This is a genomic window from Roseovarius mucosus (assembly GCF_002080415.1).
Taxonomy (GTDB): domain Bacteria; phylum Pseudomonadota; class Alphaproteobacteria; order Rhodobacterales; family Rhodobacteraceae; genus Roseovarius; species Roseovarius mucosus_A.
In genome coordinates this window covers 4,034,064-4,091,734 of sequence record NZ_CP020474.1, presented here as the reverse complement: position 1 = coordinate 4,091,734, position 57,671 = coordinate 4,034,064, and the positions used below count along the sequence as shown (strand labels likewise).

Annotated in this window: 40 protein-coding genes and 1 tRNA gene (2 of these 41 cut by a window edge); 20 read left to right on the top strand and 21 right to left on the bottom strand. The window is 58.6% G+C overall.

Features of this window, described 5'->3' with window-relative positions; genetic code table 11:
* Positions 1-1,207 carry the 3' portion of a cobyric acid synthase gene (locus ROSMUCSMR3_RS19500; protein ID WP_081508457.1) on the top strand. 260 nt of this gene lie to the left of the window's left edge, so the window shows 1,207 of its 1,467 coding nt (coding positions 261-1,467); its start codon lies off the left edge, out of view; its stop codon occupies positions 1,205-1,207.
* Here the strand turns inward: ROSMUCSMR3_RS19500 and ROSMUCSMR3_RS19495 are convergent.
* The 3 genes from ROSMUCSMR3_RS19495 to ROSMUCSMR3_RS19485 all read right to left on the bottom strand — a co-directional run bounded on the left by ROSMUCSMR3_RS19495 (position 1,192) and on the right by ROSMUCSMR3_RS19485 (position 4,181).
* Positions 1,192-2,013, bottom strand: coding sequence for a hypothetical protein (locus tag ROSMUCSMR3_RS19495; RefSeq protein WP_081508456.1), 822 nt, complete (start codon positions 2,011-2,013; stop codon positions 1,192-1,194). The genes ROSMUCSMR3_RS19500 and ROSMUCSMR3_RS19495 overlap by 16 nt on opposite strands.
* A gap of 72 nt (positions 2,014-2,085) precedes the next feature.
* On the bottom strand, positions 2,086-3,492 hold the full coding sequence (locus ROSMUCSMR3_RS19490) for a TolC family outer membrane protein (RefSeq protein ID WP_008282182.1): 1,407 nt from the start codon (positions 3,490-3,492) through the stop codon (positions 2,086-2,088).
* 35 nt (positions 3,493-3,527) lie between these two features.
* On the bottom strand, positions 3,528-4,181 hold the full coding sequence (locus ROSMUCSMR3_RS19485; RefSeq protein WP_008282181.1) for a protein-L-isoaspartate O-methyltransferase family protein: 654 nt from the start codon (positions 4,179-4,181) through the stop codon (positions 3,528-3,530).
* 184 nt (positions 4,182-4,365) lie between these two features.
* On the opposite strand from ROSMUCSMR3_RS19485, the gene ROSMUCSMR3_RS19480 reads away from it, so the two are divergent.
* A tRNA-Cys gene (locus tag ROSMUCSMR3_RS19480) sits at positions 4,366-4,439 on the top strand.
* A gap of 318 nt (positions 4,440-4,757) precedes the next feature.
* Here the strand turns inward: ROSMUCSMR3_RS19480 and ROSMUCSMR3_RS19475 are convergent.
* From ROSMUCSMR3_RS19475 to ROSMUCSMR3_RS19445, 7 genes are all read right to left on the bottom strand, one after another.
* Positions 4,758-4,964: a formate dehydrogenase subunit delta gene (locus tag ROSMUCSMR3_RS19475; RefSeq protein WP_008282178.1), complete on the bottom strand. Its 207-nt coding sequence runs from the start codon at positions 4,962-4,964 to the stop codon at positions 4,758-4,760.
* On the bottom strand, positions 4,954-5,775 hold the full coding sequence (gene fdhD, locus ROSMUCSMR3_RS19470) for a formate dehydrogenase accessory sulfurtransferase FdhD (RefSeq protein ID WP_081508455.1): 822 nt from the start codon (positions 5,773-5,775) through the stop codon (positions 4,954-4,956). The genes ROSMUCSMR3_RS19475 and fdhD overlap by 11 nt, the downstream gene beginning before the upstream one ends.
* Positions 5,776-5,780: 5 nt before the next feature.
* On the bottom strand, positions 5,781-8,675 hold the full coding sequence (fdhF, locus tag ROSMUCSMR3_RS19465; protein ID WP_008282176.1) for a formate dehydrogenase subunit alpha: 2,895 nt from the start codon (positions 8,673-8,675) through the stop codon (positions 5,781-5,783).
* Positions 8,672-10,180 carry an NADH-ubiquinone oxidoreductase-F iron-sulfur binding region domain-containing protein gene (locus tag ROSMUCSMR3_RS19460; protein WP_081508454.1) on the bottom strand — a complete coding sequence of 503 codons (1,509 nt, stop codon included), beginning with the start codon at positions 10,178-10,180 and terminating at the stop codon, positions 8,672-8,674. The genes fdhF and ROSMUCSMR3_RS19460 overlap by 4 nt, the downstream gene beginning before the upstream one ends.
* The gene (locus tag ROSMUCSMR3_RS19455; RefSeq protein ID WP_008282174.1) at positions 10,177-10,641 is read right to left on the bottom strand and encodes a formate dehydrogenase subunit gamma; all 465 of its coding nucleotides are present in this window, start codon (positions 10,639-10,641) and stop codon (positions 10,177-10,179) included. The genes ROSMUCSMR3_RS19460 and ROSMUCSMR3_RS19455 overlap by 4 nt, the downstream gene beginning before the upstream one ends.
* Before the next feature lie 91 nt (positions 10,642-10,732).
* Positions 10,733-11,620 carry a LysR family transcriptional regulator gene (locus ROSMUCSMR3_RS19450; RefSeq protein WP_081508453.1) on the bottom strand — a complete coding sequence of 296 codons (888 nt, stop codon included), beginning with the start codon at positions 11,618-11,620 and terminating at the stop codon, positions 10,733-10,735.
* Positions 11,621-11,836: 216 nt separating this feature from the next.
* Positions 11,837-14,032, bottom strand: a complete 2,196-nt coding sequence (locus ROSMUCSMR3_RS19445; protein WP_081508452.1) for a VWD domain-containing protein — start codon at positions 14,030-14,032, stop codon at positions 11,837-11,839.
* A gap of 569 nt (positions 14,033-14,601) precedes the next feature.
* Between ROSMUCSMR3_RS19445 and ROSMUCSMR3_RS19440 the strand changes: the two genes are divergently transcribed.
* Positions 14,602-15,828: an ATP-grasp domain-containing protein gene (locus ROSMUCSMR3_RS19440; protein ID WP_081508451.1), complete on the top strand. Its 1,227-nt coding sequence runs from the start codon at positions 14,602-14,604 to the stop codon at positions 15,826-15,828.
* Between the two features lie 156 nt (positions 15,829-15,984).
* Positions 15,985-17,991, top strand: a complete 2,007-nt coding sequence (locus ROSMUCSMR3_RS19435; RefSeq protein ID WP_237183494.1) for a hypothetical protein — start codon at positions 15,985-15,987, stop codon at positions 17,989-17,991.
* A 426-nt stretch (positions 17,992-18,417) separates the two neighbouring features.
* On the opposite strand, the gene ROSMUCSMR3_RS21730 is transcribed toward ROSMUCSMR3_RS19435, so the two are convergent.
* Both ROSMUCSMR3_RS21730 and ROSMUCSMR3_RS21355 read right to left on the bottom strand, forming a co-directional pair.
* Positions 18,418-20,922 (bottom strand): calcium-binding protein, encoded by a 2,505-nt coding sequence (locus ROSMUCSMR3_RS21730; protein ID WP_157667366.1) that lies wholly within the window; start codon positions 20,920-20,922, stop codon positions 18,418-18,420.
* A gap of 24 nt (positions 20,923-20,946) precedes the next feature.
* Entirely contained in the window at positions 20,947-21,318 is a 372-nt protein-coding gene (locus tag ROSMUCSMR3_RS21355; RefSeq protein WP_157667365.1) for a hypothetical protein, read from the bottom strand.
* A gap of 717 nt (positions 21,319-22,035) precedes the next feature.
* Here ROSMUCSMR3_RS21355 and ROSMUCSMR3_RS19425 point away from each other — a divergent pair.
* The 4 genes from ROSMUCSMR3_RS19425 to ROSMUCSMR3_RS19405 all read left to right on the top strand — a co-directional run bounded on the left by ROSMUCSMR3_RS19425 (position 22,036) and on the right by ROSMUCSMR3_RS19405 (position 27,682).
* On the top strand, positions 22,036-23,055 hold the full coding sequence (locus ROSMUCSMR3_RS19425; RefSeq protein ID WP_081508449.1) for an IS110 family transposase: 1,020 nt from the start codon (positions 22,036-22,038) through the stop codon (positions 23,053-23,055).
* 434 nt (positions 23,056-23,489) lie between these two features.
* A complete protein-coding gene (locus tag ROSMUCSMR3_RS19415) occupies positions 23,490-24,323 on the top strand; it encodes a hypothetical protein (RefSeq protein ID WP_157667364.1) in 834 nt (277 codons plus the stop codon).
* Positions 24,320-25,825: a helix-hairpin-helix domain-containing protein gene (locus ROSMUCSMR3_RS19410; protein ID WP_157667363.1), complete on the top strand. Its 1,506-nt coding sequence runs from the start codon at positions 24,320-24,322 to the stop codon at positions 25,823-25,825. The genes ROSMUCSMR3_RS19415 and ROSMUCSMR3_RS19410 overlap by 4 nt, the downstream gene beginning before the upstream one ends.
* 606 nt (positions 25,826-26,431) lie before the next feature.
* Positions 26,432-27,682 (top strand): hypothetical protein, encoded by a 1,251-nt coding sequence (locus tag ROSMUCSMR3_RS19405; protein ID WP_081508446.1) that lies wholly within the window; start codon positions 26,432-26,434, stop codon positions 27,680-27,682.
* Positions 27,683-27,743: 61 nt separating this feature from the next.
* Here the strand turns inward: ROSMUCSMR3_RS19405 and ROSMUCSMR3_RS19400 are convergent, their stop codons facing one another.
* Positions 27,744-28,367: a hypothetical protein gene (locus tag ROSMUCSMR3_RS19400; RefSeq protein ID WP_237183493.1), complete on the bottom strand. Its 624-nt coding sequence runs from the start codon at positions 28,365-28,367 to the stop codon at positions 27,744-27,746.
* A 113-nt stretch (positions 28,368-28,480) separates the two neighbouring features.
* Here ROSMUCSMR3_RS19400 and ROSMUCSMR3_RS19395 point away from each other — a divergent pair, with 113 nt between their 5' ends.
* A complete protein-coding gene (locus tag ROSMUCSMR3_RS19395; RefSeq protein ID WP_081508444.1) occupies positions 28,481-29,695 on the top strand; it encodes a CBASS cGAMP synthase in 1,215 nt (404 codons plus the stop codon).
* Positions 29,695-31,347, top strand: coding sequence for a ThiF family adenylyltransferase (locus tag ROSMUCSMR3_RS19390; protein ID WP_081508443.1), 1,653 nt, complete (start codon positions 29,695-29,697; stop codon positions 31,345-31,347). The genes ROSMUCSMR3_RS19395 and ROSMUCSMR3_RS19390 overlap by 1 nt, the downstream gene beginning before the upstream one ends.
* Positions 31,348-31,534: 187 nt before the next feature.
* Here the strand turns inward: ROSMUCSMR3_RS19390 and ROSMUCSMR3_RS19385 are convergent, their stop codons facing one another.
* The 4 genes from ROSMUCSMR3_RS19385 to hsdR all read right to left on the bottom strand — a co-directional run bounded on the left by ROSMUCSMR3_RS19385 (position 31,535) and on the right by hsdR (position 41,922).
* Positions 31,535-36,238 carry a DUF3320 domain-containing protein gene (locus ROSMUCSMR3_RS19385; RefSeq protein WP_081508442.1) on the bottom strand — a complete coding sequence of 1,568 codons (4,704 nt, stop codon included), beginning with the start codon at positions 36,236-36,238 and terminating at the stop codon, positions 31,535-31,537.
* A 72-nt stretch (positions 36,239-36,310) separates the two neighbouring features.
* Positions 36,311-38,011, bottom strand: coding sequence for a restriction endonuclease subunit S (locus ROSMUCSMR3_RS19380; RefSeq protein WP_081508441.1), 1,701 nt, complete (start codon positions 38,009-38,011; stop codon positions 36,311-36,313).
* A complete protein-coding gene (locus tag ROSMUCSMR3_RS19375; protein ID WP_081508440.1) occupies positions 38,008-39,456 on the bottom strand; it encodes an HsdM family class I SAM-dependent methyltransferase in 1,449 nt (482 codons plus the stop codon). Before ROSMUCSMR3_RS19375 ends, ROSMUCSMR3_RS19380 begins: the two co-directional genes overlap by 4 nt.
* A 3-nt stretch (positions 39,457-39,459) precedes the next feature.
* Positions 39,460-41,922, bottom strand: coding sequence for an EcoAI/FtnUII family type I restriction enzme subunit R (hsdR, locus tag ROSMUCSMR3_RS19370; protein ID WP_081508439.1), 2,463 nt, complete (start codon positions 41,920-41,922; stop codon positions 39,460-39,462).
* Between the two features lie 1,174 nt (positions 41,923-43,096).
* Between hsdR and ROSMUCSMR3_RS19365 the strand changes: the two genes are divergently transcribed.
* The 5 genes from ROSMUCSMR3_RS19365 to ROSMUCSMR3_RS19345 all read left to right on the top strand — a co-directional run bounded on the left by ROSMUCSMR3_RS19365 (position 43,097) and on the right by ROSMUCSMR3_RS19345 (position 48,797).
* Positions 43,097-43,807, top strand: coding sequence for a hypothetical protein (locus tag ROSMUCSMR3_RS19365; RefSeq protein WP_081508438.1), 711 nt, complete (start codon positions 43,097-43,099; stop codon positions 43,805-43,807).
* Between the two features lie 195 nt (positions 43,808-44,002).
* Positions 44,003-44,212 carry a helix-turn-helix domain-containing protein gene (locus tag ROSMUCSMR3_RS19360; RefSeq protein WP_081508437.1) on the top strand — a complete coding sequence of 70 codons (210 nt, stop codon included), beginning with the start codon at positions 44,003-44,005 and terminating at the stop codon, positions 44,210-44,212.
* A 6-nt stretch (positions 44,213-44,218) separates the two neighbouring features.
* The gene (locus tag ROSMUCSMR3_RS19355) at positions 44,219-46,081 is read left to right on the top strand and encodes a tyrosine-type recombinase/integrase (protein ID WP_157667362.1); all 1,863 of its coding nucleotides are present in this window, start codon (positions 44,219-44,221) and stop codon (positions 46,079-46,081) included.
* A complete protein-coding gene (locus ROSMUCSMR3_RS19350) occupies positions 46,078-47,121 on the top strand; it encodes a tyrosine-type recombinase/integrase (RefSeq protein ID WP_081508435.1) in 1,044 nt (347 codons plus the stop codon). The genes ROSMUCSMR3_RS19355 and ROSMUCSMR3_RS19350 overlap by 4 nt, the downstream gene beginning before the upstream one ends.
* The gene (locus ROSMUCSMR3_RS19345) at positions 47,118-48,797 is read left to right on the top strand and encodes a recombinase family protein (RefSeq protein WP_237183492.1); all 1,680 of its coding nucleotides are present in this window, start codon (positions 47,118-47,120) and stop codon (positions 48,795-48,797) included. The genes ROSMUCSMR3_RS19350 and ROSMUCSMR3_RS19345 overlap by 4 nt, the downstream gene beginning before the upstream one ends.
* A 186-nt stretch (positions 48,798-48,983) precedes the next feature.
* On the opposite strand, the gene ROSMUCSMR3_RS19340 is transcribed toward ROSMUCSMR3_RS19345, so the two are convergent.
* From ROSMUCSMR3_RS19340 to ROSMUCSMR3_RS19330, 3 genes are read right to left on the bottom strand one after another with little or no spacing between them, the layout of a single operon-like run.
* Positions 48,984-49,490, bottom strand: coding sequence for a DUF6194 family protein (locus tag ROSMUCSMR3_RS19340; RefSeq protein ID WP_081508434.1), 507 nt, complete (start codon positions 49,488-49,490; stop codon positions 48,984-48,986).
* Complete coding sequence (locus tag ROSMUCSMR3_RS19335) at positions 49,450-50,151, bottom strand: WYL domain-containing protein (protein WP_081508677.1); 702 nt, start codon at positions 50,149-50,151, stop codon at positions 49,450-49,452. The genes ROSMUCSMR3_RS19340 and ROSMUCSMR3_RS19335 overlap by 41 nt, the downstream gene beginning before the upstream one ends.
* A gap of 7 nt (positions 50,152-50,158) precedes the next feature.
* The gene (locus ROSMUCSMR3_RS19330) at positions 50,159-50,464 is read right to left on the bottom strand and encodes a hypothetical protein (protein ID WP_237183491.1); all 306 of its coding nucleotides are present in this window, start codon (positions 50,462-50,464) and stop codon (positions 50,159-50,161) included.
* Between the two features lie 117 nt (positions 50,465-50,581).
* Between ROSMUCSMR3_RS19330 and ROSMUCSMR3_RS19325 the strand changes: the two genes are divergently transcribed.
* The 3 genes from ROSMUCSMR3_RS19325 (at position 50,582) to ROSMUCSMR3_RS19315 (ending at position 54,937) form a co-directional block, all read left to right on the top strand.
* Positions 50,582-51,217 (top strand): FMN-dependent NADH-azoreductase, encoded by a 636-nt coding sequence (locus tag ROSMUCSMR3_RS19325; RefSeq protein ID WP_081508432.1) that lies wholly within the window; start codon positions 50,582-50,584, stop codon positions 51,215-51,217.
* Complete coding sequence (locus ROSMUCSMR3_RS19320; RefSeq protein WP_198385556.1) at positions 51,208-52,356, top strand: MFS transporter; 1,149 nt, start codon at positions 51,208-51,210, stop codon at positions 52,354-52,356. Before ROSMUCSMR3_RS19325 ends, ROSMUCSMR3_RS19320 begins: the two co-directional genes overlap by 10 nt.
* Positions 52,357-52,819: 463 nt before the next feature.
* Complete coding sequence (locus ROSMUCSMR3_RS19315) at positions 52,820-54,937, top strand: methyl-accepting chemotaxis protein (RefSeq protein WP_157667361.1); 2,118 nt, start codon at positions 52,820-52,822, stop codon at positions 54,935-54,937.
* 309 nt (positions 54,938-55,246) lie between these two features.
* Here the strand turns inward: ROSMUCSMR3_RS19315 and ROSMUCSMR3_RS21725 are convergent, their stop codons facing one another.
* Positions 55,247-55,420, bottom strand: coding sequence for a helix-turn-helix transcriptional regulator (locus ROSMUCSMR3_RS21725; RefSeq protein ID WP_257788538.1), 174 nt, complete (start codon positions 55,418-55,420; stop codon positions 55,247-55,249).
* Between the two features lie 290 nt (positions 55,421-55,710).
* On the opposite strand from ROSMUCSMR3_RS21725, the gene ROSMUCSMR3_RS19305 reads away from it, so the two are divergent.
* Positions 55,711-56,166, top strand: coding sequence for a (2Fe-2S)-binding protein (locus tag ROSMUCSMR3_RS19305; protein WP_081508428.1), 456 nt, complete (start codon positions 55,711-55,713; stop codon positions 56,164-56,166).
* Positions 56,166-57,671, top strand: the 5' portion of a protein-coding gene (locus tag ROSMUCSMR3_RS19300; RefSeq protein WP_081508427.1) for a xanthine dehydrogenase family protein molybdopterin-binding subunit. Its footprint extends 555 nt past the window's final position; the window shows 1,506 of its 2,061 coding nt (coding positions 1-1,506); its start codon is at positions 56,166-56,168; the stop codon falls past the right edge of the window. The genes ROSMUCSMR3_RS19305 and ROSMUCSMR3_RS19300 overlap by 1 nt, the downstream gene beginning before the upstream one ends.

The window sequence follows — 57,671 nt, the reverse complement described above, 5'->3', positions numbered from 1 at the left end:
CCAAGTGATCGTGCAGGGCCGCCGCTTTGCCACGCTGCGTGCCCGCGACTATGCCCGGGCCAAACCGCAGTTGCTGGCCCCCACGCTTGAGAGTTTTCACCGCCTTGCCGCCACCGCAGATCTCGTGCTGGTCGAGGGGGCGGGCAGCCCCGCGGAAATCAACCTTCGCGCCGGAGACATCGCCAATATGGGCTTTGCCGAGGCCGCAGGCGTGCCCGTGATCCTTGTGGGTGATATCGACCGGGGTGGGGTCATCGCGCAGGTTGTCGGCACCCAAGCGGTGTTGCCGCCCCAAGATGCCGCCCGGATCAAGGCTTTTGCCATCAACAAGTTCCGTGGCGATGTCAGCCTCTTTGACGAGGGCTTGCGCGAAATTGTGACGCGCACAGGCTGGCCCTCTTTGGGCGTCGTGCCATGGTTTTCAGACGCATGGCGCCTTCCGGCTGAGGATGTGATGGATATCGCCTCGACCAAGGGCGGCGCTTTCAAGGTGGTCGTGCCGCGTCTTGGCCGGATTGCCAATTTCGACGATCTTGATCCCCTCAGCAGCGAACCGGGTGTGAGTGTGGAAATCATCGGAGCAGGCAGCCCCCTGCCCGGCGATGCCGATTTGGTGCTTATCCCCGGAAGCAAATCCACCATCGCCGATCTGGCACATTTCCGCGCCCAAGGTTGGGATATCGACCTTGCCGCCCACATCCGGCGCGGCGGGCATGTGCTGGGCATCTGTGGCGGCTATCAGATGCTGGGGCACCGGATCGAAGACCCGGACGGCATCGAGGGCCCTCCCGCCTCGGTGCCCGGCCTGGGGCATCTCGGCGTCGTGACGGTGATGAAGCCGGAAAAGCGACTTGCCCTGACACAGGCCACCTATCTCGAAACTGGCGATGCCGTAGAAGGGTATGAAATCCATTTGGGTGAAACCATCGGCCCGGATTGCGCGCACGCATGGCTGCGTGTCGGGGATCGCCCTGAGGGGGCCGCTTCGGCCAGTGGCCGGGTGCGCGGCGCTTATCTGCACGGGCTCTTCGCGTCCGACGCGTTTCGTGCGGCGTTTCTGGCAGGGCTAGGTGCGCGATCAGACCTGAGCTATGGGGCAGATGTCGAGGCCACGCTCGACGCTCTCGCGGCGCATCTGGAAGCGTATATGGATTTAGATCTGCTCTTTTCGCTCAGTGCAGACATTCCGACTCAGTCGAAATCCTGACTGGTCAGCGCGCGGTGAATCTCGCGGCGCACAAGTTTGCGCACGTTGCGGGTGATCCGCTCGCCCAAGGCACCTTGCAATTCTTGCCGAACAATCTCGGCCACCAAATCACGCAGGGCCTCTTCATCCAGCACGGCGTCATCCATCAGCAGACCCTCGCCGCGATCCGCATCGGCATCCGGTGCCGGGCGCAAATCCGCCGCATCCGCATCCTGCCAATCCTGAACATGGCGTTCCGAGGCCAGATCGTCCGACTCATCCCAGTCGGGATCAACTGAGGGGGCCGTCTCGGCCTCGTCCAGCTCTGCCTCTTCGTCACCCTCTGGCTCATCCGTCTCGGACCAACTCAGCACCGATTCAGCGGCTCCCCCGGCGTAATCGTCGTCAGAGGCGCCATCCGGCTCCCACTGATCGTCGCGCCCGGCGATCATCGCTTCAAATTCTGCAGCCTGCGCGCTCAGTTCCGACGGAAGATCAGGCGTCTGATCGGTCTCACTGAACTCTGTCTCTATCCCCTCAGGCGCACTTTCGTCCTGAACATCTGTCTCATGCTCAGACAGATCTGTGCCTGTCCAAACGTTATGCGCATCCGGCTCTTCGGCATCCACAGCCTCGGCAGGTGGCTCTGCTACGGGTTCATCCACCCGCAAGGCCGGTGTCAGGACAAGCCGGTCCGCCGCCGGCATCCCTGCCTCGCGCGGCGCGGCCACGGTTGTGCTGAGGCGTTCGGCTTGGCCATTCGAGACCAGCCGCCTTATCGACGACAGGACATCCTCGATTTCCACATTGGTCACGGGGTCGGACATGCTCTTGTACCATTCTTGCCTAAGCAGAGCTTATCGCTGCAGGCGGTGCCACACAACCGTTTCAAAAACTTTTCAGTTTTTTCCCAAAGCCCGCAACACCCGGTCGAGCTTCTGGCCCTGCGGACTGCTTTCGATCGGCGCATCTTTGACCAGTTCGTAATAGGCGGCCGGATCATAGGTCTGCACCCCAAGGTTCAGATCGCGCGCCGTCAACTCGCCAATCGACGCCAGCACCGAATAGGCGGCAATCACCACATCGGCATTGGCCGAGATCAGATTGGCCCGCGCATCAAGCAGGTCCTGTTCGGCATCCAAGACATCCAGCGTGGTGCGAGCGCCCAGTGTCGCCTCTTCCCGGGTGCCGTCAAAGGCAACTTGGGCAGCACGCACCGCCTCGCGGCTGGCCGTGCGGCTGGCGCGGGCGGCGCGCAGATTGGCATAGGAATCGCCCACATCCTGCTTGACCTGAAGCCCCGCCAGATGCAGCAGCGCCAATTGCGCATCGCGCTGCGCCATGGCTTGGCGTTGCTGCGACGTGAGGCGGCCACCGCGATAAATCGGGCCGCGCATTTCGACGCCCAGACTGCCGGTGCGCGACATGTCTGACCCGTCGAGTTCTTCGGATGCCCCGACGCGCGCCGTCAAATTCAGGGTGGGCAACAGCGCTGCCTCAGCGGCGCGGATGTTCAACTCGGCGGCGGCAACATTATGCTGCGCCTGCAAAAGATCCGGGTGACGTCGCAGCGCCGCGGCTTTGGCGGCATCGACATTCTCACCCAGTTGCGGCAATTCGCTCGGTGTCTGCAAACTGCCCGGATCACGTCCGATTGCCTCGCGGAACTCCTCGATTGCGCGCGTAAGGTCGCCCTGCGCCGCAGCCAATCCGCTTTGCGCCAATGCCACAGCGGATTCCGCCTGCGCCACATCGGTGCGGGTCACCTCGCCTACCTCGAACCGGTCCTGCGCCGCGCGCAGTTCCTCGCGCAACAAACGCAGGTTGTTCTGCCGCAGGTCCACGAATTCTTGATTGCGGATCACGTTCATATAGGCCTGCACACCCGTCAACAGCACGAATTGCTCAACACTGATCAGGGTCTGGCGCGTGGCCAACACGGTCTCTTTGGCGGATTCGGTCAGAAAATCGCTGCGGCCGAAATCATAGACCAGCAGGCTCCCGGTAATCCCAAGATTGAGCGATGTTGACGTGTTGTTACGATTGGCCCCTTGGGACCGCGTATCCGATGAATCGAGAGTGATCCCCGAAGTCCAATCGATGATTGGCCGAAGACTGGCCACCGCCTGCGCCACATTCTCATCAGCCGAGCGCAGCAAGGCGCGGTTCTGTTCCAGAAGGCCACTGTTGACATAGGCGCTCTTGAGCGCATCGGCGAGTGTTTCAGCCTTGGCTGTAACCGGCGCAAGGCCCAGAATTGCCAGCCCGAAAACACCGCCCAAGGTCCGCAACTTGTTCGTTCTCATGCGCTCGCCATCCCTCTTTTGCCGCGCCGCTCCCCTCACAGGGTAAAGGCCGCGTGCCGTTCAAATCCGCGCAGCACCGGCGCACCCGCATTAAATGCGTAGCGCCAATTGATCCGCCCGTCGATCTTGTAACCGATCCGCACCACCCCAAGCGCACCCTCCATGAAAAGGCAAGCCATGCGGCCCCCTTCCTTGAGTTGCGCCGCCAGAACCTCGGGCAGATGCTCGACCGCGCCCTGCACCGTTATTACGTCATAGGGCCCGTGTTCCGGCGCACCGTCGGCCAAAGGCCCCTCGTGCAGAACCACATTGTCAGCCCCCTGCTCAGACAGGGTGCGCTGCGCCTCAGCGACCACAGATGCCTTATCCTCGACCGCAACGACCGCTTCGGCCATGCGCGCGATCACAGCCGCAGAATATCCATAGCCCGAACCGATATCGAGCACGAGATCGTCATTCTCGATCTCAAGCGCGTCAAGCATCTTGGCCAGTGTGCGCGGATCAAGCATCACCCGCCCTTCGCCCAGATCAAGGTTTTCGCCCATATAGGCCGCCTCGCGCAGGCCGGTGGGAACAAACGCCTCACGCGGGACCGACAGCATGGCGTCGATGATCGGAAATTTGGTCACATCGGACGGGCGAACTTGCGTGTCCACCATCATCGTGCGCCGCGCGGCATAGTCTGTCATGATCGAAGCTCTTACGTTCGGAATCCTATCGATTGCGGTTTTCGCACAGAACCCGTTCCGCGGCAACGGCTATAGGTCCCAGAGGCGCGGGACAATTCGACCTTGCAAATTGACCCTACTCAGCCTGCATTGCCCACTTGCACCACCCGGCCCGATCAGATAATTCATCCCAACCACACGGAATGGCGAGTTGGCGGAGTGGTGACGCAGCGGATTGCAAATCCGTGTACAGGAGTTCGATTCTCCTACTCGCCTCCATTTAAAATCAATCGCAGATATGATTTATGACAAACGCGGCATCGCGTGTCTGAACATCGTGTTTTTGTTCAGTTCGCAAATCCCTGTCGCAGATCAGGCAAACGGCTGTCTCGACACGCCTGAAATCAGCCCTGGCGGGTGGTCGCCATGTCTCGGCCTTTGCTCTGCGCACGCTCCCGATCACCGCAATAGCCGGTCATAATCGCGCCCCTGCTGGCGGTGGCGCGCCATTGGACGGTCAGGGCCACGTCAGACGCGCTTGACTGACGCGCGCGAATTTTGGCGCGGGCGCGAGGCCATCCCTCGCGTCTTCACTGCCTAATCGATCATCCTTGCGGCCTTGAGCGCGATATCATCGAGCCCCTCGCCGCCGGTGGCAACAAACTCGCGCAGTTGCTGGCGCATGCGCGGCTCCCAGAAATCCCGGATATGCGCAGCAACGCGGGCCGCTTGATCAGTGCCCGGCTGGGTTTTGAAAAACGTAGCGATCTGGTTGACCATATGGACCATTTTCTCAGGCGACATCGGGAACCTCATGGGGAATGCGATGGGGATGGGAATAGAGATCGAAGCCGCCGCCGCGTGCAAACGCGGCAAGGGTTAGCCCTGCGCTCTCGGCTAACCATAGCGCATGGGCCGTGGGCGCAGAGACCGCGACCAGCAGGCCGCAACCCGCGACCGCGCATTTCTGCACAAGTTCAACAGACAGGCGGCTGGTCATCACGATGCCACCCTCTGCCGGATCGATGTCCGCCCGCCAGAGAGCGCCAATGAGTTTGTCGAGCGCATTGTGCCGCCCCACGTCCTCGCGCGCCATGACCACACCGGCACCGGGCAGGATAAACCCCGCAGCATGAGTAGCGCGGGTCAGATCATGAAGCGGCTGGCACGCACTCAGGGCATCGGTCGCGCGGGCAATCTCTTGCGCGGTAAACGCAGGAGAGACATGGGCAACCGACGGCACCGGGCGCACCGCCTGTTCAAGGCTGTCGATACCGCACAGCCCACAGCCCACCGGCCCGGCCATATAGCGCCGCCGCGCCGCAAGCGCCTCTTGCCGGTCTCCTCGCAACCAGAACCGGGCCTCGATCCCGTTACAATGCTCGGCGATTTCAAAGCCTTCGATGTCCTCCTGAGTGGTCACGATCCCCTCGGTTACCGCAAAGCCATAGGCGAAATCGGCGATATCCGCAGGCGTTGCCATCATCACGGCTTGTGTCGTGCCATCGAATACAAAGGCCACCGGCACCTCATCGGGCAGAGCGCGGATGACGCGACGCGCCCCCTCGCCCTGCACCGAGAGGCCCGGACGGCTTTGGGTGGGAGAAAAGCCCATCGCCGTCACTCCGCCGCAGGCAGGATGCGCCGCGCCTGTGCGGCCTGCGCGGCGTAATCTTCTTGCCAGTCACTTGGCCCGTTCGACAGGCTGACCTGAACCGCTGTCACCTTGTACTCCGGACAGTTGGTGGCCCAGTCCGAGTAATCGGTGGTTATGACATTGGCCTGCGTATCCGGATGGTGAAAGGTGGTGTAGACCACGCCGGGGCTGACGCGATCTGTCAGCATGGCCCGTAGGGTGGTTTCGCCTGCGCGACTGGCCAATCGAACCCAATCGCCCTCTTTCAAACCCCGCACCTCGGCATCATGCGGATGGATTTCCAAGAGATCCTCTTCGTGCCAGACCACATTCGCGGTGCGCCGTGTCTGCGCGCCGACGTTATACTGACTGAGGATGCGCCCGGTGGTCAGCAACAGCGGGAACCGTGGGCCGGTTTTCTCATCAGTCGCCACATATTCGGTGACGATGAACCGCCCCTTGCCGCGCATGAACCCATCCACATGCATCAGCGGCGTGCCCTCTGGATGTGCTTCGTTACAGGGCCATTGAACGCTGCCCTTTTCCTCCAGCAGGGCATAGTCGACCCCGGCAAAGCTTGGCGTCGTTGCAGCGATTTCCTCCATGATCCGCGCCGGGTGGCTATACGTCCACCCTGCCCCCATGGCGTTTGCAAGCATCTGGGTAATTTCCCAATCCGCATAGCCGTTGAGTGGCGGGATCACCTTGCGCACGCGGTTGATGCGGCGCTCGGCATTGGTGAAGGTTCCGTCTTTCTCCAAGAAGGTCGAACCGGGCAGGAAGACATGCGCGTAATTGGCGGTCTCGTTGAGGAAGAGGTCATGCACGATGACACAGTCCATCGCAGCCAGACCCGCCGCCACATGCTTGGTGTCGGGGTCCGATTGCAGGATATCCTCGCCTTGGCAATACAGCCCCTTGAACGTCCCATCGACGGCAGCATCGAGCATGTTGGGAATGCGCAAACCCGGCTCGGCGTCAATCTCTACGCCCCAAGCCTCTTCAAAGACTGCGCGCACTTCTGGCCCTTTGACATGGCGATAGCCGGGCAATTCATGCGGGAAAGACCCCATGTCGCAAGAGCCCTGCACGTTGTTTTGCCCGCGCAACGGGTTCACGCCCACGCCGGGCCGCCCGATATTGCCAGTCAGCATCGCGAGGTTGGCAATGCCCATGACCGTGGTCGACCCTTGGGAATGTTCGGTTACGCCAAGACCATAGTAAATCGCCCCGTTCCCACCATGCGCGAAAAGCCGGGCCGCGGCGCGCAGTTCCGCAGGGTCGACCCCGGTCAACATCGCTGTCGCTTCTGGCGAATGGCGCGGGTTGCTGATGAATTCGGCGTAATGCTGAAATTCATCCCAATCACACCGCGCGCGGATGAAGTCCTCATCCATCAGCCCCTCGGTCACGATCACATGCGCAAGCGCGCTGACCACCGCCACATTGGTGCCGGGGCGAAGCGGCAGGTGATGCGCTGCCGAAATATGCGGTGATTTCACAAGGTCAATCCGGCGCGGGTCAATCACGATCAGCTTGGCACCAGCACGCAACCGCTTTTTGAGGCGGCTTGCAAAAACCGGGTGCCCATCGGTCGGATTGGCACCGATCACCACCACCACATCGGTATGTTCGACAGAGTCGAAATCCTGCGTGCCGGCAGAGGTGCCAAACGTCTGGCCCAAGCCATATCCTGTAGGGGAATGACAAACGCGCGCGCAGGTGTCGGTATTGTTGTTACCAAAGACTGCGCGCGCCAGTTTCTGCACCAGATAGGTTTCTTCGTTGGTGCAGCGGCTTGAGGTAATCACGCCGATAGATTTCTTGCCATATTGTGCCTGCAAGCTGCGCAGACGGGTGGCTGCAAAGCTGAGCGCCTCGTCCCAACTGACCTCTTGCCAGGGATCAGTAATCCGCTCGCGGATCATAGGCTTTAGGATGCGGTCGTTGTGATGGGCATACCCATAGGCAAATCGCCCTTTGACGCAGGAATGCCCGCGATTGGCCTTGCCGTGTTTATATGGCACCATACGCACCAGCGTGTCGCCGTTCATCTCGGCCTTGAACGAACAGCCAACGCCGCAATAGGCACAGGTCGTGACAACCGAGCGATCAGGCGTGCCCAGCTCGATGATGGATTTCTCCTGCAAAGTCGCCGTCGGGCAGGCCTGCACGCAGGCCCCGCAACTCACACAGTCAGAGGCGAGGAAATCATCATCCGCATTACCCGCCGATACGCGGCTGTCAAAGCCACGGCCCTGAATGGTCAGGGCAAATGTGCCCTGCACTTCTTCGCAGGCACGCACACAGCGGTTACAGACGATGCATTTGCTGGGGTCATAGCTGAAATACGGGTTACTGTCGTCTTTCGGCAACCATTCCGGATTGGCCTCGCCGCTCGTGTTCCGAGCCTCGAAATGGTTGACCATGCCGCCATCCTTGGGGGCCTCGTAGCGCACATCACGCAGCCCGACCGCACCGGCCATATCCTGCAACTCGCAATCGCCATTGGCAGAGCAAGTCAGGCAATCGAGAGGGTGATCAGAGATATAGAGCTCCATCACCCCTTTGCGGATCTTGCGCACCTTTGACGATCCGGTATGCACCACCATGCCCGGCGTCACAGGCGTGGTGCAGGACGCAGGTGTGCCACGCCGCCCCTCGATTTCCACCACACAGAGGCGGCAAGAACCAAAGGCTTCAAGATTATCAGAGGCGCAGAGCTTGGGGATGGAAATCCCCGCCTCGGCCGCTGCGCGCAACACCGATGTGCCCTCGGGCACCGTTACGGCAACACCGTCGATCTCCAACGTCACCGGGGCTCCCACTTTGGCGGGCGTGCCCATGTCGCGGTCTTTGGGAATAATGAAATCTTTCATTCGGCGGCCTCCTGCTGGGTGGCGAAGTCATTCGGAAAATGCGTGAGTGCGGACATGACCGGAAAGGGTGTGAACCCGCCAAGTGCGCAAAGCGAGCCGTCTTTCATCGTCTCGCACAGATCGGTCAAAAGCGGGATCGCCGTTCCGTCACCCGCTGCGATGCGGTCGATGGTCTCTACGCCCCGCACGGCCCCAATCCGGCAAGGGGTGCATTTGCCGCAGCTTTCCACAGCGCAGAATTCCATCGCGAAGCGGGCCATTTGCAGCATGTCGGCGCTATCGTCGAACACAACCAGCCCGGCATGCCCCAAGAGGCCGCCTTTTGCGTCTAACTCTTCATAGCCAAGCGGGGCATCAAAATTGCTGACCGGGATATAGGCGCCAAGCGGCCCGCCCACCTGCACCGCCTTGACCGGACGGCCCGTCATGGTGCCGCCGCCCAAGTCATTGACCACCTCACCCAAGGTGATGCCAAAGGCGGTTTCGAATAGCCCCCCGCGCGCCACATTGCCCGCGATTTGCAGGGTCACAGTGCCACGCGACCGGCCAAGCCCGAAATCGGCATAATGCTGCGCGCCCCTCTCGAAAATCACCGGCACAGTGGCCAGGCTGATGACATTGTTCACGACCGTGGGCCGCCCCAGGAACCCTTCAAGCGCGGGCAGCGGCGGCTTGGCGCGCACCACGCCGCGCTTGCCTTCGAGCGAGTTCAACAGCGCGGTTTCCTCGCCACAGACATAGGCCCCGGCCCCAACGCGGATTTCCATGTCAAAGGCGTGGCCAGACCCCAGCACATCAGAACCAAGCACCCCTGCCCCGCGCGCAATCTCGACCGCACGGCACATCACCGCGATGGCATCGGGATATTCCGACCTCAGGTAGACATAGCCGCGTGTGGCCCCCACACCGATCCCCGCAATCGCCATGCCTTCGACAAGGCTGAACGGGTCTCCTTCCATGATCATCCGGTCGGCAAATGTGCCGCTGTCACCTTCGTCGGCATTGCAGACGATGTATTTCTGCGGCGCTTGCGCCTCCTGCACCGTTTTCCATTTGATCCCGGTCGGAAAGCCCGCGCCGCCGCGTCCACGCAGGCCGGATTTTGTCACTTCGGCAACGATGTCATGGGCGTCCATCGCGATAGCCCGGCGCAGACCAACCAAGCCCCCATGGGCCGCGTAATCCTCCAGATCAAGCGGGTCGATCACCCCTGTGCGGGCAAAGGTCAGCCGCGTCTGACGTTTCATCCAGTCGAGGTGTTCGACCGGGCCAAGAGCTTTGGGGCTCGTCCCATCAAGAATACCTCCAACATCGCCAACTGTCGCCGGGCCATAGCCATGGCGCACGCCGTCAATCTCGATCTCCACAAGTGGCTCTAGCCAGATCATGCCGCGCGTGCCGGTGCGAATGATTTGCGCCTCAGGCGCTGCAGCGCGCAGCGCGGCGACCACGTCTTCGGCACCAAGCGCCTTGGCGGCGCTATCCATCGGAACATAAATCTTCATGCGCCCGCCTCCGCCAAAAGGGCATCGATCCGGGCGGCATCCACCCGGCCCACCACGCGGTCATCCAGCATGGCCGCAGGTGCGCAGGCACACAGGCCAAGGCAATACACCGGCTCGACCGTGACTGCGCCATTGGCCGTGGTGCCATGCCACGCAAGCCCCAGTTTGGCCAAGGTCGCCTCGGCCAGCACAGCACCTCCCACCGCCTGACAGGCCTCGGCGCGGCAGATTTTCAGCACATGCCGTCCAGCGGGGTTGGCACGGAAATCGTGGTAGAAACTGATCACACCATGCAGCTCTGCGCGGCTGATGTTCAGCGCTTCGGCGATTGGGCGATGCGCCGCCTCGGGGATATATCCAAAGGCAGCCTGCATCGCATGCAGGATCGGCAAAAGCGGACCTTCCAGATCACGATGCGCGGCTAGGATCGAGGTGATGTCGTCGGGGGCGGGTGTGGTCATGGCTGGCCTCTTTCGATTGCTGATGCCAGTCAATCAGGTTTCACCATGCCATATCAATATCGTTATACGGTGGATTGATAGCTATTGCCTATCAAGCATCCCCACCTAACCGCCGCGCCTCGCGCAATAGGCTTTCCAGAACGGGCGTATGCGGTTCGCGCCATGGCGCAACGAGACCAACCGAATGCGCCGGTTCCGAGCCGATCAATGGGATCAAGTCCACGTTTTTTCCGCTGGCATGGAAGCGTGCGGCATCCTCGGGCAAGACTGTCATCCAGCCGCCCGCCTCGACCGTTGCCATCAGGACAACGGTGGAATTCGACTCGATCCACGCCTCGGGTGTCACCTCAACCGCCGCGAAATTGCGGTTGATGATGCGGCGGTTCTGCATGTCGGGCGTCAGCAAACAGAGCGGCTCTCCCGCCATTTCAGCCCAGCCCACATGCTCGCGCCCGGCAAAACGTGCGCCCTTGGCACAGACCAAAAGGTAACGCTCTTCATAGAGCGGCTCCATGCTGACCCGCCCCATCGGCTCGTTGTCGAGATAGGAAATGCCCGCGTCGATCTCGAGATTATCTAGCATCGACAGGATCTCGATCGAGGTACGCGACAGGATCGTGAACCGCACCTTGGGATGCTTGGCATTGAACCGATGACAGAGCCGCGCCGCCCATGTCAGCGCAGTGGGAATGGCCGCAATCCGCAACTGGCCGGACAAGCCATGCCGCTTGGCGCGCATCTCTTCGCGCAATTGTCGGGCGTCGCCAACGATCCGGCGCGCCCAGACCAGCGTGGCTTGCCCCTCTGGCGTCAGCCCACCATAGCGTGAGCCCCGAAAAATGAGCTGCACGCCCAATTGTTCCTCAAGCTGCTTGATCCCGGCTGAGAGCGACGGTTGTGTGATCCCGATCCGAACCGCCGCACGGCCGAAATGCCCCTCTTGCGCGACCGCGATGAACATTTCCAGCTTGTCGATCATGATTGCCCCAGCGAATGAAATGCAGGAGATTCGATAGAAACCACAAATGGACACACGCCCGCAAGCCTGCACTAGCGGCCTGTGATCCCTCCTGGCAGGAGCGTAGCCGGGGCTAAAGATGCGCATGGGAAGCACTACGGCAACGTCATCAAAGTCGCGCCGCAGATTGTTTTCAGAAAAAACCCGCCAGCTTGGGCTGGCGGGTTTGTATAATCGTCAGAGGAACGTGAAATCATCCACCGTCAGTTGCGCGGCGGTGACCCCTTCGATGAGGATGGTGTTGCCATTCACCGTCATCTGCGCGCCGCCCGTCACGTCGACGATATTCATCGCCGTGACGAATCCCGCCAGGCCGTTGCCGCCGTTGTTGATATTCTCAACGCCGGTATCGGGATCAAAACGACGGATGAAGAAGCTATCCAAACCGTCCTCGAAATCGGTGATCACATCCGCCTCGCCATCGAAGAAGGCGCTGAAGACGAACTGATCAGCCCCGGTTCCGCCGGTGATCACATCGTTGCCAGCACCCGCGTTGATCGTGTCATTGCCCGCGCCGCCGTCGATGGTGTCGTTGCGCCCGCCGCCGGCAAGGAAATCATTGCCCTCGCCGCCAAGGATGCTGTCGTCGCCTTCACCACCACCCACACTGTCATTGCCCGCACCTGCGTCAATCGTGTCGCGCCCGGTGCCGCCGCCGATATCATCCGCACCCTCGCCACCGTCGATGAGGTCATTGCCAAAGCTGCCCGACATGCTGTCGTTGCCATCGCCGCCCGAGAGCGTGTCGTCGCCCGCGCCGCCTGCAACCACGTCATTGCCAGCCCCGCCGGTCACGGAGTCGTCTCCGAACCCGGCCCCGATGATGTCATCGCCCTCACCGCCATCAATGGTATCATTGCCGAGGCCACCGCCGATGTTGTCGTTGCCAAGGCCGCCCGAAATAAGGTCATTGCCATCCGCCCCGGCGATCGAGTCATTGCCCGCCCCGCCGTCGAGAATGTCATTGCCTGACTGTCCGAAGACACCGTCATCGCCGCCCTCACCGCGTAGCACGTCATCGCCCGAATTCCCGATCAAGGTATCCGCCAATTCTGTGCCGACGCTGGCCAAAGGCACATCCAGCGCTGAGGTCAGGAAACTTTCGTCATTGGTCAGCGCGAAATCCAGCACGGCATTCTCGAAGGCTTCGCTGCCCTCTTGCAATCCCGCAGCCAGTGCCGCCTCGCGCGCGGTGGCAAGCACCTCCGGATCAAGCGTATCGAGCGAAACAATCGCGCCGGGGAAATCCGATTGGTAAAACCCATTCGGGCTCTCGCCGGACTCGTAAGAAAAAAGGCTATCCCCGAGACTGCTGATCCGCCAATCATCGCGATACGCGCCATAGAGCTCTGAGAAGACCAAAGGCCGCGCCAAGACGGTGCCATCGGCCCGCGCAATATCATTGTCCGGGTTGCCATCCCCATCCCCAAGCAGCCCCTCAAGCGATCCGAGCAGTTCGGCGTTCAGGCGCACATCTAGGTCAAGCCGCCCTTCTCGCACCCGCACGACAACCTGACTGTCGCCATTGCCGATCGCACCATCCGCGCCGGGATAAACAATGGTGTAAACATCGCCGCGCCGGTAAATGCGCCCCTCGCCCACATCAAGAGAGGACCCATCCGCAAGCGCCACAACCGCACCATTCACGTGCAACGGATCAGGATCTGCAGCGTCAATCATCACTGCCGTGCCGTCGAGATTGGTGGCAATGGCCTCATTGACGCTGACATTCGCGGCCACCGGCACCATGCGCGCCTGCAAGGCAAAGCCCTGCGCATCGGTCGATTGCAACAGGACGAACTCACCTGCTGCCTGAAAATCGTAATCCACGCCATCCAAAGTCTTGAGATGCGGATCGCCAGAGACCCAAGCCGGGAAAGCATCGGTTGAGAACTGAGGCAAGAGATCCAAAAAGGCATCAATGATATCAGGATTGCCCGGCCCTGTGAAACCGAACGCATCCAGTAACAAGGTTTCGGGCGGCACCCCCTCGAGCGCCGCACGGATCGCGTCAAAGCCAACAGTCAGCAGGCCAAAATCGCCTGCCGCGATGTCTTCCAGAACTCCAATGGACTGGTCGATCACCTGCTGTACGCTCAGCCCATCCGGCACATTATCTGGCGTCAGGATCGCCTCGAGTTGCGCGCGGATTGTCGGAATTGAGAGCGCAAGAAAGCTGAAGTCGGTTGTGATCAAGCTCGCCTCGGCCGCGTCGATCAGGGCAAGGTAGTCTCCGACCGTGATGGCCTCGGGGTTGATGGTGAAGGCGTTGTTCAGATCCTGATCGCCGAGAAAGGTCAGTGCCGTTAGCAATTGTCCGTTCAGCGCTGTCAGATCGTCGACGCTGGTTATGTCAAATGTGTCGGGAAACATTCATAGCTCCATTTCAATACTTGGGCATTATTGCAAAATCTTGTTCAGAGAGGCCCATAAGAGGGCCAAGCCGAACATACACACTCCACCAATCAACCAGCGGGCGCTCGATACCATCCCCTTCATGTCTGCGTTCACTGCAGGCATCCAAGAGGATGGCGTGAAACAACTCACAAAAGCGCCCGGTGAGATGCTGGTTGATCTTATGAGAAAATCTTAGTCTTCACGAAACCGTGAAATCAAGAGGCGCGTGTCCAAACCTGGTGTGAAAATTCCGCCGCCTGCCCCCGGGTGATGCCGGTCGCCCCGCCAACCGGCACCGGGGTGTTGACCCCGTATTAGCGGCGTGAGCGCGCGCTTGGCGTCACCTGCGCGCCGCTTCGTAATCCCGCGTATGCTGATGCTTCCGAAACGGCTATAATTTAGGGCTTTTATCCTAAAATCGCAAAATTCACGTGGCACGGAAAACCGGCAAGGATTTGTCTCATGTGTTTTGCAAATACCCGCGCGGGTTGTTTTTTTTGAGTTTTAGTGTAGGTAGACACCCTTCACACCAGCAAGGAGTTAGGATGACCGATAAAAATTCGGACAAAGGGTTTGTTGCAATTTTAGGTTGGAGCTTGCGTTGCATTGACGCGCTCGAAAAATTTGATCGTAGGTATGTCATCGTCGCTCCCGCTTGGGCTGAATCCTATGCAGTCGAGCACGACATACCGTTTGTTTCCTGGGATTTTGAGCGGCTCAACGACCGTTCCTTCGAACTTGCCACGACACTGAAAGACATGGGGGTCGACGTGGCGATTCCCCTTTTCGAGGAAACGGTCGAGTGGGCGGGTGCTGTTAACTCCGTGTTGATGAAAAACCCGCGCTTGTTGGGTCAATCCATGTTGTTCCGCGATAAATCACTTATGAAACGCCGCGCGCAGTTGGGTGGCATCCGTGTTGGCATCTTTGAGGAAGCCATGGATCAGACGGATGTGATCCGCTTTCTCAGACGCGTGAACCAGACACTGCTGAAACTGGATGGCGACCCGAATGATCCGATCCATTTCAAGGCATTCGACAAGGCGGGGTGTCTGGGGCACCGCGTGATCCGCACTGCTGACGATGTGGCCTCCATCTCGGACGATGAATTTCCGGCGCTTCTGGAAAGCCATCTGGATGGTTGGGAATTCGCAGTCGAGGCGTGGATCAAGGATGGTAAGATCCAGTTCTTGAACATTTCAGAGTATGTCACCCTGGGCTATTCCGTTTTCGTCCCGGCAACCCCTGAATTGGAGCAGTGGCGCGGTCGTATCACGCAGGAAATCGAAAAACTAATTGACGTGTTCGATATTGATTTCGGTTTCATCCACCCGGAGTATTTCGTCACCTCTGACGGAACCATGTACTTCGGCGAAGTGGCCTATCGCCCGCCGGGCTTCAACGTGTTCGAATTGCTCGAACGCGCCTACGGGTTCAACGCGTATCAGGCGCTGGTTCTGGTGTTCGATCCCAAGACAACGCAGGACGAGCTTGATGCCTTCTTTCCGACCCCAGTCACGGATGCGACAGGCCATGCCGGGTGCTTTGGCGTCTATCCCCGCCGCCGTGTGGTCAGCAATCTTGAAATCCCCCCACAGACCGAGAGCCATCCCTATTTTGACTTTCACGAACTCAACCCGCCACATGCGCAAAAGGTAACCAAGCGAACGGCGTTCGGCACGCATTGGGGCCTTGTGTATTTTTATGGCGAGGATGCTGTCGAAATGCGTGACTTGCTTAAGGCGCAAGAAGAGCTGGATTACTATCTGTGACGGTCCCTGCGGGCCACGCCGATGGCTGCGGCACCCATGATGTCGCGCATTTTCGTTGTTGACCCCTTGGGGTCGCCGCATCCTTGAAGTGACGGTTGGCAGCATAAACAGTGCCCCGGCCAATTGAATAAGGGCGACGCTATGGTCGAAGCCGATATGACAGCCCATTTGAACGCCGCTGGACAGCTTGCATCGCTTCTTGACCGGCTCGACCGGCAGATTTGTGGTCTGCAAAGCGCGTCGCGTATTGGCAAGAACAACCATGCGCTGCGCGTGTTGGATGCGGCGCGCCCGGTGCTGCAGCATGAGGACGGATTGCCAGCCTTGCGCCAGCGGGCCGGCCTCATGGACGAGGCTGGGCTGTTCTCTGGCACGGATTGGGGACGTCCGGCGCACCTGCTGCCGAACCTTGTCAAACATACCCTGACACAGGCCAGCCAGCAGACGATCACATTAGAAGCGATGAGCCTGCTACGCTTTCTTGTGGTTGCCAAAGGCGAACATGCGACGCCTGATCTGTCACCTGCGCAGGCCGAACAATTTCTTACGCAGGTTCTGTCGTTCAATCTCGACCGGCTGCTCGGACAGGGCCTGGACGAGGCGCAACGCCACGCGCAAAATGCGCTCACACCGGCTATTGACCGGCTGATGCGGTATCTGTTGCAAGAGGTTGGGACTGACGGTGTCTTGGATCACCTGACAGACGAGATCTGGCGCATCATGGCGCAGCGACCTTTGCAGGTTGATCACGTCAAGGCGATGATCCTGCAGATCGCAAGCGCCCTACAAACCGGAACCGCCCTCACCGCCGACGCCCATCGGGGGGCCGACAGATTGATCAGCGCCTTATTTGGTCCGACCGCCCTGAACCGAGAGGACCCGGGCATTTCAGCTTACATCGACAGACTGTCACGAGCGGACGAGCGCACGGTTCAGGAAGAGGCCTATGCCTTTGCCCGCGCCATGCACGACACGGGGTTGGTATCAGATTATCACGCCAGCTTCTTGCGTTGGGCCATTGAGGCCGATCAGACCAAGGTGCTCCCTGACGCCTTGGGCCTGTCGAGCACCGGGCTTGATGCCCTGCGCTGCTATGAGCCGCTGGTGCGCGCCTTGGTCGATGTCGCCATTCAGCCCGGCACAGCGCAGGCGGTCTATGGGCTGGCGCTTATGTTGGAACGGGGCATTCTGTATTCCCCTCCCGTTGCGCCGTCCCTGTGGCGCCTGTTGGAAACACCACTAACCGAAGAGTGCATCTGCGCTTTAGAGGCAACCTGCGGTACGGCGCTCCCTGCGCGAACGCATCTGATTGCAGGGCTCATCATGTTCTTGGGCCAACCCCTTGGTGTCGGTCAGGGCAACAATCCGACCTGCCAATCTGCCAGGGCCCTGTCGATGTGGGCGTTGAACGATCCGGATTACCTGCTCTGGCTGATCGCACAGGTGGCACGCAGGGACAGGCTGGTGCTGCATTTCGAGGGCGAACCACTCGACACCGCGACCCTACCGCCCGGCCTTGCGACGTCGGCGTTGCTGGATGCCGATCCCATCTCTGTCCTGCTGGTACCGCATCTGGACCGCGCCTATGCCGAAATGGGCCGCCGATGTCTCGGCCGCCCCGAAGACCCACATCGCTGGATCAATCCCGAACTGCACGGCTGGTGGGTTGGGCGCGAGTTTCACATAGCCGTCGATGTCGCCACAGGCGCATTGAAACACTATGAGGATTTCCTGCGCCACTTTCACGCCTGTTACCACCCGCAATACAATGGCAACCAACCAGTCATCCACCCGCAACCTGCCGGGATCGCCGTGACAGACTCGGGCGCGACCTTTGTAGGCTGGCACGCGATCACACTAATCCGGGTAGGTCTGGACCCAACAGGGCATATGCGCGTTTACTTCTTCAATCCCAACAATGACAGCGGACAAGATTGGGGCCACGGTCTCGTTGTCTCGACACAGGGCAGCGGAGAGCGGTTCGGGGAAGGTTCACTACCATTCGAGGATTTTGCCGCGCGGCTCTACTTGTTCCACGATGACGGGCTGACGCCCCGTCCGACAGTGCCGGTGCCGGACGATCAGATTGCGAGTATCGCAGCCAAAGGCCGGAAAAGCTGGGCCGCTGGCCGTGGCGATCTTTGTCCCACACCCCCCGAGTGAAGGGTCAGAAAGGCCCAAGTTTGCGCTGCGCGCTGGCTCGATGAAATCCCCCACGTTAATGCCCGCACCAGCCTTAACCCCCCTGGCGTCCGATGGAGTTTTCGAGGGAGTCGCGCTCGAACGAGCCATTCCTTGGCGTTGAAAGCGCCCTGAACCTTGTTACGGACAAGAACGTCGTTGCTTGCCCGGTTGGCTTAAAAGGTGTGTTCTTTGAGGGCCCGGAGATTTTGCAAAATCGCCAAGCCTAGTTTGGACCGACGGAACCGCAGTGAACCTATTGTGCTTTTCAGGTCCATCCAGTTCCAGTGGTTCGGCAGGTGACAAAGGCGATTTACCTCTCGCATGCCAGCGCATTAGCAAGCACGCGACCACATATAGGCGGGCATCTCGTCATACCCGCCAGCCGAAACCGGCGGGGTTTATCCATTACAGGAACTGAAAATCCTCTACCGTCAGTTGCGCCGCTGTGATGCCCTCGACAAGGATGGTGTTGCCATTCACCGTCATCTGCGCGCCGCCCGCCACGTCGACGATATTCATCGCCGCGACGAACCCGGCAAGCCCATTACCGCCGTTGCTGATATTCTCAACACCGGTATCGGGATCGAAACGGCGGATGAAGAAGCTGTCGATCCCATCTTCGAAATCGGTGATGACATCGACCTCACCGTCGAAGAAGGCGCTGAACACGAACTGATCCGCATCTGCGCCGCCAGTCATCACGTCATTGCCTGCGCCGCCGTTGATTGTGTCATTGCCCGTGCCGCCGTCGATGATGTCGTCCCGTCCACCACCGGCAAGAAAGTCATTGCCGTTGCCACCCGAGATTGTGTCATTGCCCTCGCCGCCGCCGACCCGGTCATTTCCAGCACCGGCGTTGATGGTATCGCGCCCGGTGCCGCCACCGATGTCATCCGCCCCCAAACCTGCGTCGATCAGATCGTTGCCAAAACTGCCAGACATGCTGTCATTTCCGGAGCCACCCGAGAGCGTGTCGTTGCCGGCGCCGCCAGCAACTAAATCCCGGCCGTCGCCACCGATAATGGAATCATTCCCAAAACCACCACCGATAACGTCATCCCCATCGCCGCCGTCGATCGTGTCATTTCCCAGACCACCGCCGATACTGTCATTGCCAGCGCCGCCCGATACGAGGTCATCGCCGTCCGAGGCGGCAATCCGGTCATTGCCAGCCCCCCCGTCAAGCACATCGTTACCTACGCTCCCGGCGATTGTGTCGTCGGTGTCACCGCCAGTAATCGTGTCACCACCCTCAGGCACCTCTGGTGATGAGTCAGAAAGTGTCGCCGCACGGGCAAAATCGATTTCTCTTGAATCGTCAGAAGTTGAAATCCAGCCGGTAGGATTAGAGTAGAAATCAACCAGCCGAATGCTGGATTGACCAAGAGTGCCGATCACAAGGTCATTCCCAAGCCGTTCCAGCAAATTTGTGTTGAAGTCAGCGCTCATCCATGGAGCGAATTCCAGGATGCCGCCAGTATCAACAATGAGCTTATCCCCAAAGCTGCGAGAGACATCCGATCCCTCAAATCCGCCGTTTCCAACGCTCAGTGAATAAGTATCAAAACCCGCCCCGCCATGGACAACGTCATCCCCAAGAAGAGGCAAGATATAGTCGTCTCCATCACCTCCATGGAGAGTGTCAGCACCGTTGCCGCCAAAGAGGGTGTCATTGCCCGCGTCACCATGAAACAGGTTTGCGACGTCGGAGTAAATGTTTGCGCCCAGTGAGAAGTTGAAGAATGACCCTGCACCGATGTTGTCATCACCGGCCCCGCCGTGGATCGTATCCGCAGAGTCAAATCCACCTATCAACAGATCATTATCATTTCCGCCAAAGAACAGATTTGCACCGTTATTAAGCCCTTGGAATTGATCTTCGCCATCTCCGCCATGCGCTTCGAAAAAGGCGGCAAGACCGTCTGACGGACTGGACCCGAAGATCGTGTCATTGCCTGCGCCCCCATCAACAAATCCAGAGACCTTTACGACAAAGGAGATACTGTCGTTGCCCTCGCCGCCGTCAACGGACACAATCGACGGCACTGTCAGGGCGAAGGGCAAGACACCGCTTGTCGCGTCGCCTCTCATGTCGATGATGTCATCGCCCCCGCCTGCGTTGATCATGACGCGCCGCGCGGCAAAACCTCCGCCGGCGTCACTAAGAGAATCGTCGAAATCCGTCAGAATAACTTCAACATCCTCATTTGAGAAAAGGCTACGCGTATCAACAAGCTGCGCGCCATAGGCATCGTTAAAGCCCGATGGATCTAGTCCGATCCAATCGGCAAAGGTCAGGCTTGTGGTCACATCGGGTGTATAGACAAGGCGGACAGTCCCCGCAGCCGGGTCGGGGCCGAAATTCTCTGCAACAATCCGTATGGCCGTGGCTAATGACGCGGGTTGCAACGCCTGCAAGCTCGCGAGATGTTCCGCGTTTGCCAGCGCCGCCGCTGAGACAGCAAATGCTGTCGCATTGTTAAAATCCGCGAACGGCTCTGAGGGCAGCGGCCCAAAACTCCGCTCAAGTGTCGGCAACCCTTCGAAGCGCAAATAGCTCTGGCTGCTCAAACCAAAGAGCGTCAACTGTGCCTCTCCGGTGAAAAAATCTTCGGACGCGAAAAACTCAGGATCGTCGGCGTAGAAAATGGGGGAAAAAACATCCCCAGAACCAGACACTTGCTGTGAAAATGTTCCGAACGCATCGATGTTAAATCGGAAACTGCCGGTTCTTACTTCATCGAACTCCACGAAATGGTAGCTTAACACACCTGAAAGAGCGCCCAGAGGGTCCCAGAACTCGGCGGGCAGAAAAGTGCCATCAACGGTGCCAAACAAGTTACTTATGCTATAACCCGTGAACTGATTGATCCCGACAGAGGAGGAGGAATAGTCAAATAAATGCGTCATGATATTTCCTCTCGGGCATAAAATTCAAATTCCGGAGCGCCTTGGAAAGAGTTTAGATTTACAAATTCTCTGGTCAATCTTTGCCTGCTGAAGTCGGGCGAAAACAATGACCTGCCAGTGAAAAGCTTTGCCGCTCAGAAACGGTTCTTCAAAATGAGCAGCCTGATTTTGATCAACGCGGTGGGAGAATACCAAGACTGCTCCCCCCGCAGATGCCGCAAAATCGGCATCAAAAATGGTGGCTCGGGTGGTTAAAAGATGGCATCGCGCTTCGGCCGAATTATTCCTCCAGCTTTGATGGGGCTTCTTGCTTCCCTTGTAAGCCAAGCTCTTACTTAGGGCAGCAAAGCGCCTATTTTTCGCGCAATTGAGGACGTGAACGGTGGTGGCATTCATTCACGACATTCAAGAATATATCTAAAATGCAATCACATAAAAATGAAATGGCGGAGCCGATGTAGGCCAAAACCATAATCAACGGCAGTATAAATTATTAATAATCAATTGCTTATTAATTCCCCGTGGGGCTGCTTATGTAGTAAAAACAGTGCAGTATTTTCAAAGTAAGTTGGTTGCGGGAGGGCGCATAGACCTAGACCGAACCAGCGCTTTTCTAAACCGACAGTGAACCCGACGTACTAATTACGAATTTTGCCGTCTACGAGTTGGACGCAACCGGATGAAGCCTGCTAAAGCCATTTAACCTATTATGATCGCTAGACTATTTCCTAGACCCACCTTGGACGGCGTTGGATCGCACAGTAGAACGTTTGGCGTACATTCCCTACTAATCCCCTACTCTCGGTCGGCCTTCCGCCCCTTGGCATTCGTGCCGCAAGCCATTCCCGAGCTTCGGGCTTTCGGGGGGCGAGTCCCTTCACCTTCTCCAACCGTGGCGAGACATCCTACTGGGGCGCGCCAGTGGCCGGCGGAAATCGCAGATCGTGAAGCAAGAGCGGAGGCCTACGATGTTGGTGGCCCAGCACATCCGGAACAGCCGCACGACCGACGCGGAGGGCGGGGAGCTGATGGGGTGGATGGCTCCTGCTCCAACCGGCGTCGCAATGCGCCATACTGCGGATGTTCATATCTGCTTTTAGGAGGAGCCACCCGATGCAAGTTACCACAATCGGCCTTGATCTGGCCAAGAACGTTTTCCAAGTTCACGGGACCACGAAAGACGACGAGGTTGCCTTCAATCGACCTTTGAGACGGGCGCAGTTGTTGTCCTTTTTCTCAAAGCTTGAGCCCTGCTTGATTGGTATGGAGGCCTGTAGCAGTGCGCATCATTGGGGGCGTGAGCTGACAGAGCTTGGTCATGATGTTCGGCTGATCCCACCGAGCTATGTGAAGCCATACGTAAAGCGCGGCAAGTCTGACGCGATTGATGCGGAGGCCATTTGTGAGGCAGTGACCCGTCCCACGATGCGATTTGTGGCCATCAAGACAGTCGAACAACAATCGCTATTGTCGGTCCATCGTGCGCGGAACCTATTGGTTCGGCAACGAACCCAACTGATCAATGGTCTACGCGGAATTGCCGCCGAATTTGGCGTGTGTATCGCCAGAGGTCTCGCTCGGGTCATTGGATTTGCAGAGGACATATTGGCTGGCGAGGTTTTGGACTTGCCTGATATCGCGAACGAAGTGATCCGCAATCTCTGTGAACATCTCATGGCACTGCATGCTCGGGTCCGCTGGTACGAAGACCGCCTGAAGCAGGTCGCCAAGGAAGATGCGCGGGTGCGGTTGTTGCGTACCATTCCAGGTGTTGGCGCTGTCACAGCGTCGGCGATTATCGCCAGCATTGGTGACGGCCATCAGTTCAGTAATGGCCGGGAATTTGCAGCTTGGCTGGGTCTGACGCCTGCGAACAAGTCCAGCGGTGGCAAAGAGAAGCTCGGGCGAATTACAAAGATGGGTGATCAATACTTACGATCAATGCTCGTTGTTGGCATGACATCCCTCGTCCGACAAACCAAGTCGCACCCGGAACGCGCAAGTAAATGGCTGACGTCACTGCTGGAACGAAAGCCTGCGCGTTTGGCGACTGTTGCTATGGCCAACAAGACAGCACGGATCGTCTGGGCCGTTCTGACCCGCAAAGAACCATATACACCGCACACTGCCTGAAGGAGGAAGAATCACGAGTTAGCAAGACCCGCGAGATGATGGTGCATAAGTCTGCCGCCAAAACCAAGACACCCCGTCGAAGGTCCTGGGCTCAATTGCCCGCTAAGCTGTAAGGGACTTGGTTTGCGGAACCCATCAGGGCCAGCGGTCAAAACCGCGCAAACAGGCCGGACACATGACTGCTTCTTACAAATGCACAAATCTGATCAAATATGTCTTGCTATGCAGGAGCCATCCACACATGACCTTCGCTGGGTCTTGGATCAATGACCGCAAAGCGCAACATGACGATGATCCGCCGGGAACGAGTCACCGGTCCTTTCCAAGAAAGTTTCCCTCGATCACTATGGGTGAAACCCTAGACATGACTCAGTCATGTCCGCTATGTCGATGAGGCCCCCATCAGCGTGGCTAGGACAAAATAGGGACAGCAAATGCTTTCCAGGATCTGGTCGACCTTATCTGGCCTGACAGAAAGACAAGGCGCAGATGAAATGACGGAGATGCAGTGGCAAGATAGCGTGCTTGGAGAACTTGTTTGTGGACGTCCCCACGGCGATGCAAAGGCTGACAAGACTCTCCAGCACCTCAGCAGAACCATCAACACCTTCTCTACGAAGGGCGTTCGATATCTCCAGGAAGAATTCTCTGATGAATCTAAATACTTTAGCGCTTTCTGTGCTCGCGTTGTTTTGGAGAATTCCAGCGCTGCGATTGTCGGTCGTCTAGATCCATTTCGGCTTTTATATCTCAATGAATTCCAAAGCCAACCCAGCTTTGAACATGGCGCCCCCGCGAAGTCCGGCTTCAGATGGCAAGGCGATGTCATGAATCCGGACAAGCCGCTTGGGCAGGACAGAATATGGTCGAGCGACGTCGATATTGCGAAGATCAGCCGCTCTCTGTTTTCTGAGCACTTCGATCACCTAATATGGAGACCGGCGTATAGTGAGCTTCTCGACCAAATTCAGAACTCTGGGCGTGATGAGTTTGAGGAGCTTATCAGCATTGAGCCTGAGGCGTTCGTTCCGCGTATGAGGGGTGAGCTTGGCCGTCTCTACTCTAGCCTCTCAAAGGGGGTGCATTGGGATTTTTTCAATTCAGCGATTGAATACGACGAGAGCTCAATCAAGGCAAATCTCCAAGACCTTTTCTCCCGGGTCTCAATTCTAGGATTGACCTCACACTTTATTCCGACGGCATATTCATCTTTGATGCCGGACGATGCCTTCGATATCTACGCTCAAATGCGGAGCCACGTATCATGACACACCCGCTTGTGAACGACGATGACATACATCTAATACTCGCAGCTGAAGATTGTCCGCCCCAAGACTTCGAGCGAATTCATTCTTTTGCTTCAAGTGATGATTTGATCATTCGAAAGCTGTCGGCCCACGGTCCAGTGCTTTTGCGCGGCGGACGGGGCAGCGGTAAAAGTGCTCTAATGATCGAAGCGCATCGGCGCCTGAGAAGCTCAGACACCATTTTCTGCGCTTATGTAAGCTTGCGGCACCTCCCATTATTAAAGTCCGATGGAGATGAGTACATCAACCACTTTGGAAAGATTCTTTCCAAGAGCATTAACAAGGAGCTGCAAGAGCGAGGGCAGCCTGCCGGATTCCCTGATGTTGTCGATGAACTGGGCATACAGCTTGCGCTGAGCGATCTTTCCAGCAGCCAAGGAAAGCGGATAGTGCTGCTTTTCGATGATGCCGCACACATTGGACGTGAGAAGCCGCTTGAGGTGTTCTTCGATCTATTCCGAACGCTTTCAAGTAATGCGGTCTCTTGCAAGGCCGCGATATACCCAGGCGTGACTAAGTTTGGAATCCGATTTGATGTATACAATGACGCGACAGTCCTTGACCTAAATCGATCAGACGTATCAAAGGATTCTTCGTACTTCTATGATGTCTTGAGCGCACGCTATCCTAAGCTTGTAAAATCTGCGACATACTCCGATCGACTGAGTTCTCAGATATTTTCTAGGCTTATAGCGCGGGCTGTCGTAGGAAACATGCGGGCATTTGTATTGACCTGCAATAAGTTCTTGGACATGGAAAAGATTAGTGTCCCAAGTCTAAATCAGACACTCATTGCGATGGCCACGGATTACTATTGGCCACTTATGGAAGAGGTTAAGCCCAAGCTTGGACTTTACGAGCCTTTGATCGCGCCCGCGACGGAAATTTTTGAACTCTTGGTTTCCAATGTTACTAAAAATATGGGATCTGATACCAGAACTCTGGCTCAAGATCGGGTCCTGATTCATCGTCAGCTGGTATCTAAATTCTCCAAAGCATTTGAGATTCTTGAGTACTTGGGGTTTCTCTCAAAGCGAGAGGCGTCAAGGGGGATGAAGTCCGGTGGTCGAGGGCCCGTATTCGCCCTGAACCTTTGCAATATAATCGAGGAAATGCCCTCCGGTCGCCTGACTATTGATGGCATTGGGCAGTGGGTGGATGGAAGCTTGGAACCCGCAGAGGTACATTTGAGCGGCCAGTTGTTTGCGAGCGTAACTCTGCCTAATGTGCTCGATGGAGATGAACTGAAGATCCTCCGGCAGGATATTTCGGTGCTAAAGAAATCCAATGCATACCCTTATGGATTGACCGATGATAAGATTGATCGGCTGCGTGGCGCCGGTATAAATTCTGTTGAGGAGCTCGGAGACTCGAGCGATAAAAAACTACACACAATTTTTGGGATTGGTGAGGCGACAGTAAAACGTATTCGCGATGTTGTGCATCAAGCAATTTGGATGTGAAGAGTAGTGGAGGTGAACGGTTCAGGTTCGGTTTGGTGGTTATTGCGTATAGATCCCGTGCCGGTTCGGCAGCGGGCACATGTGTCTGCGGCTGATTTGCGTACTACGCAGAGCTGCATTTTGGGGGAACTCCGCATACTGCAGACAGCTGTCACGCGCTGCGCTTGGTGAGGGGGCTCGCCATTGATCCGATCTGCCGCTTTGGACTGGCTCCAGCCATCCGTTGGACCAAGCGCGAATGTCCGTAGAGGGCCGAGACCGAAGACTAAACGGTCACCATCCCGAGGGGCGGAGAGCTGCCTTTCGCTACAAATGCTACACAAGGTATCTCGTGTGGTGAAAGCAGACATCGGTCGCCGTGTGATCGGACAACTCAACATTTGCCCCACCGCCTTGTGCGCGCACTCTTTGACTGGGAAGAGAAGGTGATGCAAGGAGGTGTATGGTTGGTCACGAATGATTTCGCTTGTGAACTTGGCACACCACTACTGCAACAAGACAGACGGGCGAATTCGCTAGGAACAAGTCCTCGCTGCGTTTGGCTTTCAAGAGATGGTTTGAATATTGGCGATTAAGAAAAGAGATCGGTCCGCTTTGCCAAAGGGGATGAACGAGGATCTTCTCAGAGAGATATCTAACGAATACCTGCTCCCATTATTTTCGGGCGCGTCTTTAGACGCGTTTTCTGAACGTTCAAGCTCCTCAGAGGCGACTGTCGCCTATCTCAGTCCTCAAAAGATTGGGTTTAAGGTGAACAAATCAGATACATACCGGTTAATATTTCGAAGAGATCAGCCGTTCGCAAAGAAAAAAGACCCTGCCCGAGAAATTCGGGTAATTGAAGCCTTCTCAAGTATCATGGCTGAAATGAACGACGAGCTGAAGGGAGACCTCAAAGGCGATCTGCTCTCGACCTTCCAAAGGCGAGTAGTTGCACGAGCGGTCTCTGAAGAATCCATCGAGAAGAACGTTCTTACCTTGCTCGATCAAATGTCGAGCTGGGCGACGAGACTTTACGAAGGTACGCCAATAACCGGCGCGATAGGCATCGATCCCTTTGCGAAAACGGACACAAGCATCAAATTTGACCAATTTGCTTCGAACGACATCGGTGCCGTTCTGTCGAACGGGTACAACAGCATGCTGGCATTCGATGAAGATCTGAGTTTCATTCAGCACCTTTCTCTAAATCATGAGGTCAAAACGGCTCCGGCAAGCCCTTCGATGCAATCGGCAATTTCTAACTGGACCGCAGATCGAGAAGGCAGGGTTGCAGTTGCACTTAATGGGTATGGAGAGTTGCTAGTCTTTCGCGATGGGCAGCTCCTCTTCTCAAGACGGAATGGGATTTGGCATTTCCTTACCCACAGTCCGATCTTGGGCCAAATGGCTGTGCCGCGTGATCCGAAGATTCGTGGTGCAATATATGAATCTATTCTCGACGCCTCGTTTGGGAGGCGAGGTGCTTGCCTAGGAATTGTTGGTTCTGGTCAACGCGAGAGTTGGCACTCGCTGGTATCCGAATTTGACAGGCTGGACCTAAGAATTTCGGAAAAAACAAAAGTGCTTGGCGCCGTCGTACAGAAGCGGCCCTTCCACGAACTGGACCGTACGCTTAGGGAAGAGTTGCTTTCAATCGATGGAGCAACACTACTGGATCATAAGGGTAATGTGCTGGCAGTCGGTGCTGTGGTAAAAATCAGTAATTCTGGTGATGGCGGCGGCCGGACATCGGCCGCCCAAGGATTGGCGAGGTTCGGTCTTGGAGTCAAAATCTCGCAAGACGGAAGTATAACAGGCTACAGACCTACATCGAGTGGGAGTTCTGAAGTGTCGCCTGCGTTTAGGTTGATGTAGGCCACGGCGCGAACTTCATTCGAATGCAGCTAGAGGAATGTGCCGCCAGAAGCTGTTGGCTTTAAACCCGCTTTGCTTCAATGGATCCCGCTGTATTGAGCCCGCGTGGGGCATTGCGGTTCGTCCAGTAGCATCCTCGCATGGACTTGAAGTTCGGATCGATCTCGACGTGGGCAGCGCCGAAATGAAACTGTTCATCCGTTGGCTGAGGTGCAGAGGTTTCGTTTTTGTAGACATATGTGAGCGTGAACCGACCCGACTCGCGGTCTTTTCTCGGCTCGACTACAAGTGTGTTCGAGGTCGAGTACTTGTCATCGGCATCAAAACGGATGAATAGCCTGAACCAATTCTGAACGATCTCGAATTGCCCGGGCACCAGTGTATTGATGGTTTGCGGGTCGGTGCTCGCAAAATCCAGATGATGCGCCGCCATCACGGCGATGTTTGAGTGGATTTCAGTCTGCCAGCGCCCGTTTAGATCGGGGAAGACCCAGCTGTTTAGCTGCGGGAAAAACCCCCAAAGCTTGCGCCACAGCGGCGTTGCTCCAAGCACCAGGCTAATGAGCCCGAAGGTGGCCGGGGTCGTGTAGATGACACGCATGAGTTCCGAGACCGTCTCCGGCCAGATCAGCACCGCGTTGAAGGCCAGGCTCACCACGAACAGGATGAACAGAACCCAATTCAACGCCGTTTTATCTAAGACTCTGTACAACCGCGAGATTCCTCAAGATGTGGTTTGTTTTTCGCCCGCCCATCATATATCATGTATGATGTGATGTCACGAACCCGGTGGGTCTTATGTCAACTATGAATGCCCATGCTCTGTTTCTCGGCGCGAACACGAGCGCGTCCTACCATCAGGCGATCTTGCTGCCGGATGAGACGCGCCGCGCCTTGCTACAGGCCGACCGAAAGCTTCGTGCCGCCATCCGCCGCGCCGCCTCTGAGGCCGTTCAGTTCGGCAAGCAGATGGCACTTGCCACCGACGCCTATCGCGCCTCTAAGCAAGCACCGCCGACCCTTGATGTCCGCTTCCTTCTCCAAGGGGGCCTTGCCTATGACACCGCCGTCGAACCGGCCATCATGCCGCCGCAGCAATGCGATCGTGACACTGGCGTCTACGTAAAGACTTCGTTCCTGTCCCGTCAGGAACCTGGTCTTGCCGCCAAGAAGTTCTTCGAGCTGGTCGAGAATGCCATCAAGCCTCTGTGTATTGCCGAAGGCTGGACCATCAAGAAGAAGAGTACCTGCGTGCGGGTCGAGATCAGCCCGTTCATGCATATCGACTACCCGCTCTACGCGATCCCCGATGATGCCTTCGAGACCTTGGAAAAGAGCCTTCGCGATGCGACCGGCCAAACGCTGGTGACCGCCGCATCGCAGATGCTCACTCTGATGGATCGTCATCGCACGCTTCGCATCCCGTCGGACCGAATCATGCTCGCACACCGCGAAGAGGGCTGGGTGCAGTCCGACCCCCGCGCCCTTCATGACTGGTTCGAAGAACAGTTCTCACGCTACGGGCCGCAGGTCCGGCGTCAGAGCCGATACTTCAAGGGATGGCGCGATTTTGCTTTCGAGCAAGGCGGGCCGTCTTCGGTTGCGCTCATGGTCTGTATCGCCAACTGCTACCGCGAAGACCTTGTCTCTGCCGACGAGGCAAGAGACGATTTGGCGTTTCATCAGGTCGCAGGTGCGCTTTCCAATTTTTTGCGCGATCCGATTCAGAACCCGGTCTTGGACGTCCCGAGCACCCTAAATGACTGGGACGACATCGAGCGTGCCCGCTATCATAGCGCCGCAAACCAACTGCACGAGACGGTCGGGACCGCGCTGAACGGGCATTACTTGCAAGACCTGACCGTACAGCGCCTTCAGAACGCGCTCGGTCGGCGTGTGCCGAACCGCCCCGACCTTGTCAAAGCTCATAGCAGGGTGCCCGAGGTCGCCGCCCCTGCGGCGGTTATCTCCAGAGCACCGCTTATGACCACGGCGCGCACGACTTCGGGCTGATGGACGCCTGGGAGCGCGTGCGTGAGGTTCTTGCCGGACACGGGTTTACCCTCGTGCCAGGCTCCGGGCGGGATCGGTATCAAGGCCAGGTTAAGGTTGGCACGGTATCAGTATCCTTAGAGATCGAGATTACCGATTACGACTTTCTCGATATGCCAAAAATTCGCGTCCTCAAGCGCGGCGCTCTTCCCAGGCGCCTCACCGCTCATATCGTCAGTGACGGCAGCCTGTGCTATGCGGACAAAGCCACGTTCTTGCTCGACCGCTACCAACCAGATCGCAGTGTGGCCTCCTGTCTTGAGCAGGCCTGTACAACGCTCAACGCATTGCTTCACGGCAACCCGAGCGCAGCCTACATGGCCGAGCTGGCCGCCTATTGGAGCGCCACGCCCTATTGCCTTGTTGATAAACAGTCGGGCTTAACGCGTTGCGTGTTCGGTGTCTGTGCGTTTCAGAACGGTCCCCAGATCCTCATCGCAGGAAAGAGCGAAGAGCGCCTTCAAGCCTGGACCAAAAAGGCCGGAGGGACATTCACCAAGACCTTTGAAGCGCCTGTCGTGCATGCGATTGATGCGATCCGACCGCCATCTTCCGGGACTCTTACACTGAAAGGCGCGACCGACTGGCTTCAGCCGCAAACGGGAAGCGCGCGATCATTGGTCGATCTTGCCATTGGCACGGCCAAGGATAGGCCCGTGCTCCTGATCGCAGCATCGAATGCGATCATCGGGTTCCGCGCGGAAAAGACCACGCTGATCAAGAAGTCGGAGCAAGGGGGATTTAGGGTGTCTGCGCTACCCGGTGTCTGGAAAAAAGAGGCCGGACGCGCGCGCTTGGAGACCTTCCATTGCGTACCTGCCAGCCAAGATGAAATCACTGCGCGCAATCTCGATAGGGCCGCGCCGCTGACGGGGAAGCGGCTCGCAATGATCGGGTGCGGAACGATTGGCGGCTATCTCGCCCGTGCGCTTGTCCAGCTCGGTGCAGGGCACGGTGCTGAATTGCTGCTCATCGACCATGATGACCTTAAGCCGGAAAATCTTGGGCGGCACATCCTGGGCGCGCGCCATCTTTGGCGAAACAAGGCCGTGGCCTTGGCCGACCAAATCGGAAGCGATTTTCCGGACGCGAAGCGTGAGGCCGTCGCCGCGCAGGCGCAGGGCACTTTTGATCGCCTTGCAGGCTATGATCTGGTCATCGATGCAACGGGCGATGAGCAGTTCTCCGAGGCGCTGAATGGCTTCGCGCTCACGCGGATCGGTGGTGCTGAGCCCTTTTCGCCGACGCTATTTACCATGCTCTTTGGCAATGGCCTTGCTGCACAAAGCTATCTTGCCCGCTGGGAAAAAGGCAGAGCTTGCTATCGCTGTCTGAAGCCGCGTTTCGAGGGCGAGTGGCGCTTTAATCCCCTCAAGCCGGAGGCCAGGGAAACCGGCATAGCCATTCGGCCCTGTGCGCAAGGCTCATTCATTCCCTATGCCGTCCCTGCATCTATGCAGGCGGCAGCATTGGCCGCGACCCATGCAAGTGAAGTCTTCCTGGATCGATACGATTATGATTTGCGTACGGTTCAGGTAGTCCCGTCAGCTACTGTCCAAGTTCCATTCAAGAACGTTGAACGAGCAAAAAATTGTCCAGCCTGCTCTACTTGAGTGGAGTACCCCTTCACTCTCAAGTCATTTGAGGACTAGACTCAGGTTAAGTCACCAACTGGCTGTGGACCTAGCCACCGCTCGTCAATTTCCGCTTCTGGGAAGCGGCAGTGCGGCAACCTATGGCACGGTCAAAGTCCCCTCTGCGCCGAGTGCGTCATTCTTGCTCCAGGTGCCTGTTCCACCCTCAGGCTTTCACCACGACCGCCCTGATACCCTCCGACAAATCCGGCCCAACACGCTGAAAACCAAGTAAACGCGCCACGGCTTTGGTCATTTCTTCGGGCGGCATAATGCCGCTTTCAGCACTTATCTTCGCAACTGCAGCGGAAATTTCCATGGGAGGCAGATATTCCGCCTTCAGCACACCGCCCGTCTCTGCCCTCCGGTCTCGAACCGGCGGAGCGGCGGCCTGATCTTTGGTCATGACAAACCGTCCCGCCGTTTTCAGAGGATTGTCGCTGCGTCTCTGCACCGCCTTCAAAGCACGCGTTGTCGCGTCAACGATCCGGCTACCCGCCTTGAGCTTACCAAAAGCTGTTGCGACTCTTCTTGCGATTTCATCCACATGGATCGGCCCTTCAATCTCGACGATCTTGATGATCAGATCGCCGATCTGCCCCTGAGGCGCCTCGTGGGGTTCAACAGTGCTTCTGACCGACAAATCTGCGCGTTGATAGGGAGGGGCTGTCAATTCCAGATGGCCGATCTCGATCGGGCCCGGCGCATTCTGTTCCACATCAACCACTTGCAAGAGTCCGCCCGTATTTGCGCCTCGCACAACAATGCCGCCCGCAGAAGATTCTTTTGCGGCGAGAAGGGCTTCGGCAAGACGGCGAATCTCATGATCTCGGCGATGGAACCAATCCGTGCTCCATATCCGGTGGAAGCGCCAGCCAAGGCCCTCGAGCACATCCTGCCGCAAGCGGTCACGCTCGCGTGCCCAAAGTGCCGCGTGATATGCCGCCCCATCGCATTCAACCGCGACGATATACTGACCGGGGCGGTCAGGATGGCGCACCCCGATGTCAATGCGGAAACCAGCGGTGCCAACCTGCGGGTCGGCCTCATAACCAAGCTCACGAATGACGCGGGCGACATCCTCTTCAAAAGGGCTATCCGCATCAAGACCGGTTGCCACCTGTTCTTCAATGATCCCGGTTTTCGCGAAATCGAGAAAGCGTTTCAAAACGCGCGGCCCGACGCGCGATGACCGGCTTGGGTCAATGTCGCCGGGATCGAACGAGGCGAAAATTTCACAGCGCACCCTTGCACGCGAGAACAAAACGTTCAGGCGGCGTTCGCCACCTTCCCCATTCACCGGGCCGAATGACATGGATGCCAACCGACCGTTGGGCTCTTGCGGACCGTAGCCGACCGAAATCAGGATCACATCACGCTCATCGCCTTGCACGTTTTCGATGTTCTTCACGAAAACATCCTCGGCCCGACCTTCGCGCAGGAACGCCTCCAGAACCGGATCGCGGCGGCGTTCATATTCCAACGCCTCGGTCAATGTATCAGACTGCGCTTTGGAAAAGGCCACAACGCCAAGTGACAGGTCGGGGCTTTTGCGGGCATGTTCAGCAACGGCTTTGACCACATGCTGCGCCTCGATCTTGTTGGTTCCAGCCCGGGCTGACGTAGTTTTCCCGCGGGCATAAACACCCGGCACGCGCCGGAACTTCATCCCATAATTGGGATCGAGCTGCAGTGGCGATGGCGGCAGAACCAGATTGTCATCATAGAATTCCGCGTTCGACACCCGGATCAAGGATGGATCGCGGGACCGATAATGCCATTCCAGCATGCGCGACCGCAAACCACGGGCTTCGCAAAGCGACAGGATACTTTCCATATCTGCCGCCGTTGCGCCTGCGGGCATTTCGTCGTCCTCTTCGTTGTCTTCGACATCGTCCACAAGACGATCAAAGAACGACGTTGGCGGCAGTTGCTTTTGGTCCCCGACCACCACGATCTGGCGCGCGCGGGCAATCACGCCCAACGCATCCTCAGGCCGGATCTGCGACGCCTCATCAATCACCAGCAAATCAAAGGTCACCGTGCCGGGCGGCAGAAACTGCGCCACGGAAATCGGGCTCATCAGCATGACGGGCTTGATACGCTGCACCATCGAGCCCGCGTTTTTCATCACCCAGCGGATCGGCTTATGGCGGCTTTTGCGACCAATCTCACCGCGAATGACGCCCATTTCCCCCATGCTGCCCTTGGGGATCTGGGCAAAATGGCGCGCAAGGATCAGCGTTTGGGCCTCGTTCAGACGCGAGCGCTCCTTTTCCTGAAACATCTGCACAAGCTCATGCCGGTCCAAACCAGCCACTTGCCCAAGTTCGGGCAGCACCGCGCGTGCCGCATTCCAACGCGCCTCGGCGCAAGCATAGGTAAATTCGTCCCCAGCGGCGGCAGGTTCGACGCGACCATCCGCAACCGCGTCAATCACGTCGCCTGCTCCGTTCTCCACCGTCTGCGCCGTCGCGCGCGCAAGGGCCGCCCAATCGGCATAGCGCCCGCTTTCTGTCTGCATCCGTTCAAACACTGCCGCCAAATCAGTTAGATCAGCCTCTTTCAATTCCGACGACAACCCGGCCTGTTCAAGATCAAACCCCAACCGGGTAATCGGCTTTTCCGCCTTTTCCTGCGCGTCGCGCACCAAAGCCGCCAGAGAAAGCGCGGCTTGTCCCGGCGTTTTGATTTCGGCCAGAGCGGCCAGAAGATCGTCCGCCGTGGCAAAGCCAGCCGCCTTCGCCGTTGCGAGCCAGGTTGAGATTTCCTTGATCGCGGCAAATTCCGTGCGCTCACCACGCCAATTCTCGCCCAAGGCCACTTGCAGCCACGCTTCCTCATCAGCAAGTCGCTGCCTGCGGGCCTGCACGCCTGCCAACTGGTCAACCAGCGCCAAACGCTCAGCGGCGGGCTTTGGAAGCGCGCCCGACAACAGCCCGGCCAAAACGCCCGATGCCTTGCGGTATGGCCCGAAAATCCGCGCAAGGAAGGATGATTGCCCACCCGTAATAGCAGACCGCAGCGATACAAGCTCTGCCGACCACGCGGCTGGCGTGAACCTACCTTCGGCCTCGTGGCGCGCTTCGGACCATTCGATCCCGGCCGTCAAAGCTTCGATCAAGCGGGGCTGATCAACGCGGTCAAGCAGGCTTTGCGTGATAAAAGGCTGTGCATGCGCGGGCGCTGAGGCCAATATATTCAAACCGGACACCAGTGCCGCAGCATCCGCCAGCGTCACAGGTGCAGGCCGCAGGAGGCTGGGTGCCAAAAGCGCGGCCTCTGCCGAAACATGTGTCAGCGCGGCAGCAGCGGCGGCCAGTTCGCCGCCCAAGCGTGATAGATCGGTTGGTTGAAGATCATACTCCCGCACACCGCGGTAAGGGTGTGCGTCCGGCGCGCCCACAACCCGCAACGCCTCGATAAAGCGCGCGATGGCCCCCAACGCGGCCTTGCGCGCGGGCGCGTCCAGCCGTTCAAGCCCCTCCAGCGGGATCGACGGCGGCTGCGCGCCTTTGCCGATCAGGCCGATAATCTCGGACATGGCCCGGAACGGCGTGTCGCCCGATGCGCCCACGGGCGTGTGCAGCAGGTCTGAAATCCGGTTCAACGCGTCCCGGTTCTGACGCAGGCCTGAGACATCAGACACCCCCGGCACTGCCGCCGCACTGGCGCTCAACGTCCGGCCAAGCTCTTGCGCCAACGCCTTTTTATTCGCACTGCGCGAGTGCAGCTCCAGACAGATATCGCGCAGCCCCGACCGCACCAGCCGGTGATGCACAACCGACAACGCCGCCATCTTTTCGGCCACGAACAGCACCGTTTTGCCGTCATGCGCCGCCGCTGCGATCAGGTTGGTGATGGTCTGCGATTTTCCCGTGCCGGGCGGTCCCTGCACCACAAGGTTCGCCCCGTGCCGCACCTCTTCGATCACCTTGGTCTGCGACGCATCCGCATCGACGACCTGAATGATATCCGCGGGGTCCAGCAGCGCATCCAGCTTGTCCTCTGGCCCGAAAATCGACGTGCCGCCATCAAACCCTTCGGCCAATAGCCCCCCCAAGAGCGGGCTTTGCGTCAGCCCGCCATTCGGCCACGCCGCTGGGTCAAGGTCGCGGTGCATCAAGAGCTTGGCGAAGGAGAAAAACCCAAGCTGCATCCCGTCAGCATCGACCGCCCAACCGGGCTGGCCGGAAACCGCATCCGTAACTTGGGCAAAATACGTTGACGGCTGCCAGCCTTCGCCCTCCTCAATCTCGGGCAACAGAATACCAAAATCCGTGCGCAACCGTTCCTGCAGCGGCAGGTTGGTGGTGATGTCATCCTCGCGCGCGCGAATGTCATAGGTCGAGGTCCGCTCGTTGCGCACCAACTCGACCGGCAACAGCACCAAGGGCGCCTCGCGCCAGATATCCGAACTGCTGCTTTCGCGCCATTTCAGGAACCCGATGGCAAGGTAAAGGATGTTGAGCCCCTGCTCTTCCTCGGCGGTGCGGGCGTCACTTGCCAGCCGCAGCAGCCTGCGCGCCTGCGCTTCGGGGCCAAGCGGGGTTTCCAGAAACTGGTCGGTAAACCGCTCGGGGCCTGCCGCACCTGCGCCCTCCTCCATCGGCAACAGTGTGAACTGGCTGGCCTCGTCCTCTTCGCCGGGCTTGCGATCCTTGCCCGTGGGCTTGAACCGCATCCGCTTGGCCTGATCGCGCAGGATGCCAAAGATGTCGTCGCACCGCTCGTTGATGATGTTCAGCGTATTGGCCCGCTGGTTCGCGCGGTTGACGTGGATCAGGCGGTTCCGGGTGCCGGTTTCCAACAGCTTGCGCCGGGCGTCATTCAGAACTTTTGTCGTCAGGCGGTCTGTTTGGGTCAGCATGTCAGGCAAATCTTTCGTGTGGGGGTCGTTACACAGGCAAAGCGGCAACCGGATAAAACCAAGACGTCGCGGTCATGCGACGGCCCCGTTCAAGGCCTCGTGCAACAGAGATTCCAGCAGGCGAGAGCGGGTGGTGGTGGCGGCGGTGAGGCTGGCTTCCAACTGATCGCAAAGCGCCATCAGGGCATCGACGCGTGCCACGATGCGGTGTTGTTCGGCGAGGGGTGGGAGGGGGATCGCAGTTTCATATATCTGCTTTGTGCTGAGGTTCGGAATGGCGGTCCCAAGGGAAATACTCAGGTTTCGAGCGATGATCGTTTCGAAGAAGAACCTGATAAAGTTGACATTCATCGAAAAGCAATCGATGCGCCCAACACGTTGGTTCAGAAGCAATTTCTTACCGGTTCGATTGAACGCCGTTTTCCCAGTTGTTGCACCCGACATCGCAAGCAACAGAGCGTCCTCTGGAATCCAGACTTCATCAGAGACTGAAGCTGCGACATCGCTCGACACGTGAACGGACGAGGAGAGCTTTACCTCACCGTCAGATAAGTCGCCAATACGGATGACGGGTATGCCGGTAGTCTTGAAGTCAGCGCTCTTGAAGGCGAAGCCATTCCAAAGCTTGATTACAGTGCCAAGCCGCGTCCATCTCCATTCTTTAGGAAGATAAAAGTCTTGTTCGTGTTCAGCGACTGCTTCTAGTTCGTTCATCAGTTGCGCGCGACCACCGGCTAACCGGGCCGCGCGTTCCTTTTCAATCCGCTTCAACAACTCCGCCGCAGGTTCGTCGGTTGGGTCTTGCGCCACCAGCTTCCCCCGCACGGCGAGGTTCAGGATGGTTTGGCGGAGGGTTTTGATCTGATCTGGGCGGGTGGTGAGGGTGGGGAGGGATTGCAGGGCAAAGCGGACGTGAGTGGGGAAGGTTTCCGCGTCGGTCTCGGCAGCGGTCAGGCGGGCAAGGGTGGCGGCGGTCAGCCGATCCCGCACCCCCTCGCGCCCCGCCCGCGCCGCCTCCAGCCTGTCACACAGCGCCATGAGTTCATCCACCTTGGCCACGATCCGCCGCTGCTCGGCGAGGGGGGGGAGGGGGAAGGCTATCCCCAGCAACTCTTCGATCTTGATGCCCTTAACGGTCAGTCCAGTGCCTTCCATCCCATAGGTCAGGAAGAAATTGTAAACAAAATCAATGTCCACAAAAGGCGAGAGAAACAGCGCGCGCAGATCCTGATTGATTGCCACCGGAACTCGATTGATCGAGAGTTGTCCAAGCCCCATTCGGGTTACGACAATCAGGTTTCCAGCAGGAACAAGGTTGGAAGCGCTATTTTCCAGACCCTTCTCGGTGATCCGATCAATGGTATCATCGACATACTTGGCCTTGCCAACGTCCTTTACGCTGGCCCAGCGTATATCGCCGCCCCAATAGGAGTGGTCATTCTTAGACGGGGTCCCTCCGCCGAGGTGACGATTTATGACTTCACCCAATGGCACAACCATCCAGCCCATTGGCGCAGGTGTCACAGGCTCGCCAATAAAGGAAATTGGCTTGGCCTCCTTGATCTCGCCCGCCTTCACCAACCGCGCCTTTTCCTTCGCGATCCGCTTCAGCAACTCTGCCGCCGGTTCGTCGCTCGGGTCATGCTCCACCAGTTTCCCGCGCACGGCCAGATCCAGCACAAAGCGGCGCAGGCGGGGGATGGCGTCCTCAGAGTCGGCCACGCGGTCATAGAGCGCCAGCAGGCGGTCGGCGGTAAAGTCCTCTCCCCTCATCGTGCCAGCGCCTCGGTCAGGATCGCCTTCAATTGATCACGCAGGGTGGCCACCTGCGTCTCGGCAGCCTCCAAATCGGCCAGCAGGGTTTCGGGGTCGCCGTGATCCTCGGCCACCGTATGGGGGTTCTTGACGTCAAGGTTATAGCCGCGCGCCTTGATCTCTTCCGCCGTGACCTTCCACGCCTGAGGCCCTTCCACCCGCCCTTGCCGCCCTGCCCCGCCCCACCATGCGGCGCAGTCGGCCAGATGATCCAGCCGGATCGGCTTGGTCATCGAATAGGCCTTTTGCCCCTCGGGCACGCGGTGTTCCCAATACCAGATGTCCTGCGTGGGCGTGCCCTTTTCAAAAAACAGCAGGTTGGTGCCGATGGACGCATAGGGTTTGAAGACCGAGTTCGGCAGCCGCACGATGGTGTGCAGGTTGCATTCCTCCATCAGGTGTTCTTTCAGGCGGGTCTTGATGCCTTCGCCGAAGAGCGACCCGTCGGGCAGCACCACAGCGGCACGGCCACCGGGTTTGAGCAGGCGGATGATCAGGGCAAGGAACAGATCGGCGGTTTCGCGGGTGCGGAAGGTGGGGAAGTTGGATTCGATCCCATCCTCTTCCTTGCCGCCGAAGGGTGGGTTGGTGAGGACGATGTCGACGCGCTCATCACGGGTCCAGCTGACCAGCGGCCGCGCGAGGGTGTTGTCGTGGCGTACGAAGTCGGGTTCTTCGACCCCGTTCAGCAGCATGTTGGTGACGCAGAGCATGTGGGGCAACGGTTTCTTTTCCACCGCGCGCAGGGCGCCCTGCATCAGCGCCTCATGCTCGGGGCGTTTGACGTAGCGCTCGCGCATGTGGCGCATGGCGCAGGTCAGAAAGCCGCCGGTGCCGCAGGCCGGGTCGAACATGATTTCTCCGGGATGCGGGTCGATCTGCTGGACCATAAAGGCGGTGACCGCGCGCGGGGTGTAGTATTCGCCCGCGTTGCCCGCGTTTTGCAGATCGTTGAGGATTTGCTCGTAGATGTCGCCGAAGTGCTGGCGCTCGGTCAGGTTATTGAAGTCGACCTCGTTGATCTTGTTGATGATCTGCCGCATCAGCTGGCCGGATTTCATGTAGTTGTATGCATCCTCGAACACATCGCGGACGACCTTGGCACGGGGGCCTGCATTGGTGGGCAGGGCCTTGAGTTCGGGGAACAGGGTGTTGTTCACGAAATCCAGCAGCGTGTCGCCGGTTATCCCCTCTGGGTCTGCCGCCCAGGCGCGCCATTGCAGAGCTTCTGGAATGGGCGAGGTGTAGTCGTCCTTGGTAAGTTCGAGCTCCTGATCCTGATCGTCGATGATCTTGAGGAAGAACATCCAGCAAAGCTGGCTGATGCGCTGCGCATCGCCATCCACGCCGGTGTCTTTGCGCATGATGTCTTGGATGGATTTGACGAGGGTACGGACGGACATTGGTTATGCGCTTTCTTCGTAAATAGCAGATTGCAGGTCGTGGACGGCCTGTTCGAACCCGGGTTTTCCACCGAAAGCGCGAACGAGTTCAACCACACTTCCCATGCCACTGAATGGCGCAATCTTCAGGACGCCAAGATCGTCGAGGTTCATGACGCCCTCATCGGCATATTTTTCCAGCAGGGCTTCGAGAACGGCCTTTGCCTGGGGGCCGTATTTAGTAAATACATCGCGTTTTTTCACGCTTTCAGCCCGCTCACGCCGGGTGAGAGGTTTGGCATCAAAAGCGATGTGGCAGATCAGGTCGAATGGGTCGAGATCCTTGCCAAGTTCCGCAGCGATGACATCGAGCGGCAGGCCTTCGGCTGCCAATTCCTCGAACACCGCCTGTTTGCGGCCCTCGCTGTTCCAGCGCTTGAGGAAATCATCAAGGCTGGCAAATTGCCGTTTCAGGGCCTTGCGGGTGTAGTCGCGCAAAGACTCTGTGACCAGCTTGCCGTTCTCGTCGAGGTATTCAACGCGTTCAGCCACGATGACCGCGCCTACCCCATCAACGTAGACCTTGCGGATCGGGCCGCCGCCTGTGTTGCCACCAAGTGGGTCGAGTGGATCGATTGGGTCAATCAGCACAGTTTCATCATCATCCGGTTCCGGTGACAAGGGAGCGCCTTCATTGTCCGTCTGCGGGGCATCATCTGGTGGTGTTATCGGGTCATCAGGGCCGGGTTGGTAAATTTGAACCGGCTCCCCATCGAATTCCGGGTCAGCGAAATGGCTCGTTGAGCCTCGGAAATCCATGACTGTGAAGAACAGCTTTTGGGTATCCTCATGTACACGGCTGCCGCGACCAACGATCTGCTTGAACTCGGTCATTGACCCAACTTCACGATCGAGGACGATCAGACGACAGGTTTGCGCATCGACACCGGTCGAGAGAAGCCGTGAAGTTGTCACGATCACCGGATGGGGCGCTTCCGGGTCGATAAAGTTACCAAGTTGGTCGAGGCCTTCTTTGTCATTGCCGGTGATACGCATGACGTAGCGATGGTTTTGCGCCACCAGATCGGCGTTTTCATTGATGAGCGCCTGCCGCATCCGGGCGGCGTGTTCCTGATCGACACAAAAGACGATGGTTTTGGCCATCCGGTCGCCGCTTTGTTTCAGAAACTCCGTGATCTTCTGGGCGACCAGTTTGGTACGATCCTCCAGCACCAATGTCCGGTCGAAATCCTTAGTGTTGTAGATGCGATCTTCGACTTCTTCACCGTCGCGATCCAGCTGACCTTGAACAGGCCGATAGCCCTGCACATCCCGGTCGATGTGAACCTTGATCACCTTGTAGGGTGCAAGGAAGCCGTCGCGGATGCCCTGCTTGAGCGAATAGCTGTAAACCGGCTTGCCAAAGTAATCGATGTTCGAGGCGTATTCGGTTTCCTTCGGCGTTGCGGTCAGGCCGATCTGGGTCGCCGTTGAGAAATGCGCGAGAATTTCGCGCCAGGCGGAATCGTCTGCAGCGCTTCCCCGGTGGCACTCGTCAATCACAATCAGATCGAAAAAGTCTGGTGAAAACTCGCGGTAGAGCTTCTGACTTTCATCGGGGCCGGTGATGGCCTGATAGAGGCCAAGATAAATCTCATAGGATGTGTCGATCCGCCTCTTTTTATCCAAGGCAATCGTCAGATCGTTTGATGTGCCATCGGCGCGCTCAATGGTTTTGGACTGGGTCGACAGTTTTGCCATATTGCCCGCGAAGGGCCGGAAATCATTCACCATGGTCTGGTCGATCAGCACGTTGCGATCCGCCAGAAACAGGATGCGCTTTTTCTGTCCCGCCTTCCAAAGCCGCCAGATAATCTGAAACGCCGTGTAGGTCTTGCCGGTGCCGGTTGCCATCACCAGCAACACACGGTCCTGGCCCTTGGCGATGGCTTCAATCGCAGTGTTGACAGCGTTAACCTGATAGTAGCGCGGGGTCTTGCCGCTGCCATCGTCGAAATAATCCTGCAACGCCACCGCCGCAGCTTCATCCGATAGCCCCTTAGCCGTCTGATACCGCGCCCACAACTCGGCAGGTGACGGAAACTCATCCAAGGTTAGTGTGACCTCGGGTGTCGGGCTAGCACCAGTTCGATCATGAAAAACAAACCCATCGCCGTTCGACGAAAACACGAACGGGATGTCCAGCGTTTCCGCGTAGTCCAGTGCCTGCTGCAGCCCGGCGCCAACCGCCTGTGTGTTCTCCTTGGCCTCTATAATCGCCAGCGGGATATTCGGTTTTACCGACAGGATGTAATCAGCCCGCTTGCCCTTACCCCGGCTCACCAGCCTGCCGCGCACGATGATCCGTCCCTTGGTAAAGCTGACCTCTTCGCGGATCTGAGTCATCTCGTCCCACCCAGCGGCACGCAGGGCTGGCGTGATGAACTTCGTGCAAATGTCACGCTCACTCAGGAATCGTTTATCCAAACCGCCACAACCTTGGTGCATGCCCCAACATTAAGGGAAGAACTATATCGTCGTCGTTACTCAAGGACTTAATCAGCTTTGCAGCCACGGGACAACGCTGAACGGCACATCGTTTCCCGCAAAGATTGCGGCTGCACTATTCCTTGCTTTGATTCGCATTGTGAAAAGGCGAACGCCTCGCGGGATCGGCACCCACGTCGAGCATCCCTGGGACATCCATGACACAAAACCCCGTCCAAGCTGGCCTTGTCAGACGTCCCATGGGCTGTGCTAAACTGTTGGCCACTGCCACCCATGTATCATCGAGTTGACCTACGGATGATCACCTTCCAGACTTCTCCCAGTGATCTGATCCTGCCGCACTCACCCATGACGCGGGAGTTCATGGCTGAGGCGTGTTGAATTCTGCGAGAATTTGAACCAGTTTTTCGAAACGCCTTGACCCACTGATTTCAATAATTCCGCCGACTTTTCATGAGATTATCATATTTCAGAATGGTCAGCGCTAAATAGAAAAACGGGTCAATCCGACACGAAAATCAACGACATCTGGCGAAAACCAAGAAGGGCCTGCTCTACCAGCTTAGCTACAGCGGCGTTTGTGGTGTCATCAGACAATATCCGGCCCCCGCACCTTCCCCCCGTCTTGCGGGGGAAGGCCCTTCGCTTTCAGATCCGTATCCACACGATGCCGTTTTTCGGTGGCCAGCCGCTTCCCCGCAGGCTTTGCACCTGCCCCGCTTCGGCGATAGCAACCGTTGCGGTCCCCGATCCGTCACATCGCGCGCGAGCATCGATTTCACCGGCTGGTGGGTTTCGTCGTCGTGTTTCTGCGCCGGGCCAGAAGGGGCCGCGTCGGCGCGGGGTGGGGTGGTCCCCGGATCTTATTCCATCATTGGTGGCCGGTTGACGGGAGAACCGTGGTCGATGCTTTTTCTGATCCAGGCCTTTGGAAAAGCAACGAGCATAAACCAAGCACCAGGGAGCAAGGCGCAAGGTCCTGACTCGAAGTTCGTTTTCGAGCCGTTGGTCAGAGAATGCTAAGTGTAGGGATGTTGTTTTTGGTACGCGATCGATACACTGGGAATGACTGCGAGTGAGGACATGCCGGCGTCAACCGACTGCGTTCAAGGAATAGAGAATGGTAAAGCGGCCACCGCCTACAAGGTGGATCATGCAGCAGGAAACTGCGGATGGCCCACTGAATGACACTCAGATCCAGCAGTTCGCCGCAGATTTCGACCTTCCGCGAGACAGTTTGCGCAAGCTGTCTTCGGCACTCGGAGGTTGTCTATCAGGCAGAATTGTCTCACGCGGCATTTTGAAGGTCGTCAAGCAGATGGAGATGGGCCCTTCGGAACTTGAAAAGCTGATCAAAGAGTTGAGGCAGGCTCAGGTGCGGCTTTCCCGAGCGTCGGCGTTGTATTCGGAGATTGAAGTTCAGTACCCAAAGGTTGGTCGCTCGAAAGACAACCCAAATATTGTTTTTAGATTGATGTTGGAGAACGCGCTCAGAGACGTTTCGGTGCTAAGTGGAACGCTTGCTCGGGCGGCGGTAAAGTATGGGGTCCACTTCACCGGGGAGCCTGACAAGAGGCGCAATCGCGATTATCGCCGCACCGTAATTTTAGGGTGTATTTTCGATACATGGCACGCGGCAGACAAAAACGTGTCTCTAACGACCAACTCCGTGACCTCTGAACGAACTGGACCGCTTGTCGATTTCACTAATGCAATTGTGCGTTGCATCACCGATCCGGTGTCAGAGATAAAAGGCGAGACGATCTGGAAAGAGGTTCAGGGTTGGCGCGAACATCAGGAGTCTAAAGAATTGTACGAACGCCTGAAGCTTGAAGAGGCAAGTGTATCTACCACTGACAAGTAAGTCGATCTGGACACTTTGTTCTATTTTGGTCCTCGCGTCATGGTCATGGCATGACACGCGTTCCCGCCCAATCCCTTTCTCTGAAGTCTGCCGACGCGCAGATTGACGCTGCGATTTTGCGGCTGGTTGATCTGCTTGCGCGGCAGGTGGCAGGGGACTTGGTGGCGGATGCTCCTAACGTTGAGGAGACAGCCAATGCCCACCCCGACCTTCAAGACACCTAACCAACCTCGCGTCCTTTTGACGGTGAAGGATGTGGCCGTTCTGGACAACTGCTCGGAAAAAACGGTGCGCCGCGCGATTGCGTCCGGCCTTCTTCAGGCGATCCGTGTGGGGCCTGGAGGGCGTCTTTTACGCATCGATCCAGCGGCACACGCGGCCTATCGAGCGGCCTCACAGTGGTGATCATCTTTGGCCATCAATGTCCATTCATATCAATGGTTTACGCCTGTTTCGGGAAGAGGCCTACGCCGTAAATTGCGAACTTTTCATGCTACTCTTTTCCCGAATCGGGCGCTCTGTCCTGACCTGTCCACCCGAGTCTCCCCCTGTCCAAAAGGAAACCACCCGATGAGTTATGTTGCGAAGAATGATCTCGATATGGCGTTCATACCCAACCAAACACCGATGTTCTCTGATCTGATCAAGACCCTGGAGGAGGACAAGAGCCTGAATGTCATCCGCATCCGGGATATGATCTCAGGTTTGCGCCGCGTCGCCAAAGCTCTTGGTCGGGCGCCGCAAAATGTGCCCTGCCACGGGCGGTGGCTGCAGCCACGTCTGGCCAAGATTTCACCCGTCTCGCTGGGGATCAGCCGGAAGGCGTGGCAGAACGCCGTCAGCGACGCGCGGTCGGCCATGGCCCATGTTGGAATCGTGGAGCGCCGCAAGCACCGCAAGACCGACCTCATGCCCGAATGGAATGAGCTCTGGTCAATGGTTCTGGCCTCCAACGATCCCACTTTGAAGCCAGCACTGCACCGTTTTGTCTATTTCCTGAGCGACCTCGGCCTCCGCCCAGAGGACGTGTCTGCTGAGCACACCTTGATTTACCGCGAGGCTCTGGTGCGTTGTGAGATCAGCAAGTCGCCCGAAGTTGCCTATCGCGCCTCCTTGAATGCCTGGAACCTCGCAGTGCGCCGCCTGCCCAGCTGGCCCAGGACGCTTCTGCCGCTGGAGAACCGACAAAAGATCATCAAACTGGACGACGACATGTTTTCTGACGCGTTTCAGGTGGATCTGGCACAACTGATGTTTCGCTTGGCGCATCCAGACCCGATGGCTGAGGACGGACAAGCAAAGGCGCTGCGCCCCCAAACACTTCTCCAGTATCGACGTCAGATCATCCGCTTTGCTTCTGAACTGGTGCATGCGGGCGTACCCGTGGAAGAGATCGACAGTATCGCCGTGTTGCTGCATCCCGCAACAGTCGAACGCGGCCTGCGCCAGATGCTGACCCGCACCGACAACAAGATCACAAAAATGATCAGCGAAGTGGGGGCCCTGTTGCGCAACCTTGGCCGGATCACTGGACAAGACGACGCGACACGCAAACAGCTGAGCAAGCTTGCGGCACGCGTCGCGTCGCAACCGCAACGCGGGATGACCTCCAAGAACCGAGACCGGTTGCGCATCCTGCAAAACGAACAGACCATGCTGCGCCTGCTGCTTCTGCCTGAACGGATTTTCAACCACCCGCCCGAAGGCAAACTGAACCCCTACACCAAGGCTCTGGCGCGCGAGGATGCCGTGGCCATCGCTATTCTTCTGGCCTGCCCGATCCGCATCAAGAATCTGGCCGGTATTCATCTGGAGAAGCATATCCAGCGCCCTGGTGATGGCCGCGCCTATCTGGTTTTGATCGAAGACGACGTCAAGAACGCACGCCCCATCGAATTCGAACTGCCCAAGGATGTCATTCGCATGATTGATCGTCACCTTGCGACGCGCAGCCCGATGATGTGCCCGGCCGGAACGCCATGGCTGTTTCCTACGCGGGACGGTGCGGAGGCCATTATTCCGGGCCAACTCTCAAATAGGATCAAACAGCGCGTCTGGAAGACCGCCGGCGTCGAGGTCAATGCCCATCTGTTTCGTCACTTCGCGGTGATGAACTGGCTTGATGCAAATCCAGGAGGCTACGAGGTCGCCCGCCGCCTTCTCGGTCACTGTGCGACGAGCCACACAATCAATATGTACTCCGGCCTTGAGGTGAAGTCGGCCACACGCGCCTTTGCTGATCTGATCGAGGCCAAAAAAGCACGGCGCAAATGAGCCTCATTCTCCCCCGCGCAGCATGGCCCGCGGCTGATCGCACCATGTGGGATGCGCTGCATAAGAAAGCGGATCCATTTGATGATCCAGGGGCTTTGGCGCATCTGCGCCAGACCTCGTCCAAGACGCTTGAAGTGCGCTACGCGCGATGGATGAAGTGGCTGACCACTTTCGATCCGAACGCACTGGCGCTGCCGCCTGCAGAACGGGCCACCCTGCCCCGCTTGCAATCCTGGCTGGAGGCACTCTCTCACACCAAGCCCATGTCGCGCTTGATGTTCTTCGACAGCGTCTTGCGTGTTCTGCGCGCCGCTGACCCTGATCTGGATTGGACAATGCAACGGCGTTTGCTCGCGGGCTTGAAGCGCGCTGCGGGCCGGGGCGATCCGGCGCGCAAGCGCGGTCGAATCCTCTCGAGCGGGGTGCTGCTCAAGGTCGGATTGACCTATGCCAACGCGGATCCCCTTGCAGTTCCCAATTTTCTAAAAAGGATGATCCGTCTGCGGGACGGTATGATGATCGCTATGCTCGCCGTTCTGCCAATACGCCGACGCGCATTTTGCGAGCTCGCTCTTGGTCAGTCTGTGCTGCTGACATCTGATGAGATCACGATCTCGCTGTCTGAGGAGATGACCAAAACCGGCGTGCCATGGGAGGCGTCAGTGCCCCCTCAGATCGAGGCTATGCTTCGGCGCTACATCGTGGACGTGCGGCCAGCCTTGCTCGCCCGCGGCGGCCGGACCCATAATATCCTCTGGGTTGGCAAGAAGGGTGAGATCTTGGAACAGAATGGTCTCGGCAGTCGCATTGGAGATTTGACGCTTAAATTGACCGGCAAGCGGGTCTCGCCGCATCTCTTCCGGGATGCGGCGGCCACGACGCTGGCGCGGTTGTCACCAGAAAGTGCGCGACTGATCCAGCCGGTTCTGGCACACTCCAGCGCAATGACCGCAGAACGCCATTACATACACGCACAAACCATCGAGGCCGGGCGCGATTACGCGTCGCTCGTCCAGCGGCTTAAGGGAGGTCGATCATGATCAGGGCAGCGATCTATGCGCGGTTTTCATCCCAGATGCAGAGCGAGGCCTCGATCGAGGATCAGCTGCGCATTTGCCGTGAGCGCGCCGCGCGCGAAGGCTGGACGGTGACGGAAGAGTTTTCCGACATGGCGATTTCCGGCGCCAGCATGCAGCGCCCTGGCGTTCAACGCCTGCTCGATGACGCGAGCCGAGGTTGCTTTGATATCGTCATCGCCGAAGCCCTGGATCGGTTAAGCCGCGACCAGGCGGACGTGGCCACGCTCTTCAAGCGGCTGAGTTTTCACGGGGTGCGGATTGTTACCTTGTCGGAGGGTGAAGTCAGTGAGCTGCATGTCGGCCTCAAAGGCACGATGAACCAGCTCTTTCTCAAGGATCTGGCCGCCAAGACCCATCGCGGTTTACGCGGGCGCGTGGAAGCGGGGCACTCTGGCGGTGGCAACAGCTACGGCTATGACGTCGTGCGCCGCTTGGGCGAGGACGGCATGCTTGTGACCGGCGAACGCACGATCAACGCGGATGAGGCAACCTTGATCCGTAGGATATTTCAGGAATTCAGCGAGGGGCTGTCCCCCAAAGCCATCGCCAAGCGCCTCAATGCCGAGCGCATTCCTGGTCCGCGCGGCAAAGCATGGCGCGACACCGCCATTCGCGGGCACCGTATTCGGGGCACCGGCTTGCTCAATAATGAGCTCTATATCGGGCGGCTCGTGTGGAACCGCCTGCGCTATATCAAGGATCCGGAAAGCGGGCGCCGGGTTTCGCGGCTCAATCCAAGTGAGCGGTGGATCACCACCGAGGTTCCCGAGCTGCGGATCGTGGATGACGCGCTCTGGGCGCGGGTCAAACAGCGACAGGGCGAGATCGATGCCAGCCCCAGAGTACAGGCCATCAAAGAGACACGGTTTTGGGAGAAGAAGCGCTCGATCCATCTGCTGACAGGCCTCCTGCGCTGTGGCTGCTGCGGCAGCGGCTTTGCTGCGGTCGGCAAGGATTATCTGGCCTGCTCGGCCGCGCGCAAACTGGGCACCTGCGACCAGAAGCGCTCCTTCAAGCGCCACGATCTTGAAGAGGTCGTTCTGAACCTGCTGCGCGAGCGGTTGATGCGGCCCGAAGCGGTCGCCGCTTTTGTCTCCGCCGTGGGGCGTGAGACCAATGCGGGGCGCGCGGACGCCACTGCGGCACGTGCCCGCCTTGAGGCGGAGCGCACTCAGATCACGCGACGTCTTGACGGGCTTTATGACGCGATTGCAGATGGGCTGCGTACAGCAGGCCTGAAGACCAAGCTGGAAGAGATGGAGCTGCGCCTAGCCGAGATCGACGCAAAGCTGCAAGCGCCAGAACCCACTGCGGTGCGGATCCATCCGCAGTTGAGCGAGATCTATCGTCGAAAGGTCGAGGGGCTATCCGAGACTTTGGCCGATCCGGAGATCCGCCCCATGGCGCTCGACACCATTCGCGGGCTCATCCAATCTGTGACAGTGCACGAGACGACAAGCGGCGTTCGGATTGACCTTGACGGTGCGATCACAGCCCTTGTGGGGCTGGCTCAGCCTGGGGCTGAGGTGATTGTTGGTAGTGGTTCGGTTGAGGTGGTTGCGGGAGGGCGCAACCGTCTTAACCTACCTGATCTTCGTTGTATGGTTTGGTCGACTGCGCAATGGGCGGAACGCTGACGGTCGCCGCCCATACAAGCCGTAGTCTTAAAGGACGAAGCGGCCATTACCTTGCGAAGTCAGGGCGGGTGAAACGGCCGCCTGTCCGTGGCGCATAGAACACTGTAACCTCGTTCGCGTCGCACCTCACCGAACGGCGGCTTTCGGTTCGAACCAAAAACGTGCCGAAACAGGATAGGTTGTGCCTCAGGGTTCCACCGCAGTTCGTCGCGCTAAACCATTCTGTTTTGCTCTCCTCTGCTCAAAAGTGCCTTTGGCGCGAAGATGCGCGTCTGAGACGAGCGGCAAGCATTTGCACCAAGTCAGTCGGGACGGGTTGAGCACGGATATCCATGACATCCACCCATAGATCGGATGCGGCATCAGCTGGTCGCTTGCAGCAAAGTCCCAACCGCCATCGATAACTCCACCCTTTCCAGGGCGCGGGGGCGGAGGACCGAACAGTTCGAAAAACACTTCCTTGCTGACCCCCAAGTTCAGACGCCAGACACCACTGCGATCAAGGTGTGACGCGCGATCATTGGCACCGTCCTTTTGCTTGATGGTCGCAAAATAGGTGCCACGTTGAAAGACATGGCCCGGGTTGTAGAAATAGGAAGTTTCGCCCCACGCGTCTTTCGGCACGACGCCGTCCAGTTCATTTGTGATGAAGCTATGAACGGTCTCGATCTCGATCCATTTGGTTTGCGACATGTGTCAAGTAATCCTCAATCGTCTTGCCCACTTCAGGTTTGAAGCCCCGCCCCGTGACCTCGCAGACCTGCATGCGGTCGATGCGGAAGGCCCGAAACCCGTCCCGCAGTTCGCACCAAGCTGAACATGTCCAGACCCGGCCCCAATACTCGGTCTGCAGCGGCCGGATCACACGGCTTGTCATCTGATCATCCAGCGACCGGTAGTCGATACGCAGCTTCAGCCCCTCACGGATTGCGCGCCGGATCAGCGGCATGTGACGAAAGCCTTCCCGCGCTTTTTCAAAGGCGTAAACGCCGAAGCCCCAGGATTTCGGGGCCTGACGGCGATTGGATGCGTGTTCGCCGATCTTGGCCATCACACCCGCTGCGGCCACCTGCAACTCGGCGTCTGCGGCCTCTTGGACAATAGCCATACCCAGGCTCAGCGCCTCAAGCTCGGCCAGCGACAGTGACATGGGCGGCAGGAACACCGGCTCGCGCAGCATGTAGCCGACGCCCCGCTCGCCATCTATCGGCACGCCGGCCGCCACCAGCGCGCCGATGTCGCGGTAGACTGTGCGCACAGAGACCTCGAGCGCATCGGCGATGTCTCGGGCAAGGTGGAGCCGCCCGTCCCGGACGATCTCTACAATATCCGCAAGTCGTCTGCCGCGCTCCAGCATCCGGTCAGTTGATGGCCACTGCCAGCTCGGAATGCATGAGCTGGACGGTTTTGCCGTCAATCGCGGACAGAAAATCGGCATTTCCCGGCACCTTGCCGATCTCGGCAGCCGCCGCTTTGGCCGAGGGCATGTCCTGCCACTGGATGTGCTCGATCCAGGTGCCGTCTTCGGTGCAGGACAAGCGGCGATGCACGAAACCGGGACACGCCACGACCCAGGCATTCATGCCCTTGGCAGCGGCCACAAAGGCGTCGTGGCTGACGCCCTCGTTCAGCTTGAAGGTGACGCTTTCGATGATGGCGTTCGACATTGGATTCTCCTGATGGGTTTGTAGGCGATCCGCTGTCATTACGCCATCTCAACTGCCACAGTCTGTCAGTTGAAAGGCGCCATTGGGGAAGGAGATCAAGAGACCAAGGGAAAATCCATGAAGATCCTACACATTGACGCCTCCGCCCGAACGGAGGGCTCTTACTCCCGCCGCCTGTCGTCGCATTTCATTGACTGCCTGCACGAGAACGGGTTGGCCATCACCGTGGATCGGCTTGATCTGGCCCTGCATGCCCTACGGCATTTCGGGGCGCTGGAAACCGCCGCGATCACGCTTCCCGAAACGGAGCATTCCGCAGAAATGAGGCAAGCAATCGCGCCATCTGACGCGTTGGTCGCCCGCGTGCTGGCGGCGGACGGCATCGTCATCGGCACGCCGATCTACAATTTCGGCATGCCATCAACCCTGAAGGCATTTTTCGATCATGTCTCGCGCAACGGAAAAACCTTTCTCGCCGACGGGACCGGCATGAGGGGTTTGCTGGGCGACACGCGCGTTGCAGTCCTGAGCGCAACCGGGGGCACCTACGGTCCTGGCGATGTGTTCGACGGCCTTGACTGCCTGACACCACATATCCGGGCCATCCTCGGCTTTCTCGGCGTTACCGATCTGAGTTTTGTGGCTGCACAGCCCATGATGTTCGCAGGGCCGGACGCCGCCGCTATGTCCTTTGAGGCCGCCAAGGCAGAGGCTGCGTCCCTTGCCAAGACATGGAGCACCGCATGGAACTGACCGCACAGGACCGCCGCCTTAGCCTCGGTGCGGTCATGCTCCATATGCTCGGCATCGGGCTGACGCTCGGCTTGACCTTTCCCCTTACCTCCCTGACGCTTGAGGCTTGGGGGAGTGCGGCATGGGTGGTTGGTCTGGCCGGGGCAATGGCCCCGCTGGCGATCTTGCTATTCATGCCAGTGTTGCCGTCTGTGGCACAGAAACTTGGCGCGGTCCGGGCGATGATACTGGGCTGCGGGATCGGGATCGCGGGCCTGGTCGTGATGTATCTGGTGCAAACCGCGCCCGTCTGGGTTGCGATGCGGTTCGTGATTGGTGCGGGGCTGGCGCTGCCCTGGCTTGCGGGCGACATCTGGGTCAATGCGGTCGCGCAGGAGGAAAGCCGGGGACGGGTCATTGCGGGCTACGTTGCCTGTCTCTTCATCGGCTTCTCCGCTGGCCCCCTCCTACTGGATTACACGGGGATCACCGGGATAGCACCTTTCGCGATGGGATGCGGTGCCCTGGCGCTCGCCGTCCTGCCGCTGATCGCCGTTGGCCGCCTCGCACCGACCATCGTGGCCGAACAGGGGTCAGGCGTTCTGTCGGCTGCGCGCGCCGTGCCGGTCATGGCCGTTGGCGCGTTTGTGGCTGGTTTCACCGAGGCCCTGATCTTTTCGCTGCTGACACTCTGGGGGCTTGAAACCGGGCTAGATGAAACCGGCGCGCTGCGGTTGCTGACGACCTGCATCATCGGGGGCGTCGTGCTGCAATTTGCAGTCGGTATCATGGCAGATCGCATTGGCCGCCAACGGTTGCTGGGGTTGATTGGACTAGCCCTGATCGCGATTGGGGCGCTGCTTCAACTTTCAACAGGCGGTCTGGTTTTCGTCGCGGCATTCATCACGGGTGGGCTGATCCTGGCCCTGTATGGCTTGTCCCTGATACTTCTGGGAGAACGCTTTTCTCCAGCGCAGTTGGCCGCTGCCTCAGCCGCCTTTCTGATCTTGTATCAACTCGGTTCAGTGACAGGTCCACTTGTTGCAGGCGCAGCAATGGATCTGGGGGGTGCGGTTGGTTTCGTCTTTTCCCTCTCCGGCGCAGGCCTGGCCATCGCTCTTGTAGCGTTCACCACACGAACACGGACCGAGGAGATTTGACGGCGACCGACCACCAGGCACCGTCCGGCTGGTGGTCGGTCCCCACGCGTGTTTGACCAGTAAGAAGGACTTTTTTGACGTTGACGTTCCCCGAGAAGCAGCCAGCCAAAAGACCCCCATCCTCAAAGACAATATGCGCCGCCTCTGTCTTCCCTCTCGAAAGCCGCCGTTCATCATACGGCGGCTTTGTGCTTACGACTGACTTTACGTCGTCAAGATTGGCGCGCCCGATATGAATGGCCAGTCCGGCGAAGATACGCGATCGCTGCCTTCATGTAGCGACCGGCAGCAACGGGCCAAGTGCGTTGATGCTGTGCCACGAGCCGATGTGTCGATGGTCAACCTCAAAGTGTCAGCGGGCCATGCTGCACCACCGCATAGATGCTTTGAGCCCGAAGCGGGTAGTGGGAATGAGCCTAACAATCCTAAAGGGTCAGTCGTTTGTGTCTGGCGGCCCGCGTCGATGGGCAAGATTCATTCTCACAATCAAGAAGGCAACCAACAAGAAATGCTCAGTCAGTTACGAGTACCCTTTATCGTCAAAGTCACAGCGGCATTGCTGATCGCTGGGCTGTTTCCGTTGTGGTTTGTTTCGACCAGTGATCTGGAACGCAGTTCGCGACAGGCTCACCTTTCAGCCGAGGCGCTTCTAACCTCTGCGTTGAATCTGAAGCGAAAGTCCGTTGAGAGCTATTTCGACGCGACAGTGCGCGCCATGCAAACCGTCGCCGCTTCCCCCGCTACGTTGGACGCCCTGCGTCGGTTGGACAACGCCGTAGAGCAGTTGCATGCAGCCCCAACCGTAAACCTTGATAACGCAGCGATGCAGGCCCGTTTCGACGCGCAACGGGATGCTACCGAGGACGCCTCCGCGACGGCGGCACAAGTTTGGATCAACGACCTTGATGAACGGGCGCGCTTGTTGCAGCAGCTTTTCATTTTCGGCAATCCCGCAACGATTGGGAGCAAACAAGCGTTAGCCAATCCCGGCGATGGAAGCCTTTACAGCACGCTGCACGCTCAATTCCATCCGGCGCTGAATGCGACTTTGGACAGGTATGGGTTTTACGACTTTTTCTTGATCGAGCCGGTAAACGGGCGCATTGTCTATTCCACTTTCAAGGAAACGGACTTCGGCACGTCACTCCGCAGCGGTCCCTATCGTGATACGGAATTCGCGAAATCTGTCGTCGAGATAATCGAAGGCAATACCGCCCGCGATTACACTTTCGTCGATTTTGCCCCCTATGCCCCGTCAAACGGTGCAGCAGCGGCATTCTTGTTGCTGCCAATCCGCGATGAAGGCGCTCTCGCAGGGGTGTTCGCGGCCCAATTGCCTTCGGATTTTGCCGATGATGTGCTGGGGCTGACAACGGGGCGCTATGGCAGTGAAGATGCCTATATCTTTTCCGGTGACATGGGGTTGCGGTCAATCCCGCTGCTAAGTCGGGAAGCCGAAGTTGGTATGCTTTTCGATACCCCATTGGTTCGCAGTATCAATGCAAGTGGCGGGACAGACACAAGATTTTTCGAAGGCATCAGCCATCATGGCGATCCCGTCTTTGCAGCAAGCGCCCCCCTATCACTGTCCGGGCTAGACTGGCGCGTTGTGACCGAGATTTCAAAAGACGAGGTGCTCGCCGACGCAATCAAAGGCAGACAGGAAGCGCAGCGTAACATGCTGATTTTGGCAGCTGTCATCTTTTTCGCTGGCCTCTTGCTGGCGCGTTTGCTGATCCGGCCAATACGCATATTAGGCAGCGAAGTGCAGGGGCAAGCGAAACAGGTGGTCGAGGCGCTATCCCATGCCGCAGAACAGGCGCGCTCGGCTGCGGTCGCGATGGCGAGCACCGCCGAAGAAACATCCCGGCAGTCCAAAGCCGCCAAGGACAGCGCCTGTGAAACGGCTGCCTCGGTCGATGCCGTAGCACAGGCGTCCGAAGAGCTGTCATCCTCTGTTGCCGAGATTGTTCAGGGTATCGGCCGCACGGCCCAACTGGTTGACTCCGCGTCCGGGCAAGCAGATGCAGCGTCCCGAATCCTTGCAGAGTTGGAGCGTGTTGCCGGCCGCATTACGGGTATCGTGGGTCTGATCAAAGAGGTCACGAATAGAACAAATCTGCTTGCGCTCAATGCCGCTGTCGAAGCCGCACATGCTGGCGACGCTGGACGCGGGTTCGCCGTGGTCGCCGCAGAAATAAGGAGGCTGGCAGTGAACACCGCCGAGTCCACTGCGCAGATCGGCGAGGAAATCCAGAACGTCGTCGCCGCCGTGGCCAGAAATTCGACAGCGATACATTCGATCTCTGCGTCGATAAGCGAAGTTAACGCCCAAGCGGGAACCATCTCGGCTGCGGCACAGCAGCAAGGTACCGTCACCACCAGCATTGCATCGCGCATGTCCAGCACGGCCACGCGGATGAATGAGGTTGATAGCGGTATTTCAGAGGTTCAGAAAGCATCCCAGCTGGCATCAACTGCGGCGAACGAGGTCATGTCGCTGATGCAACATGTTGACGATGCGGCCTTGCGGATGACAGATACGATGTCGGAATTTGTCAGGCGCATCCGTAGCATCTGATGCGTCAAAGCTGTCGAGTTAATGGGGCACAACTGGATCCGAAAAATCGGGAGCAACGAGGCGGGCATGCGCTGAATCAGGGGATGCCCCATCGGCGCGCAGATGTCCCAAGCGCATACAGATGTTGCAGATGCTGTCTAACCTCGACCTCGCGATCTTCGACCGGTTTACCCACCAACGCACCCTTCTTTCGGTGGACGGCGAAAGCTATCAGCCGACCTCGCCTCTCAAACAATATGCTTCACCAAGTTTAAGTGGCCCCTTTAGTGAGCCCAGCTCAACAGGCTGACCGGCGGCTTAGAGCCAACCTTACTCAGCCAGATCATCCAGACTTACGCCGAGCGCATTGGCCAAGGCGCGCAGGGTCGTGACCGAGCCCTGCTTACGACCGGTTTCGATCTCGGCCACAGTCACGCGGTTCACGCTCGCTTTTGCGGCCAGGGCGGCTTGTGTCATCCCGCGCAGGTCTCGGTAGACGCGCAAAGCGTTTTCGCCGTTCAACAGGCGGTTCGCGTAGTCCGCCGGGATCAGTCCATCCTCGCCCGCCGCAAGCGCGGCCTTGGCGCGGTCATAGGTCTGCAGATAGGCCAGATCTTCGGCCGCGGCTCGCAGGCGGTCGTATTCTTCGCGTCGGGCGGGGAGCGGTCTTTCGATCTCCTCATGTGAGAGTCCGCTCTGTGCCTTGGCAAAGCTCTTGCAGTTTGGCGTGATCGTTCAAGACTGGTGTTCGTCAACGCGTTAATTGCCGTTCAAACCATGAACGGGAGTTACTCATGCGCTTCACTCTGAACGGACTAGGTCAGGATATTCCGGCCGATTGGGCAGATGAGCCGCTGTTGGTCCTGTTGCGAGAACACATCGGACTGACGGGTGCGAAATTCGGTTGCGGGGTTGGCATTTGCGGGGCCTGCACGATCATTGTGGACGGTGCCGCCACGCGCGCCTGCATGATCCGCTCCGGCGATATCGAGGGTCTGAACGTCCGCACGATCGAGGGGCTGGCCGACGGGGACAGCTTGCACCCGGTCCAGCAGGCCTGGTTGGACCTCGGAGTGCCGCAATGCGGCTATTGTCAGGCTGGTCAGATCATGGCGGCTGTGGCGCTGCTGGAGGAAACGCCTGACCCATCGGAGGATGACATTGATGCGGCGATGGACGGCAACCTGTGCAGATGCGGCACCTATCCGCGTATCCGTGCGGCGATTGCCCGCGCGGCGGAGCGTGTGTGATGCGGCGGCGTGCGTTTCTGGCGGCCTCGGCCGTGGGGCTTGTGGCCGCTATCGGTGCGACGGCGTGTTCGCGCATCCCGGTTATCCCCAAACGCCCTGATCCGGACGTCTCGACTGCCATCGGATGGATCGCGCATCGGGACGGGCATTTCACCCTGACCCTGCCGCGCGCCGAGATGGGACAGAACATCGCCACCGCACTGAAGCAGGTCGCCTGCACCGAGCTTGGGGCGGAGTGGGACCGGGTCGACGTGGTCCTGCATGCGACCGACATGCCGCGCGTCAAGGCGACGGTGGGCAGTGAATCGGTGATGCTGTTTGCCGAACCGTTGGCGCAGGCCTGTGCCGCGCTGCGCGATGCCCTGGCTGCCGGACAGGTTGCAGGACTGGTCCGTGTCAGGGCGCGTCCAGTCTCCGAGTTGCGCGCATTGCGAAGCGGTGGCCTGATCGGCGCCAGCCCCGAACTGGTCCAAGCGCGCGGGATCGTCACGGGCGAACCGCTTTATGCGGCCGATATCCGACTGCCGGGAATGCTTTATGGTCGGGTGCTGCGCGCGCCTGCGTCCGTCGAGTTGCACTCTGGCCCCCGGCGCTGGGATATCGATGCGGCGCGCGCGGTGCCTGGCTTTGTCGCGGTTGTCAAGGATTGCGGTCCGCCGATTGGCAAGGCTCAGGGGCTTGGCATTGTCGCCGCCCGACCCGGCGCGCTTGATGCAATTGCTGAAGCGTTGCAGGTGGAGTGGGATGTGGCGGGCCAACACCCCCACGCGGATATCGCGCGCGCCATTGACGTCGATGCCCGTCTTGGAGCGGGCGCACTCCCGCACAAGGTTCTGAACGGCGCGCCCGAGGCTGGCCCGTGGGATGTCGATCTGCGTCTTGATATCCCCATGGCAGCCCATGGCCCGATCGAGCCGCGCGGAGCCGTAGCATCATGGGAAGACGGGGCATTGCGGGTCTGGGCCGGTACGCAGGATGCCTTCTACATCCGAGATTTTCTGGCCGATGCCTTCGGGCTATCTGCCGGTGCAGTCACTGTCCAATCCTGCCGGATTGGCGGGGCCTTCGGCGGCAAAACGATATGCACGGTTGAGGCAGAGGCGGCGGCACTCACACTTGCCGTGAGCAGCCCCGTCAAGGTCCAGTGGACGCGCGCTCAGGAATATGCGCTCGGGTTCCACCGCCCGCCGTCTTCTCACCGGGTCAGGGCGCGCGTCGGGCAAGGCCGGATCACCGACTGGGACCATGCGCAGATGAGTTCTCATATCATGTTCACCGCCGCCGTCGTGCCATCCTGGATGCAGCGCGGCACCGACGTCTTTGCCGGCGATGGTGGCGTGGCGCGAGGTATGGCCGCGCCCTATGTGCTGGGCCGTGCCCGCGCAGCTTATGACATGGTGCGGCTGCCTGTGCATACCGGCCCATGGCGCGGGCTGGGTGCCGGGCCGAACGCGCTGGCTATTGAGAGTGCCATGGACGAGGCGGCACTGGCCGCAGGCGTCGAT

Coding starts and splice junctions, on each gene's coding strand:
- ROSMUCSMR3_RS19495 (WP_081508456.1), bottom strand. CDS start 2,013: ATGTCCGACCCCGTGACCAATGTGGAAATCGAGGATGTCCTGTCGTCG.
- ROSMUCSMR3_RS19490 (WP_008282182.1), bottom strand. CDS start 3,492: ATGAGAACGAACAAGTTGCGGACCTTGGGCGGTGTTTTCGGGCTGGCA.
- ROSMUCSMR3_RS19485 (WP_008282181.1), bottom strand. CDS start 4,181: ATGACAGACTATGCCGCGCGGCGCACGATGATGGTGGACACGCAAGTT.
- ROSMUCSMR3_RS19475 (WP_008282178.1), bottom strand. CDS start 4,964: ATGTCGCCTGAGAAAATGGTCCATATGGTCAACCAGATCGCTACGTTT.
- fdhD (WP_081508455.1), bottom strand. CDS start 5,775: ATGGGCTTTTCTCCCACCCAAAGCCGTCCGGGCCTCTCGGTGCAGGGC.
- fdhF (WP_008282176.1), bottom strand. CDS start 8,675: ATGAAAGATTTCATTATTCCCAAAGACCGCGACATGGGCACGCCCGCC.
- ROSMUCSMR3_RS19460 (WP_081508454.1), bottom strand. CDS start 10,180: ATGAAGATTTATGTTCCGATGGATAGCGCCGCCAAGGCGCTTGGTGCC.
- ROSMUCSMR3_RS19455 (WP_008282174.1), bottom strand. CDS start 10,641: ATGACCACACCCGCCCCCGACGACATCACCTCGATCCTAGCCGCGCAT.
- ROSMUCSMR3_RS19450 (WP_081508453.1), bottom strand. CDS start 11,620: ATGATCGACAAGCTGGAAATGTTCATCGCGGTCGCGCAAGAGGGGCAT.
- ROSMUCSMR3_RS19445 (WP_081508452.1), bottom strand. CDS start 14,032: ATGTTTCCCGACACATTTGACATAACCAGCGTCGACGATCTGACAGCG.
- ROSMUCSMR3_RS19440 (WP_081508451.1), top strand. CDS start 14,602: ATGACCGATAAAAATTCGGACAAAGGGTTTGTTGCAATTTTAGGTTGG.
- ROSMUCSMR3_RS19435 (WP_237183494.1), top strand. CDS start 15,985: ATGACAGCCCATTTGAACGCCGCTGGACAGCTTGCATCGCTTCTTGAC.
- ROSMUCSMR3_RS21730 (WP_157667366.1), bottom strand. CDS start 20,922: ATGACGCATTTATTTGACTATTCCTCCTCCTCTGTCGGGATCAATCAG.
- ROSMUCSMR3_RS21355 (WP_157667365.1), bottom strand. CDS start 21,318: ATGAATGCCACCACCGTTCACGTCCTCAATTGCGCGAAAAATAGGCGC.
- ROSMUCSMR3_RS19425 (WP_081508449.1), top strand. CDS start 22,036: ATGCAAGTTACCACAATCGGCCTTGATCTGGCCAAGAACGTTTTCCAA.
- ROSMUCSMR3_RS19415 (WP_157667364.1), top strand. CDS start 23,490: ATGCTTTCCAGGATCTGGTCGACCTTATCTGGCCTGACAGAAAGACAA.
- ROSMUCSMR3_RS19410 (WP_157667363.1), top strand. CDS start 24,320: ATGACACACCCGCTTGTGAACGACGATGACATACATCTAATACTCGCA.
- ROSMUCSMR3_RS19405 (WP_081508446.1), top strand. CDS start 26,432: ATGAACGAGGATCTTCTCAGAGAGATATCTAACGAATACCTGCTCCCA.
- ROSMUCSMR3_RS19395 (WP_081508444.1), top strand. CDS start 28,481: ATGTCAACTATGAATGCCCATGCTCTGTTTCTCGGCGCGAACACGAGC.
- ROSMUCSMR3_RS19390 (WP_081508443.1), top strand. CDS start 29,695: ATGGACGCCTGGGAGCGCGTGCGTGAGGTTCTTGCCGGACACGGGTTT.
- ROSMUCSMR3_RS19385 (WP_081508442.1), bottom strand. CDS start 36,238: ATGCTGACCCAAACAGACCGCCTGACGACAAAAGTTCTGAATGACGCC.
- ROSMUCSMR3_RS19380 (WP_081508441.1), bottom strand. CDS start 38,011: ATGAGGGGAGAGGACTTTACCGCCGACCGCCTGCTGGCGCTCTATGAC.
- ROSMUCSMR3_RS19375 (WP_081508440.1), bottom strand. CDS start 39,456: ATGTCCGTCCGTACCCTCGTCAAATCCATCCAAGACATCATGCGCAAA.
- ROSMUCSMR3_RS19365 (WP_081508438.1), top strand. CDS start 43,097: ATGCAGCAGGAAACTGCGGATGGCCCACTGAATGACACTCAGATCCAG.
- ROSMUCSMR3_RS19360 (WP_081508437.1), top strand. CDS start 44,003: ATGCCCACCCCGACCTTCAAGACACCTAACCAACCTCGCGTCCTTTTG.
- ROSMUCSMR3_RS19350 (WP_081508435.1), top strand. CDS start 46,078: ATGAGCCTCATTCTCCCCCGCGCAGCATGGCCCGCGGCTGATCGCACC.
- ROSMUCSMR3_RS19345 (WP_237183492.1), top strand. CDS start 47,118: ATGATCAGGGCAGCGATCTATGCGCGGTTTTCATCCCAGATGCAGAGC.
- ROSMUCSMR3_RS19340 (WP_081508434.1), bottom strand. CDS start 49,490: ATGTCGCAAACCAAATGGATCGAGATCGAGACCGTTCATAGCTTCATC.
- ROSMUCSMR3_RS19330 (WP_237183491.1), bottom strand. CDS start 50,464: ATGTCGAACGCCATCATCGAAAGCGTCACCTTCAAGCTGAACGAGGGC.
- ROSMUCSMR3_RS19325 (WP_081508432.1), top strand. CDS start 50,582: ATGAAGATCCTACACATTGACGCCTCCGCCCGAACGGAGGGCTCTTAC.
- ROSMUCSMR3_RS19320 (WP_198385556.1), top strand. CDS start 51,208: ATGGAACTGACCGCACAGGACCGCCGCCTTAGCCTCGGTGCGGTCATG.
- ROSMUCSMR3_RS19315 (WP_157667361.1), top strand. CDS start 52,820: ATGGGCAAGATTCATTCTCACAATCAAGAAGGCAACCAACAAGAAATG.
- ROSMUCSMR3_RS19305 (WP_081508428.1), top strand. CDS start 55,711: ATGCGCTTCACTCTGAACGGACTAGGTCAGGATATTCCGGCCGATTGG.